The sequence below is a fragment of the Shewanella piezotolerans WP3 genome (assembly GCF_000014885.1).
Lineage (GTDB): Bacteria > Pseudomonadota > Gammaproteobacteria > Enterobacterales > Shewanellaceae > Shewanella > Shewanella piezotolerans.
In genome coordinates this window covers 2,510,515-2,568,185 of sequence record NC_011566.1, presented here as the reverse complement: position 1 = coordinate 2,568,185, position 57,671 = coordinate 2,510,515, and the positions used below count along the sequence as shown (strand labels likewise).

Genomic DNA, 57,671 nt, shown 5'->3' with positions numbered 1-57,671 from the left:
ATGATTATCATCTCGCACGACAGGCACTTCTTAAACACTGTCTGCACGCATATGGCGGATATTGATTACGGTGAACTGCGTGTTTACCCTGGCAACTACGAATACTTTCTTGAAGCAGCAGGGCTTATTCAAGAGCAACTTCTGGCAGGTAATGCCAAGAAAAGCGCTGAAATGGCTGAGCTTCAAGACTTCGTAAATCGCTTTGGTGCAAATGCTTCAAAAGCTAAGCAAGCAAGTTCACGCGCAAAGAAATTAGAAAAAATTTCCCTTGATGAAGTAAAATCTTCTAGCCGTATGACGCCATCTCTACGTTTTGATGAAAGCAAGAAAATGCACCGCCAAGCATTAGTAATCGAAGAGCTCGGTCATGGGTTTGACGGCGAAATGCTATTTAAAGGTGGTGAGCTGATCTTAGAAGCTGGTGCAAAGCTTGCGGTAATTGGCGAGAACGGTGTAGGTAAAACCACCCTGCTACGCTGCTTAGTCAATGAACTGGCGAACAAGCAAGGTGTGATAAAATGGTCTGAAAATGCAGCCATTGGTTATTGCCCACAAGACAGCAATAAAGATTTTGATAACGACTTGTCGTTATTTGATTGGATGTCGCAATGGCGTACTCCACGTCACAACGATTTAATGGTTCGCGGTATGTTAGGTCGCCTCTTATTCACAGAAGACGATGCTAACAAAAAAGCACGCAATTGCTCTGGTGGTGAGAAAAACCGCCTATTGTTTGGTAAGTTAATGATGATGGACATCAACGTGCTGGTTATGGATGAGCCAACCAACCACATGGATATGGAAGCAATTGAAGCGTTAAACAATGCGCTAAAATTGTTTGAAGGTACTTTGATATTTGTGAGCCACGACAGAGAGTTTGTTTCGTCTCTAGCAACTCACATCATTGATGTCAGGGATCAGAAGCTAATTAACTTCCACGGTACCTTTAATGAGTACATGGCTAGCCAAGCAGAATCCCTAGCAAATAAAGCTTAGCCATTAAACAGCTTTGTGCGGCGCTATAGCTAAGCCTAAAAGCCATTTGAACTTTCAAATGGCTTTTTTAATACTTATCGTCATTGCTGCTAACCAAAACAAACGATAATGCTAGCGGCAGTTTCTGGGATCTGCATATTGATAAGGCTAGCCATCACAAATAGCACTAAAATGGTAACGGCTAATGCAGCTAACGTTATCACGATATAACGCAGTAATGTTTTCACTCTTTATCCTTTAGTAAAGCTAAGCAACTGCTTGCGTATGCAAGGATCGAGTTTCTCTATGGCGTAGCGTAAAGTACCACGCTGCATGCTATTAATATTATTTTTAAGATAGCGAATAACATCCTCTTCATGCTCTACTGCTGCGACTTTAAGTAACCAACCGACACTCTTTTGAACAAAGGGATCTTCATCTTTAAGTAAGCGATCGCAGTTTTCAAATATAAGCAGCTTTGACAGCCTAAAAGTACTTTTACCTATCTTGCGCTTAATAAATTTAACCCACACCACATTAGATGCGCGGCGACACCAAGGGTTAGTCGACTTAGACCAACCTTGAGTCGATTCAATCAAATGCGGTCTAGAAAGCATATATTGATAGATGGTTTTGATACAAAGATCGTCAACATGAGACCAGTTAGATACATAATGCTCCAGCCAATACTCAAAACGCAATAACAGCTTTTCATCATAATGACGTTTAACAAACTTATTAATCAGTCCAAATGCGAGTAGCACCTCTTCGGTATACTTAGCATGCTCAAGGATGTGCTCTGTTAACGCTAAATACCCATTAGCCTCTAACTGAGTCTGCTCAGCTTGAAACTCTTGCACAAGCTGTTTAATCATTGGCGCTTTAACACCAATGAAATTCACTTCATGGCTGAAAAATCTCGCCATCGCAGTCACATTCTCGGCCGTGCTAACGGCCTTAAGCCGAGCCAGTAACTCTCTGTGATAAGCACGGTATTGATTACAGTTCGTCATGGGCATAGCACTCCTTGAGCTTAACGAGACATCAATATACTACTATCGAATCTAATAACAAAAAGCCCATCAAAAGATGGGCTCAATAGTAAACATTTTGACCGAGTAAACGATTGGCTTACATTTGATCCTTACGCGCTTTGTGAAGCTTTTTGTAACTTTCAATCAATCTTAAATGCGGTTCAATTCCTTCGAGCTTCATACTGGTTTCAGTCAATCCATAAAATTTAACATCGCCATTAACTGAACCGACAACGTTTTCCATCACCTCTTTACCAAACATTCGAGTAAAGTTGCTAAGGAAATCCTCTAGTTCTAACTCTTCGTCCATTGCAACTTCAAGCACTGCGCTCACGGCTTGATAGAATAAGCCTCGTTCAACCGTATTGTCGTTGTATTGCAAAAATTCAGCCACCAACTCCATAGCATCTTCAAGCTCACCCAGAGCTAAGTAGATAAGAATTTTAAGCTCAACAATCGTTAATTGGCCCCAAGGCGTATTTTCATCAAATACAATACCGATTAAAGTCGGTATATCAGTTTGATTGTCGAGTTGGCTCTCTTCAAGTCGTTCAACCAAATCAGCCAGTTCCGCATCACCTAATCGATGTAGATTGAGGATATCTTCACGGTAGTGCAATGATTTATTGGTGTTATCCCAAATAAGATCTTCAACTGGGTACACCTCTGAGTAATCAGGTACTAGGATACGACAAACTGACGCGCCGAGTTGATCGAACTCTGCAATGTAGGCCTCTTTACCAATTTCAGCCAAAATCCCAAACAGACTCTCTGTTTCCTCTTCGTTAGTGCCAGAGAAATCCCATTCACAAAAATCAAAGTCAGATTTACTGCTAAAGAAGCGCCATGAGATAACACCTGTAGAATCGATAAAGTGATCGACAAAGTTCTCTGGTTCTGTCACTGCCATGCTATCAAACGTCGGCTTTGGCACATCATTCAAGCCTTCAAAGCTTCGACCTTGGAGAAGTTCCGTTAGGCTTCGCTCAAGCGCAACTTCAAAACTCGGATGCGCTCCAAATGAGGCAAAGACGCCGCCAGTACGGGGATTCATTAAGGTCACGCACATCACTGGAAATTGGCCACCCAATGACGCATCTTTAACGACCACTGGGAATCCCTGTGCTTCAAGGCCTTGAATACCCGCTAATATACTTGGGTATTTTTCTAATACAGCCATAGGCACTTCTGGTAATACAATCTCTTGTTCGATGATTTGTCTTTTAACTGCACGTTCAAAAATCTCTGACAAGCACTGAACTTTAGCTTCAGCCAAGTTATTACCTGCGCTCATGCCGTTACTTAAGAAAAGATTTTCAATTAGATTAGATGGAATGTACACCGTCTCGCCATCCGAATGGCGAACATAAGGAATTGAACAGATCCCACGCTCAATCATCCCAGAGTTCGTATCAATCAGGTTTGAGCCCGCCAGCTCACCATCAGGATTATAAATCCCAAGACAGTGTTGATCCAAAATACCAGCGGGTAGTGAATCATCATCTTCTAGCTCAAACCATTTCTCATTGGGATAATGCACAAACTCGCTGTTGGCAACCTCTTCTCCAAAGAACTGATCGTTATAAAAGAAGTTACAGTTTAAACGTTCAATGAATTCACCAAGGGCCGAACATAATGCACTTTCTTTAGTTGCACCTTTACCATTGGTAAAACACATAGGCGATGCGGCGTCGCGAATATGTAAAGACCAAACGTTTGGAATAATGTTACGCCAAGAGGAGATCTCTATCTTCATTCCCAGATCAGCAAGCATGCCCGTCATGTTGCTAATGGTTTGTTCAAGTGGTAAATCTTTACCTAAGATATAGGTGCTAGCATCCGCATCCGCCTGCCCCATTAACATTGCGTTAGCGTCAGTGTCTAGGTTTTCTACTGTTTCAATTTTGAACTCTGGTTCAGTCTGAACGACTTTTTTCACAGTACAGCGGTCGATAGAACGTAATATACCGGTTTTATCTTTCTCAGATATATCATCTGGCAGTTCTACTTGGATTTGAAAGATCTGGTTGTAGCGATCTTCTGGATCGACAATATTGTTCTGAGACAGACGGATATTATCAGTTGGAATATCTCGTGCTTTACAGTACACCTTGACGAAATAAGCAGCGCATAGTGCTGAAGACGCTAAGAAGTAATCGAATGGACTAGGTGCAGAACCATCGCCTTTATAGCGAATAGGCTGATCGGCAGTGACGGTAAAATCATCGAACTTGGCTTCAAGTCTAAGATTATCGAGAAAGTTTACTTTGATTTCCATTAAATAATGTCCAGAGTCGTGCGCTGTAAATAGGCTAGCGTGTCTTAATATAGGGAATTATCGGTGTTTTTAAGGCAATAGTCTTGGGTTAATTAACTAAAAGCACCAATTAGATCACTATCAGATCCTCATAAGCTATAAATGAGTCATTTCCATACAGCTTCAACTGCTATGTTAACGACTAGACTAAAAGAACATCAGTCATACAAAAATAATAGCAATCGACCTCTAGCTTATGGGTTTAGCTACAGTCACCGCTTGTCTCCATTGTTGTAGTTCAAAAAAACAAACTACAGTAGCAACAAGCTGCTCTATATCATCAATCTTAGAGTTATCTAGCTGCTGCAAATATTCAGCAGCCTTCTCTGAGCTATCAAACTGCTCCAGCAAATTAGCCATATTGAGCCCAACAGTAACTAGCTTTTCATTAGCACGAAGTGCCAATATTCCTTTTGTCGTTTCAATATTACACAGTTGCTTTCTTTCTCGGCCGATATTGAATCCTTGCAGCTGACTTATCTGCAAGCGACGCTGCATCTGTACCACAAAGTATTTTGAGGGTTTTACAATTTTGTAGTGCACTGCTTTAACTGTATTCTTTTGAATAGACTTTATTGATAATCTCGCGATGTACTCCTGACTAGGTTCTGGGATCAACATAAAGCCTAACCACAACTGCAATGCAGTTATAAGATGTACTAAGGCATTATTAAAACTGGTGATAGGCTCAAAAACTGCCAAATTATTAAGTCCCAACGCGGACAGAAAAAAGACTGTACCAAACAGAACGATAGGAGTTTTGGAGCCAGCTCTGGTTAGTAGTAAACCACTGACAAACCCCGCACCGAATAGAACTAAAAATAGCCACTGCCATATAGGAATAGCTAAAAACAGACTATTAGCAAATAAAAAACCTAAGCTTGAACCGAGAATCGCGGCGATAAGGAAACTTTTAAGTTGTTTAGTGAAACCTATTTGAGTAGAGAAAATTGATATAAATATACAACCTAGCAACAAAGCTGCGGGCGCACTTTGGAACCCAGAAAAGTACCAATATAGTAACGAAAAAGAGATAACCCAAAATACCCGGGAAGATGCTACAGCAACTATTTGCCAGTTTGTTGGCGTTAAACTCCTAAGTCTACGATTACTCGTCTTTGGGATCTTTCTTGAAGAAATTAGCTGTTTATAAGCAACGCGATAATCCTTTATCAAGTGCTCAACTTTTTCATCCAGCAATAACTGGGACGTAGCCGATAATGGTACAGTATGAGCGGCGTCTGACAACTCTGTAGCTAACAACAATTTTGATAAGGCAAGTTCTAAACTATTAGCATGGAGCCCAATTTTCACTGACTCAATTGATGCAGGAACTAAAGTCTCCAACGCTTGTAAAATGTCTAATTGGTACCGGTTATCCTTGATTGAGTTCTTGGTTATTTGCGTCAATTTTTCTAACTGTGCATACAATTTATTGACTTCATAATTAGGTTTAGTTCCCAGAGTGGCAAAAAAGGAAAATAGGATCCCTAGACTGACTTCAGAGACTCGGTTTGCAATCGTCTGCAACATATCTTGCGAGTTACTGACTAACAAGAGACTATGGCGTCAATAGCTAGTTTTAAGCTTTTGGCGCTTCCCACAAAACACCATCTCTTAGCATCGAATTTAGGATCACAACCATCTTTCTTACGCATGCAATAATCGCGACTTTCTTAGGTTTTCCTGCGGCAACGAGTCGCTGATAAGTCTCTTTAAAAACGGGGTTGGATTGTATTGCTGACATCATTGCCATGTACAAAACGGTTCTAACTTGATGTCGCCCTCCCTGGATTTTTCTATGGCCTTTAAAGCGTCCACTTTCTTTATTCATCGGTGCTACACCAACCAACGAACTGGCTTCTTTGTTATTAATATAGCCAAGCTCTGGTAGGTTACTGATAATGGATGCTGCGGCAATTTTACCTATTCCTTTCATGCTTTGCAGGATAAGGTTTTTAGCTTGATAGTCAGCGTTCGATTCGATGAGTTTAACGATTTTATCTTCTATCTTCGTTATCTGATTTTTGAAGACCGTTAAGATTGGCTTGATCGTCATTGCAAGCTCTTGAGGGAGAATTTGAAGCCGATTCTTTTCCATCGTTTGCATGACCAAAAGCTGGCTCCGCCTTCCTACGAGATCGCTCATAGCCTGCATGACATCAGGCTTTAGCGTTGATAGCCTAGGTTTAATCGCTTCACTGTAATGAGCTATCAGCTGTGCGTCTAGCTTATCTGTTTTAGCGCGTTGGCCTATTGCTCCAGCAAAGCGTTTAATGTGAACCGGATTGGCTATCACGAAGGGTAAATTGGCGTTAGCACAAGCCATGATAAAGGGCATCTCAAGACGTCCTGTCGCTTCAATGACAATACGCTCAGGATGGTACTTTTTAATGAGGCGCACTGCTTCTTTAATCCCTTTTTCATCGTTAGAAACGGTGAAATAGATATCTAGTGGTCGAATATAAATGTCGAGTTGGTACTTACCAGTATCGACACCAACGTTAATGTTTTGATTAGTTTTTGATTTCATAATAAGCTAACTCTTGCTTGCAAATGCGGGTTCGAGACCCAGTAGACTATTCGAGTATTTTGCTTGGAGTCGTTTGTCGCGTTCTTTCTTGTTATCGGTCTCTCGATAGAGGATCCATCATTCAATCGAACTACGACAAATGAAAGCTTTAGTTGCAGCTAAAGCCTGGGTCTCACATTACCCGAAACTGGGAATTAAGTGTAATTAGGTGGGTTTATTATCCATACAAGCCATTTATGGCGATTAAGATGAATGTTGAACAAGTGACGTTAAAAATATATCGCTCATTATTTTTTCTTAATAATGAAGGTAAGATAAGTGCTGCTGTGATAAAAGCGATGCCAAAAGAAAATAACCACGGATCATTGATAAGATAGTTATATGCAATAATACCAAGTGGCACAGCGAGTAATGTGCCTTTTAAACGAGAAAGACCTCTATCTATCACACCGCCAAAACTGCCAACTAAAGTAATTAATAGCGCTGTTGTCGTTGCCCAAGAAGGGCTTTCTAAATCTAAATACATTGCCGTCAATGTACAGCCCGACAATGCCAAACCCATTCTAATGCCAGCCATGACTTCGGCATTAGTAAAATCTGGAATTAGCCAACGCCAACTTGAGATCTTACTTGGCGACAGTGCCATTATTCAATAACAACAGAAGCGGTAGAACCGGAAAACAGATGCAACTGCTGTACTCGTTGCTGATCATCAAATTCAATGGTTACAGGCACTCGTTGCGCTAATCGTATCCAAGGAAATGTTTGCTGTACATCTGGTAACTGTTGGCTCCCTTTGGTCTCATTGTTATTATTGATCCCGCGCGCAATACTGATCACTGTCCCGTTTAGAATAATGTCGTCTCGCCCCATCAAACGTATTCTGGCCTTTTGACCAGATCGCAACTCTCTTATGCGAGTTTCCTCAAAATATGCCTTAACTGTAAAACTATTGAGATCGATAAGTGCAAGCACCTGCTGCCCAGGTGTAACCACCTGACCCTGGGTAAAGTCTAGAGCTGATATGTAACCTGCATGCGGTGCATAAATCTTTGTACGCTTAATATTGAGCTGTGCTTGGGAAAGATCTGCTGTTAACACTTTTACCTCAGCTTGCTGCTCTTTTACCGAAGTATTTGCTTTTTCTCGTTCATCTTCTGATACCAGATTGCCTCTGATCCCCAATAGCCGCAGTTCTTCGTCTTGCAATAGCTTTAACTGATACTCCCCCTGCTCTAGCGCCGCCCTTGCTTTAGCCAATGCAATAACTTGATCATCTCCCTCTAGTTCAAACAGTAATTGATCTTTACTCACTCTCTCGTCAGTGCTCACGTGTATTTGCTTTACCTTACCGGCAATTTGACTTGCAATATGAGAAATATCAGCATGAACACGCGCGTCACGCGTCCAAGGTGAAACCATATAGAAAACCCATAGGTAATAACTAAACCCAATAGATGCTAATACCAGTATAATAGTCATCACTAAGGCTCTATCTATTTTCATATCGGCCATCTCAATAAAGCAACCCGACCAAAATGAACCAAGGTAATAGTTAAGATCCAAGTTGATACGGCAACATAGCCACTTAACTCAACTGGAATGGCAATAATATGGAAAAATTTGGACTTTCGAGCTGATAGCCAAAATACAGATCCCCAAAAGAACGTCACAAAAAATGGCGTAATATAAAGGCTACCAAACAACGAAGTTTCGAACATATAGATATTCCCTATCTGTTGTCCCAAAGAGCAATACTTGTAAAGTGTTATAATTTTCTAGTGATAACCCTAAGTATTTAAAATTGAATTACTGATTAAAGTTATAGACTTAAAGTAGTACTTTTGCCTATAAATTTGACGAATAACTAACAGAGGTGCAGTTTACCTCGTCACGTAAAATGTCATTCTACAAACGAACTGTGATAGATATTGTATTGGGGAGACAATAGATAAAATTTTGCGTTCAAAGGGACTAGAGCGCTACTGCATAATTATATTATAACTGCTGAACTGCTAAGGTCTTGAGTGCTTACTAAGGGATAGGCTAATCTAGCGTATTTAAGACTTATTTATGCTTCTCGCTCTACTCTGCACTCATATGAGCCCATCTCAAACTCTCGGCAGATCCACGGCCTATTTTCGTAAATAGAACACATCAAAGTTTCTCTATCGAGGGCGGCGCACCAACCATCATCTAAACGAAGCATTGTTTCAGCACCCCATTCATCGGTCGCTATATAGGTTTCTGGAACGCCAGTATCAGTGATTATCATCACTTCTAACCGACAACAGCATGCTTGGCAGTTAGAACAAGTGACTTCAGGTTCAGATACATTCTTAATGTTAATGGTCATGCGGATCACAATATTGAATAATCGTACATTTTACCTCAAATCTGTGCAATTAAACACGCAGTAATGGCAATAACCATCCACGAGATGGTTAAATGATACCGAAACAAAATCACAGTACTTTAAAGCTAAGGACTGTATTTTTTCATGTACGGTTTATTCAGTATGCTTCTAGCCAAGCCTTGACTGGCGACTATAACAGATAATATTTATAGATAGCTTTACAGCTCAAACAAAACGTCAGAACAGATAATGTACTTAACACCTTTAGTGATTGGTACCGAACTATGAATACAATGCGACGGGTGCATTAGGTGTGGAAAGCACAGCACACTACCAGCGGGGGTTATAATATCCACATTATTAATTTGATCATGCGCTTTTGCTGGTTTGGAAGCACCTTCAGCATTAACCAAGAAACGGGTCTCTGCGCCTTAAAATTCTTCACTCAATAGCATCAAGAATGTCATTTGACTAAAGCGCTCAGGATAAGCGTTAGCAATAAGTTCATTATCTATAATACGAATCCCTGGCCACGCACCATCTGATGCGGCTTAAAATAATCATCTTGTCCATATCGATAAAATCGAAAGCGGGCGTTTGTCCCTAACGCTTTACTACCGTTAAATAACCTTTGTCTGTCGCCCATTAAATGTGCAATACGTTGCCAGATTATTCCATCAGTCTGCTCATTTACAATCCATGTAAAGCTATCATTATGGCGTCCGCTTCTCGGTAACGAAACCGCTGTATCCGGCAAAAATTCAAGTTGTTCACTAATTTCGATAAGACTACTACACTCAGTTTTAGACAACACATTAAGCAATTGAAATGCGCCGGGCACCTCTTGCAGCTCCTTTACATCTACCTGCATTGAAGAATATTCAACACTCAAATTGGCAGGATTTTTATTAGTATTTTCCCATATTGGCAATGCAGCATGCTCAGCCCCCATCTCAAATACTGCAACATAGAAAGGATTTAGGTCTATTTTCTAGATTCATAACGTTTTTACTATATTTTTGATTTCGAACTGCAAATAGCAAGTATCTTCTATTTGCCATGAATTAATTTAGTAGCCGATATGCGCACATGCATGCGAACTTAGCGCTTATTTACTGAATACTCTTACCAGGGAAAACTGTCGGTGATCCGCAGGCCTCCATGAAAGCCAAATCCACTTTGTTTGGCACCAACCCACGAGCCAGCGCCTCCATTTGCTGTGCAATATCTGCTCCACCAAATACCAAAGCACTCAACCCGTATGGGCTATTGTTGGCTCGATCTATAGCTTCAGAAATATCATTAAAACGGCTTATCGCGACAACAGGGCAAAGGTTCCATCTTGTGCTAGTAACATATCAGTAGTGATATTAGTTACGACTGTTGGCTGAATAAAAGGCGGTTGATAATCAGCATGAACTAACAAGAATTTCGCTCCTTTTAGTTCAGCATCTTTAAGATGCGAAACAACTTTGCAGTGTTGTTTAGCATTAACCATTGGGACAATATTGACACCAAGTTTATCCCACGCCCCAAGCTGATATCGGCTAGCTAATGCCACTTCCTTTTGTTCAAACTCTTCAGCAATGCGTTGTTCGACGTAAATACGCTTGGTGGAGGTACACATCTGTCCGGCATTTTCAAACGAGCTTGCGACAGCAAATTGCACCGCTTTGTCAATATTAACACTAGCCATCACGATCATGGGATCGTTACCGCCTAGCTCCATGACTAACCTTTTAAGTGATGACGCGGCGCTCGCCATAATGTGTTTACCTGCTGCTAATGAACCAGTAAAGGCCACCATTTTGACATCACAGTTCACTAATGCTGTACCGGTATCACCACCATAGGCTATCTACAATAAACCATCAGGCAATACTTAATTTAGCGTTTTGACAAACAGATCTGCAACTAAAGGCGTCTCCTTCGAAGGTTTTAAAATAACGCTATTACTGGCCATTAGAGCTGGCAGTAGTAAGTTATTAGCCATGGCCAATGGGTCATTCCAAGGAGAGAGCTGTGATCGGCCAATCGCTGTCACTTATGAAATTACCAAGTTTGGCCGTACCGCTTTAGACATTTTGGAAAAGCTCAAGAGTTGGACTGAAGATAATCATTTTTAGTGTTGATGTCATACAACAAAAAACCGCACTGCCTTTGTTGGAAATGCGGTTTTGATGGAGGTTAGTTAGCAGAGAGTAAACACAAAGGTTTAAACACTCAACTTAGCAATCAAGTACGTCAGTTGGTACCCTCACCCAGCCTTCCATTAACACTCGCGCACTTCGGCTCATCACTGCTTTGTTTACTTTCCATTGGCCTGCGACTTGGCTAGCTTGCGCGCCCACTTTAAGCGTACCTGACGGATGACCAAACAGCACTGACTCACGTTCTACATTACCAGCGGCTTGGCTTACCAAGGTACCTGGTATCGCCGCCGCGGTGCCAATAGCCACAGCTGCGGTGCCCATCATTGCATGGTGTAGCTTCCCCATAGACAATGCGCGTACATTTAGGTCAATATCTTCCTTGTCTATCGCCTTACCGCTAGAAGATACGTAATCGATAGGCGCTGCCACGATAGCGATCTTTGGTGTGTGCTGGCGAGCCGCGGCTTCATCAATGTGCTTTATAAGACCCATTTGCACTGCACCATAAGCTCGGATAGTTTCAAACATGCTCAGGGCTGCCTGATCGCTATTTATCGCTTCTTGTAACTCTGCACCGCTATAACCTAAATCCCTTGCATTGATAAATATCGTTGGAATGCCTGCATTGATCATCGTCGCTTTCACACTGCCACTTGATACGATATCGGTTGGTAAAACCAAATCATCTACCAGATTACCGGTAGGGAACATAGCACCTTCACCATCGGCAGGATCCATAAACTCGACCTGTACTTCTGCCGCAGAAAAGGTCACTCCATCTAATTCAAAATCACCCGTTTCCTGCACTTCACCATTGGTCATAGGCACATGGGCGATAATGGTTTTACTGATATTTTTCTGCCAAATCCGCACAACAGCAATGCCATTATCTGGTACACGGCTCGGATCGACTAAGCCACTGCTAATCGCAAACGAGCCAACCGCAGCAGATAAATTGCCACAGTTACCACTCCAATCTACAAAAGGTTTATCAATGGCTACTTGGCCAAACAGATAATCAACATCGTGATCGGGCTCGTTACTCTTGTCCACAATGACCGTTTTACTGGTACTTGATGTCGCTCCCCCCATGCCATCAGTCTGTTTCTGGTAGGGATCTGGACTACCGATCACCCGCAGTAATAATGAATCCCTCACTTTACCAGCGATCTGCGCAGCAACAGGAAGATCAGTTAAGTTGAAAAATACGCCTTTACTCGTGCCACCGCGCATATAGGTTGCTGGCACTTTAATCTGAGGTGAATGTACTTTTTTAATTGTCATATTAGGTTACCGCTACAGTTCTTTATATATCCGAGAGTTAACTTTTATTGCTAAAGTAAACAACCGCGTAAATATCTGCATGTAAAGATCAGATAATTTGGTTTCTGTACTCTTAAAAACTAAAGTTAATCAGCATTGAGCTTCGATGCCAAAAAGCCACCGAAGCTATTAAAAATACAGCTACCTTCAACGATACGCTTTAACTTGCTGAAGACCCTATACTTTATGCGGCTGAAGACTCTAAAAAGTCTTGCGCGAAGCGCTGTAAAATCCCACCAGCTTCATAGATAGAGACCTCTTCGGCTGTATCTAATCGACACTTAACAGGGATCTCAACAATTTCACCGTTTTGACGAGTCATGATTACCGTTAATGCAGCTCCTGGTGTACGTTCGCCAATCACGTCATAGGTTTCAGTACCATCAATTTGGTAGCTATGGCGGTTCTCGCCATGAGTGAATTCAAGCGGTAGTACTCCCATCCCAACTAAGTTTGTTCGGTGGATACGCTCAAACCCTTCAGCAACGATAACTTCAACCCCAGCAAGGCGGACACCTTTAGCTGCCCAGTCTCGACTTGATCCTTGTCCATAGTCCGCTCCAGCGATAATGATCAATGGCTGCTTACGGTCCATATAAGTCTCGATCGCTTCCCACATACGTGATTCAACCCCTTCAGGTTCAATACGAGCATAAGAGCCCTGCTTGATTTCAACTTCGCCACCCTTCCCGATCTGGGTCACCATCTCGTTAAACAATTTTGGGTTAGCAAAGGTTGCACGCTGTGCTGTTAAATGATCACCGCGATGAGTAGCATAGGAGTTAAAATCAACTTCTGGCAGTCCCATCTTATCGAGATAAGCCCCAGCGGCACTATCTAGCATAATCGCATTAGAAGGCGATAAATGGTCAGTCGTAATGTTATCTCCCAATACTGCTAATGGGCGCATGCCTTTCATGGTTCTCTCACCTGCCAGTGCACCTTCCCAATAAGGAGGGCGGCGAATATAGGTGCTTTGTGGACGCCAATCATACTGAGGATCATTATCGGTGCCGTACTCAACTTTAATATCGAACATCGGCTCATAGACTTTTCGGAACTGCTCTGGCTTAACGCTTTTGGCAATTACCGCATCAATCTCTTCATCGGTCGGCCACAGATCTTTAAGCAAAATATCCTTGCCATCAGCATCAGTTCCCAGCACGTCTTTTTCGATATCAAAACGTATAGTGCCGGCAATGGCATAGGCAACCACAAGAGGTGGTGATGCTAAAAATGCTTGTTTAGCATAAGGGTGGATACGACCATCAAAGTTACGGTTGCCAGAAAGCACTGCCGTTGAATAAAGATCGCGTTCAATAACCTCTTTTTGAATAACAGGGTCGAGCGCGCCGCTCATGCCGTTACAGGTAGTACATGCAAAGCCAACAATTCCAAAACCAAGTGCTTCAAGTTCAGGTAATAAGTTGGCATCTTCAAGATATAACTGCACCGCTTTTGAGCCTGGAGCTAATGAGGTTTTCACCCAAGGTTTACGCGTTAAACCTTTAGCATTAGCATTACGAGCAAGTAAACCTGCAGCAATCACGTTGCGTGGATTAGAGGTATTGGTACAGCTGGTAATTGCCGCAATAATACACGCGCCGTCAGGCATCAACCCGTCTTCGTTTTCAACTACACCACTAATGCCTTTTTTAGCGAGATCACTGGTTGATACTCGGCGATGCGGATTTGACGGACCTGCGATATTACGGCCAACACTTGATAAGTCAAAACGCAGCACCCGTTCATATTCAACTTCGCTGAGCGTATCAGCCCAAAAACCCGCTTGTTTGGCATAGGTCTCGACTAACTTAACTTGCTTATCATCACGGCCTGTAAGTGTTAAATAATCTATGGTCTTATCATCGATGTAGAACATCGCTGCAGTTGCGCCAAATTCAGGCGTCATGTTAGAGATCGTTGCTCTATCGCCTAAAGTAAGATTGGCCGCGCCCTCACCGAAAAATTCTAGGTAAGTTGACACCACTTTCTCACTGCGCAAAAACTCAGTGATTGCCAAAACAATATCCGTTGCGGTAATACCCGCTTGGCGTTTACCCACCAGCTCAACACCAACAATATCAGGCAGACGCATATAAGATGGGCGACCAAGCATTACGCTTTCGGCTTCTAGACCGCCGACGCCAATAGCAATAACCCCTAATGCGTCAACATGAGGAGTGTGGCTATCAGTACCCACTAAAGTATCAGGGAAAGCGACACCGTCGCGGGCTTGGACAACGGGAGACATCTTCTCAAGGTTGATTTGGTGCATGATGCCGTTACCAGGCTGGATCACATCAATATTTTTGAACGCCGTTTTGGTCCAGTTGATAAAGTGAAACCTGTCATCATTACGTCTATCTTCAATGGCACGGTTTTTATCAAAAGCATCTTTCTCGAACCCCGCATGCTCTACCGCCAGTGAGTGATCAACAATAAGTTGTGTTGGCACTACGGGGTTAACTTTTGAAGGGTCGCCGCCTTTATCGGCTATGGCATCGCGCAGGCCCGCAAGATCCACCAAGGCTGTTTGGCCAAGAATATCGTGACAGACTACGCGCGCAGGATACCAAGGAAAATCCAAATCGCGTTTGCCTTCAATGATCTGCTTAAGGCTGTCGGTTAAGGTTTCTGGACTGCAGCGGCGAACTAAGTTCTCAGCATATACACGGGAGCAATACGGTAACTTTTTAAAGGCATTCGGACTGATGGCATTGACGGCCTCTTCAGTATCGAAAAAATCTAACTCGGTACCAATCAGGGGTTTACGGTAATTTGTGTTCATAGGGCGTTCCACATCAATGGTGATATTTAAGGCACTTTACTTTTAATTGAGATGAAAAATATAAACCTGAAAATATCTTTTATAATTATAATGATAAACTCAAAAGAGACAGTGGATGCTGTCTCTCTTACTGATCGCTATGACTATCTTTCACTGATAGGGGAAACCTTACGCGGCTCACTCCCAGTATAATCAGCACTTGGACGTATGATTCGGTTATTTGATCGTTGCTCCATCACATGGGCTGCCCACCCCGTTAAGCGCGAGCATACAAATATCGGCGTGAATAACTTAGTTGGGATCCCCATAAAATGGTAAGCCGATGCATGGAAGAAATCAGCGTTACAAAATAGTTTCTTGGTGTCCCACATGAACTCTTCACAAGCGACAGAGATATCATATAGCGATGTATCACCAAACTCGGCAGCGAGTTTTTCAGACCAAGCTTTAATAATCACATTACGTGGATCAGAGGTGCGGTAAATTGCATGGCCAAAGCCCATGATCTTCTCTTTACGCTCAAGCATACCGGCCATTTGCTCTTTAGCATCGCTGGGAGAGCTAAACTGCTGGATCATGTCCATTGCCGCTTCGTTTGCACCACCATGCAGTGGCCCACGCAGAGTGCCGATTGCACCAGTAATACAAGAATACATATCAGATAAAGTCGATGCACAAACGCGTGCAGTAAATGTCGATGCGTTAAACTCATGCTCAGCATAAAGAATCAAAGATACATCCATCACACGTCTATGTTGCTCAGAAGGCGCCTTACCATTCAATAAATGTAGGAAGTGACCGCCAATCGAATCTTCATTCGTCACACAATCAATCTCAACACCTTCATGGGAGAATTTGTACCAGTAACACATAATCGCCGGAAAAGCTGCCAGCAGTCGATTAGCAGCTTTGTTCTGCTCTGAAAAATCGACTTCAGGTTCTAGGTTACCGAGAAATGAACAGCCAGTGCGCATCACATCCATTGGATGTGCATCAGCAGGAATACGTTGCAATACTTCCTTTAATGCTTGAGGTAGATCACGCTGTGAAAACAGCTCAGTCTTATAATGATCAAGCTGAGTTTGATTAGGTAGCTCTCCGTTAAACAGTAAATATGCAACTTCTTCAAACGTTGCGTTGTCAGCAAGATCAGACACATCGTAGCCACAATAAGTCAAACCTGAACCTGATTTACCCACAGTACAAAGCGCAGTTTCACCAGCACTTTGACCACGAAGACCCGCACCACTCAATTTTTTATCAACCATGACTGTATTCCTTTTCAATTTATATTGCTGGTGGCTTAACTTTACGTACTAAGCCCCGCATTTTTATATTTTTGTGCTTAAGTCAGCTCCTCAATGCTGCGAGGTGTAATTGCTGACACAAGTTGTAAGGTTTGGCTGGCTAATGACAGCCACTTTTACTGACTAAATTTTCAAATAATTAGAGATTCTTACCTTCGGCGAACAAGCTATCTAGCTTTTGCTCATAATCGTGATAACCAAGGTAGTCGTAGAGATCCATGCGTGTTTGCATTGAATCAACTACCGCTTTTTGATCGCCATGCTCAAGAATCGAGCTATATACCATTTCTGCCGCTTTATTCATCGCTCTAAACGCACTCAATGGATAAAGCACCATTGAAGCCCCCCACTCACCAAGCTGTTCTTTATTCCACAGTTCGGTTTGACCAAACTCGGTAATATTGGCAAGAATAGGCACATCCAGTGCTTCACTAAATGCGCGATAATGCTCTTCGGTCTTTACCGCTTCAGCAAAAATACCGTCAGCGCCTGCTGCAACATAGGCTTTAGCACGTGCAATCGCGGCCTCTAGCCCTTCTTGTGCGAATGAATCAGTGCGCGCCATGATGAAAAAGTCTGCGTCTGTGCGAGCATCAACGGCCGCTTTAATACGATCAACCATCTCTTCAGTTGACACGATCTCTTTATTAGGTCGGTGGCCGCAGCGCTTCTGCGCAACTTGATCTTCCATGTGCACAGCGGCTGCACCCGCTTTTTCCATATCACGAATAGTTTTAGCAATATTAAATGCGCCGCCCCAACCCGTATCGATATCAACCATTAACGGTAAGTCACAAGCAGAAGTGATACGCTGCACATCAACAATTACGTCATTTAATGAGGTCATACCTAGATCAGGTAAACCATAAGAGGCATTAGCGACGCCGCCACCTGATAGGTATATAGCCTGATGACCAATCTTTTTTGCCATCATGGCTGAATAAGCGTTGATGGTACCGACTATTTGTAATGGACTATTGGCTGCTAAGGCCTCACGAAACTTCTTACCTGCGCTCATGTGGTGCTCCCTTTGTTATGGCTCAACTAACTTGTCATTATTCGATGCTGTAACAAGCTAGATTAAAGAAAAATAAATTAGTGATTTAACTGTCTATTGATTACAACTTTATGTTTCAAGATTAACTTCTACAAATTCAGCTTATTTTCGATACTCGATTTTGAGTACAAAATATGTCGGCGCATCAGCATCTCTGCAAGTTCTGCGTCGCGATTACAGATCGCTTGAACAATATGTTTATGCTCATCGAATGCCGTTGTTACCCGTGGGCCACTCATACCTAGTTGCACACGATACATACGTACTAGATGATAAATCCCATCGGTTAATATAGAGATAAGGTGTTTATTTTTACTGCCGAGGATGATGCGATAATGAAAATCGACATCGCCAGCTTCTTGGTAGTATGTTTTTCCAGACTGGACTTTGTCGAAATGGCTATTGAGTAGAGCCTGTAGATCGGCTATTTCACCGTCGGTCATATTCTGTGCAGCCAAGCGTGCAGCCATCCCCTCAAGCGACTCGCGAACTTGATAAAGTTCTATCAAGCCTTCGGGAGTTAAGGTAACAACTCTGGCACCAACATTCGCTTTTCGTTCGACCAAATGACTTGCTTCTAAACGGTTTATCGCTTCTCGAATAACTGCGCGGCTAACCGCATATTTTGTCGACAACTCAGTTTCACTAAGCTTAGAACCAGCAGCGATATCGCCTTCTACGATGTCTTTTCTTAGTTGGAAAAAAGTCTTATCTGCTGCTGTGACGGGCTGTTCAGTAAAAAAGGTCATATAAAAAGACTTGATAGTTTAAAACTAGATTGTCGACAATTTATCGCCATTATGTGACCAAGTCAACACTTTGAGGCAATATTGTCGACAAAAACCGAGTCAAGTAGGCACTACACTTTATTGTTTAAAAGAAGCGATTGGAGCGTTTAAATTTACAGGCTAGAAGAATAAAAAGAGGTGAGGAACTACCAATAAAATACAGAAACACTTTATCAAAAAACATTAAAAAACCATATATACAACGACTTAACACCTCACCACCTGCCAGTACACTTGGTGTCACTAGCATAAAAACATTTTACAACACAATAGAGTAAAGACAAAAAACCAACCACCCCAGCTAAGATTAAACGATTAATAGGATATCGTTCTAGCACAGATTAGTGTCGACAATATTGATAGTCACCTACTCTCACCGTAGCAATTCTTCCAATTTAAGCCAAACCCGTCCAATCATTGTTGGCTTGATAGTACAATCTAATATTGATCGGTTAGGAGAATAAGTGTGCTAGTCGACACTGAAGGTGACACCGCAGCAGCCTTGGTCACAACAGCAGCGTACATCCCCTGATACTTAGTCATCGTCACAGCAAAAGCAACATCAAGTTCAGCACTCATTAATCGCTCCTCAGCACTGTAAACTTCAGCGAGAGCATTTGCGCAGTAAGCTGCGTCATAGGGATAAATATGACTAAGCTCCCCACCTGCAAAAGTATGTTGGTATTCTCTCGACTCAGCGGCTAGCAGAGCGAGCTTAACTTTTGATAAGTGTACTTGAGCTGCACTGAGATTTTTCTGTGCCGTAAGTAGATCAACATTAAGGTTATCTGTAGAACTCGCTTGGGACAATGCCGGTGTATTATGACTTCTGCTGTTCGGTAAATTAGCATTCTGTTCTTCAGAACACCCTACCAAAATAGCGCCATATAAACAGCCAATAACAAGGTGTGTTATACCTGTCTTTTTCAATGTAGCCTCCCTCAAAATCCGTTTCAATTTGAGTATAAGTAGATGTCGAACTGATTGATTTGCGCTCAATATACGCCATTTTTTTAAAAGTCATACTCGTAACAATACTGGGAAAACCTGATAGTTCGTTAAAGTTTGATGACGCGCAAAACAGCATATACTCCGTCAATAAATAGCAACTGAATCCAACAATTAATACCGCTTACTCGGACTGGTAACATCATTCAGTATTAAACTTTATTCACTCCATAAACGCATCGTGATTTATCGGGAACTCCATGTTTGTTTAAACCGTAAAGCACTAAAAAAAACGAGAATCTCAACAGTTAACAAAACTCCTAATTCCAAAAAACTCGATCGTATTCGTTGTTTTATTATCGTCAGGTCCAAGATCGTCAGGCATAAAAAAAAGCCGCACATTGCTCTAGCAAAGTGCGGCTTCTTAATGACGATTACTTAATTATACTGACCGTACTCGATGAATAACCGTATACATTACCGGTGTAACAATGAGAGTCAGAATTGTCGCGAATGTTAATCCTGCCATCATCGCCACAGCCATCGCTTGGAAGAACCCATCAGTGATAAGTGGGATCATACCTAAAACTGTCGTTACCGCAGCCATACTTACTGGACGAACCCTTGAAACTGAAGCATCAATTACCGCGAGGTAATCTTCTTTCCCCTCATGGATCTGCAGCTTAATTTCCTCAACTAACACGATAGCATTTTTAATTAACATGCCAGTTAAGCTCATCGTGCCAAGCAGTGCTAAAAAGGTAAATGGCATATTCGCACCGTAGAGTCCAACAACCACACCGATGATCGCAAATGGTACAACAGTCCAAATAACCGCAGCATCTTTGAATGAGCTAAAGAGCAACACAGTAATAAGGATCATAACCAAATAACCACCACCCAATTTTTCACCGATCGCTACTAGTGCATCCATCGACGTCTCATGCTTACCACCCCAGTGCATGCTATAACCTTCAGGTAATTCAATCGCCTCTACTTCAGCTTTAAATGACTTTTGAACAGCTGCCGTGGTTAACGTCCCCATCTGGTCTTCATCAGCCATCGCCATCACGGTGCGCACTCTGTCACGACGCATAATGACTGGATCTTCAAACTCTATGTCAAAACGATGAACGACTTGAGATAGGCTCACGTATTTATTGAGCTGATTACTCCAGATCTGCAACTCCATAATGCCATTGATATCAGTACGCTCCACTTCCGGTGGACGTACAATAATTGGCATTAGATCTGAGCCATCACGGTATAAACCAACACTGCGACCTGAGAAGTTAGCCAGTAGCACGTTATCTATCTGCGCCTTACTGATCCCTAGCGTTCTCGCGGCTTCTACGTTAAATACAGGGCGGACAACTTTTGTTCGTTCACGCCAATCATCACGTACTGCAGTCGCACCTTCGCTTGCAGCCATTATCGCTTTCGCCTTGGCAGACAATTCTCTTAACACGTCAGGATCTGGACCTTGGAAACGAGCTTCTATACGACCATCAGGCGCTGGACCCATTTCGAAACGTTTGAAGTTATAGTTTGCCCCAGCAAAATTACTTTCAAGCATGCCACGCACATCACGCATGACATCAAGCAGGCTATCCATATCTTTAACAGTAACCATTAGGTTGCCGTAATTGTTGTACATCTTTTCAGGCTTATAAGCCAACATAAAGCGTACATGTCCTCCACCGACACTAGAAGCAACTTGAGTCACCTCTGGGTGACTCAATACCAGGTCTTCCATCGCTTTAATTTCTGACGCTGTCGCTCGGATATCTGTATTGTAGGGTAACCAGGTATCGACCATAAATTTAGGTAGATTCATCGGCGGGAAGAATTCATTCTTCAACATACCAAAGCCTTTTACAGAACCTAATAGCAAAATAACCAACAATAGCATGGTCTTCTTTCTATGACGTATGCACCCTTTTAAGAACTTTCTGTAAGAGGTAAACACAATACCTTTGTAAGGATCGACTTCATCACCGGCTTCTGCTGGCTTTTCATTTTTGAAAAACATTGCCGCAAGGAATGGCGTGGTTGTGATTGCAGTGATCCAACTTAACGTCAAAGAGATCAATACTACCCAGAACAGTGTACCAATCAATTCACCCGATATATCTTCTGATAAACCAATCGGTGCGAATGCTGTCACCGCAATAACTGTAGCACCGAGCAATGGCCACTTTGTTTGTTCAACAATATCAATCGCGGCGCGAAAACGGTTTTTGCCTCGCTGCATACCGACCAGAATACCTTCCACCACAACAATGGCGTTATCAACCAACATACCTAGCGCAATGATCAGTGCACCTAATGAGATCCGCTGTAAATTAATCCCCATTTGCTCCATGAAGATAAACGTACCAGTCACAGATAAGATCAGTACGATCCCAATGATAATGCCACTTTTCAAGCCCATCGTTAGTAGCAGTACACCAATAACAATCGCTACCGCTTCAACAAGGCTCCACACAAAACCATCGACGGCTTTTTCTACTTGTACAGGCTGGTTGTAGATGTTCTCCATCTCAATGCCGATCGGTTGCTTGTTAAGCATACTGTCGATATGTGCCTGAACACGGCTACCAACCTTAATTACGTTTTCGCCCGGCATAAATGACACACCAAACTCAAGTGCTGGAAGTCCGTTCATTGACATGAGCTTTGTCGGTACTTCGACATAGCCTTGACTGATCTCAGCGACATCCCCTAGTAATATCCTAGCCTCAGAGCCAACAGGGCTAATCACCAGATCTCTTAACTCACTGATGTCCTGAAACTCACCGGTAGGATAGAGTCTTACTGTGTCATTTTGAATTCTGATCCGGCCAGCATTTGATACTGAGTTTTGGCTCTGCAATAAAGCAGCAATATGATCTATCGGAATATTCAGTGCAGAGATTTTACTGTTTGAGATCTCAACAAAAACTTGCTGCTGCTGAACACCACCAATAACAACTTTACTGACTCCATCAAGCGTAACCACATCCCGTCGAAGTTGATCGGCGAACTGTTCCAGTTCAGCCATATCATAGCCTTTACCGGTGATCCCCCAAATCATGCCGTATACATCACCAAAGTCGTCATTGACTATTGGTTCTCCAGCCCCTGGCGGTAAGGTTTTTAGATCGCCTATTTTACGCCGAACCTCATCCCAGATCTGCGGTAGATGAAGACTGGTATATTCGGACTCCATCATTACATCAACTTGAGATAACCCAGCAGTGCTTACAGACTTAATCCACTTAACCGACGGAAGTTGCTGCAATGCATTTTCAATCAGCAGAGTAACTTCCTCTTCAACTTGCTCTGGAGAGGCGCCAGGATAACTAGTAACAATCAGTGCAGAGCGAGGAGTAAACTCAGGATCTTCTAACCTACCTAGGTCTTTAAACGCAAGAATCCCCCCAACAAGCAACACCATAATGATTAGCCAGCTAACCACGGAGTTACGCATCGAATAACCCGCGATACCACCACCAAGGCATTCCTTTTCTACATCCTCAGTTAAGCTTTGCTCTTTTGAAAAAGTAGTCATTAAATACCTCGCTCACGCTTAAGTTCTTTAACTTGCTGGTTTTCACTGATCAAGTAAGTACCCGCAGTAACCACTTTATCACCAGCCACTAAACCAGAATCAACAACAGCTCCTGTCGCTAAAAGACTCAATACATTAACTTCACGAAGATGAGTCTTATAGTTGCTATCAACCACCCAGACATATTTATTATCATCGCTAAGCTTCTTAGTTTCAGGGCTAAACAGAGCACTCATCGGAACAATAACCGCGCTATCTGTAGCCAATTTTTCGTCAGTAATCACGGTATTAACATTGGCACTCATACCTGGCAATGCACGCATATCAGCAGGAACCTCAACAGATAGCGTCACCCTAAAGCTCAGTGCTCCGAGTGTGGTTGATTTACGCATCTCCTTAAAAGTGGCAACGAGTGGTCTATCTGGGTAACTATCAAGAACAACTTGAGTTGTTATCGCTTTGAATTTTTCAGGGTCGAACTGTTTTAACAGCTGCTCGGGTAGGTCAAACTGAATATCACTTAAGCGATCGTTTTGAAACTCTACAATTGCTTGAGTTGCTGCGATATGGTCATGATTTTCACCGTATTTTTTAGCTACGATTCCATCATAAGGAGCATAGATTTTAGTATACTTTAGATTTTGACTTGCTCTATCGAGCCTTGCTTTTGCCATCAACATCTCTGCACGAGAGGTATCAAATTCAGCTTTAGTTGCTAAGCCTTTCGGTACAAGAGTTGAATTACGTTCATGCTGAGAGACAGACAGTTCATACTTTGCTTTGGCATTATCCAATAAAATATTGAAATCAGTTGGATCTAATTCTGCAATTAGGCTGCCTTTCTCAACGCGATCTCCCTCAATAACATAATGTTTAGTTATCTGGCCCGATACTCTAAACGCAAGGTCAGTACTCTCATTTGCAGTAACCTGAGCTGGAAAAGAGCGTTCAACATTCGCCGCTACACTCTCTACAATGGCCATTTTCACAGGTCGAACAGTTTCGTTAGTTTGTTGTTCTGTTTTAGGTTCAGCACAACCTATCAATGAAGAAGTAGCAAGTGCTATTGTTGTTAGTAACAGTCGATTAGTTATGGTTGTCATTAGTACTCCGCAAGCAAGAATCTCACAAGCTAAACACACCAAGATGTTCATCAGTGAGCCGTTCTAATAGATCCCCACCTATCACGACTAACCTAATTATTGTAAAAAACAAGATTAAACATCTGATTTTAAACAATAATAACCTTGAGGCATCCAACTCGCATTTAAATAATGGCGGAATATTAGCAATATAATTTGTATTAGGCCGCGCGCCACAACGCACTACATCAATAACAGGAGGTTTTACTAGTGATAGCAGCTAACTTGATTTTGTGCGGAACCACCGCGGTTCCATAACCTGTCTGAAGACAAAAACCGGAGTACTAAATATGCTGCACGTTATCAAAAGTTGCTATACGCGTTCAGCTGAAGATGCTTGTTTCAGAGGCTGTGTGCCAGTTCATTTCGAGGCGCATTGCAGTAGAAATGGTTATTCCCCTTTAAGTTAGTGCACCAACGAAGTGGTTTATTCGATGTAATTCTAATGAGCCACTGTCTGAGCAATGCGTTAAAACAGGTATTGATGAATTCATATCCCCCAGGATTAATGATCAATATAATGCAGGTCGCCAACATTGGGCTTGAATCGAGCCAAACTTAGCCTGTAAACCTTGATGGAGAACCGACTTCAAGCCAGAAACATACCATTTCAATCATCCCTTAGGCTGTCTATTTAGTGCTAGCTGATGACTCGTCAGAACTAGGTTAATTATCGAATCTACAAACCAAAAAAAGCAGCACTTAGTGCTGCTTTTTTATTTATGTTAAGTCTGTAGCTTAACGGGCATAAATGTTAAATCATTGACTTATCGCATCGTTAACTTGCCAATTGCCACCTAGCGCCTTGTGCAGTGCAATGGTCATATTCGCAGTTTGAAGTTTCGCGGCGACCACTCGGTCACGCATCATATTTTGTTGACGCTGTGCATCAAGAATAGACAAATAATCACTCAACCCTGCTTTGTAAAGTGACTGAGCTTTATTAACCGCATTGGTCGTTTCAGCCGAAGCTTCGCTCACCAAAGCTACATATTGCTGGCTCTGACCATATCCATGAAGTAACGTTTCTACCTCGCCAAATGCCGCAATGACTGAATGCTGGTAACTTAATACGCTAGCATCGAACCTAGCCTCTTGCATCTCAACAATGGCATCACCTCTGCCGCCATCAAACACATTCCAACTTACGCCCACACTCCCGAGCCATGACACAGAATCACTGTTAAATAGATCGTCAAAATCCTTAGCCAGTACACCTGGAGCTCCAGTTAAAAATACTTTTGGATACTGCGCTGCAATGGCCGCTGCACGCTCTTCATTTAACGCCGCCATCTCTCTCTCAGCAATTCGAATATCCGGACGACGTTCTAACAGATCTGCAGGCAAGCCAGTCGGGATTATGCCACTAAAGTTTGGTAGTGGTTCGTCTTGCTTAAACCGAGAGTGGCTCTGCTTTGGTGTTTCTCCCAGTAAAATAGCCAAGCGTTGCAAATGAACATTTTCAGCGATTTCTAGCTGCGGGATCACCGCTTTTGTCGCTGCCAGTGCAGCTTTAGCTCTAGATTCGTCAAGCTTTGAGCCATAACCGCTCTTTACCATTAACTTAACTAATTCTAAGGTTTTACTTTGGTCATCACTGGTTTTTAAGGCTATTTTTTTACGCTCTTGCGCCCCTCTCATCTGCAGGTAATTATGGATCACATCAGAAGTGATCAAGGTGGTTAAACCTTCACGCATAATCACCATCTGCTCCTTACGAATAGCAGCAGCACTGGCTTGTCGGTCAATTCGTCCAAACAGGTCGACTTCCCAGGCAATGGTCGCCCCAACAAAGAAAGCACTATTATTGTCCTCAACAAGACCCAATTCTTCTCCACTAACCGGATGTTTAGCAGTGATAGCACCACCAAGTAACGGGTCATTTTCACTTATCTGAAAATTACCGAAACCCGCGCCAATATTTACAGTTGGCACCTTAAACGACTCAATAGTACTTTGATATGACTGCGCCATGCGGATCCGTTGTGCCGCTATTTTCAAGGGAATGGCTTGATTCTGTGCATCTAAAACCAACTGATTAAGGGTTGGATCTTCAAAGCTCTTCCACCATGCATTATCTGTTTGCTCTGCATACTGCCCAGCTTGAGTTCCCTGAACGCCTTGGTAGAGGTATTCAGTTTCAAGTGTGCTTGTTGGCTGCGTATAATCGGGGCCAACAGCACAACCTGAAAGCATCATTGCTATTGCAAGCGGTGCGAGTTTTATAAGTTTCATATTATTTTTGCTCCACTGTCGCAGTCGTTAAGGCTATTTCGTTATTTTTATTGTCATCTGCTTTGCTTTCGTCTTCTAGATGCTCTGAGTTTCTATAAAACAGGCAATAGAAGGCTGGCATAATAAACAGTGATAGCAATGTTGCCGCGGCTAGCCCGCCAATGATGGTGGCAGCCATTTGATCAAATAGCCGGTCACTTATTAACGGGATCATTCCTAAAGCAGTAGTCAGTGCTCCCATTGATATCGCCATGGTTCGATTTAACGTGGCAGATTTAACTGCTTCTCTTAATGGGATCTTCTTAGCTCGCTCCAGTTCAATTTGATCCATGAGTACAATGCCATTTTTAATGATCATCCCTGATAAAGTCACCGCACCAATAAGCGCCATAAAACCAAATGGCTTATCAAGCAACAATAGCGTCCAGGTTGCACCAATAGCAGCCAGTGGCAGCGTAATTAAAATGATGATCGGTTGCTTAAAGCCATTAAACATTGCAACCATGATGACCACCATCATCAAAAGTGCTTTCGGCATTTGGCTTAACGTATCAGTAATCGCACGATTCTCATCGTAGTATTCACCGCCCCACTCAAAGCTATAACCAGCTGGTAGCTCTATAGCTTCAATCTGATCCTTGATTTGATTCCTCACTTCAGCGGGCGTCGCATCAAATACATCAGCTTGTGCAGTGATAGTTGGCACTCGATTGCGACGCCAGATCATGCTCTCTTCAGGTTTAAGCTCAAATTTATCAACCACTTGGCCTAACGGTACGCTATGAGTACCTAACAAAGACTTTACTGGCAGAGTATCTAAGTAACTTAAGTTGGCGTTTGCACTCCTAAAACTGATTGGGATCAGTTGATCGCCTTGGTTTAATGTCCCTAGCGTTACTCCTTCTGATGCTCGCTTTAATGCTAATGAAATATCAGTTCTGTTGATCCCAGCCCTGCGCGCTTGTTCTTGATTAATAACAGGTTCAATCACCTTGCTTTGTTGACGCCAATCATCTCTTACGGATTTTGTATTGGCGTTAGCTTGCATGATTGCTTGTGCTTGGTTCGATAAGTCATGCAAGACTGCAGGGTCTTTACCACTAAAACGCGCTTCAATGCTGAACTTATCCTTTGTCGCTAATTTAAGCGCTCTAAATCTAGGTTCAGAGTTAGTGAAGTTTTGCGCTAACCAACTCTCGCCGCGTTTTGTTAAAGGCTCTATCCCCTCAAAATCCTTAACATTTATGACAATCTGTCCGTAACTTGAGTCAAAAGGTTCAGGCTCAACAGTCACAGAAAACCTTGGTGCGCTCGCGCCTACATAGCTAGAAATGCTGCTTATCTCTGGTTGTTGCAATAACCAATCTTCAATTTTCTTCATATCAGATGATGTTTTAGCTATATCACCACCATTAGGTTGCCAATAATCTAAGAACACCATAGGCCTATCAGAGCTTGGAATAAAATTCACGGCAACATAAGGAACAGCCAGTGCTGTGACCAGTAATAGTGGTACGACTAATGAGATAGCCTTAACAGGATTCATCACAGTCCAAACAACTGCTTGTTGATAACGACTTACTTTTTCTTCCTGTTGGTCATTGTTTAGCTTTGGCTTAATCCATAGCCAGCATAAAAGTGGCGTGAGAGTGACCGCAACAATCCATGAAAACAGTAAAGATGCACAAATAATGAGGAACACAGAACTTGCAAATTCACCTGCATCGGTTTGTGAAAAAAGTACCGGGGTCGAGCCCATGATTGCAATAATGGTTGCAGCGAGTAGCGGCTTTGAGGTTTCTTTAACAGCATCGATAGCCGCTTTTGTGCGCTCTACACCTTTATTTAACTTAACAATAAACAGATCGGTAATAACAATCGCATTATCAACAAGCATACCCAATGCCAGTACAAACGTTCCTAGAGAAACACGCTGAAGATCAACACCTGCGAGGTACATGTAGATGAATGTCAATAAGATGGTAAACAGTAGACTGCCGCCGACGATTGTGGCACTTTTAAAGCCCATAAAAATCAGCAGAACTGCAAATACAATCGCCACACTTTCCAGTAAATTAGTCACGAAATCGGCAATCGACTTCTCAACTTCATCAGGCTGAAATGCAATGGTTCCGATCTCAATACCTACGGGTAACTCTTGTTGATACTCAGCAATAATTTGACTCATTGTATCGCCAAGATTGACCACATTGATGGCTTTGACTGGGCTTACTGCCAGGGTGACTGCTGTTTGTCCATTATAACGGCTTATGCTGGTTGCAGGGGTTTTGTAAGCCAAGCTTATATCGGCAATATCTCCAAGTCGAAGTAAGCCAGTACTATAGTGACCAATCCCGCCTTTAATCGTTAGATTTTTAATATCCTCAATCGATTTAAAATCACTACTCTGTTGAACTCTAATACGTTCGCCACTTGCTTCAAAACTACCACTGTCGTAAGTCAGGTTTTGGGTTGTTAGCTGATTAATAACTTGAGCCGAAGAGATCCCATATTGGGCTAAACGCTCTTCAGGTAGATCAACATAAATTGCTTGGGTTTGAACACCATGCAGCTCAATTTTCTTAATACCATCAACAGTTTTAAAACGGCGTTGCAGCTCCTTGGCATACTGACGTAGCGCTTCTGGTTCAGCGTTTTCACCATAAACACTGAAAAGCATGCCATAAACTTCAGAAAACTCATCTTGAACCACACTGATTTGCGCGGTTGCTGGCAATGTCAGCTTTACATCGCTCACTTTACGGCGCAATAGATCCCACTGCTGCGGTAACTCATCGGAATTAGTGGTTTCCTTTAGGTCAATGAATATCATTGAGCTGCCTGGGCGGGACAATGAGCGTAATTTCCACATCGCTCCCATCTCTTGTAATTTTGTCTCTACCTTATCAGTGACTTGCTCCTCTACCTCCTTTGCGGATGCACCAGGGTACAAGGTAACCACAACCGCACTTTTCACTGTAAATGAAGGATCTTCAAGCTTACCAAGCTCAAAATAGGAAATAATCCCGACGACCACACAAAGCACGCTAAAAAATATAACAAACAAACGTTGCCTAATTGCAAATTCTGCTAAATTCATAAAAGCCTCTAGTAACTCACGTTCTTCGCGATGGTATTTTTAACTATCTGTAAAGGCTTGAGGTAATGCACACCGGCAGTGACAATAGTGTCACCCGCTTGCAATGCACCGCTGATACACACTCTATTGCTATGAACAGACTCAACCTCAACCACACGTTCGGCAACCGCTTCGTTTTCTATGATATAAACGCTTTGAAGCTCACCCTCTCCTTTTATTGAAGCTAAAGGCACACAGAACGTATCAGCACTAGCATTAAATTTGACTGTGACGCTAACAGACTTACCAGGTAATGCACCTTGCTGATTTTTATCGAGCACAAATTGGGCTTCATAGGTTTGTTTTATTGGGTCTACAAGTGTGTTCATCTCAGTTAATTGAGCACTAATTGCTTGGCTATTGCCGTGCCAAGTAACACTTGCTAGTTGTGATGGGCTTAAACTAGCAATTAGGTTTTCCGGTACATCAATAACGGCTTTTAGCTCATTAGGTTGATGTAAAGAGAATAAACCAACGCCTGGTGATATTTGCTCAAATGTTTGTTGAGTTTGCAGGCCGATTACGCCACTAAAAGGCGCTTTAAGCTCAGTGTAATCAAGCGCGTTATTGGCCTTTTTCAGATTCTGAGTGACAACTTGAACCATGGCTAAACTACGTTGATACCCGCTCTGAGCTCTGTCTAGATTAACTTCCGAAATAGCATCATCTGCGATTGCTTGGGTTACCCTTTCAAGCTCAACTTTTGCCAGTTGATGCGCAGCATTCGCTTCTGCCAGTCTTGCTTCTAATTCCACTACGGTAACTTGGTAATCATGAGGGTCTAACCGAGCAATAACCTGCCCTTTATCGACTTTATCACCGGTTTTGACCAGGATGGCTTCTATAGTCCCTGGGACTTTAAAAGATAGGCTTGCTGTTTGCGTAGCCTCCAACACACCGGCGAACTGCTTTGAATTTTGCAGCTGCTGATCAGTTAATGTTATTACCTGTACAGGACGTTCAACTTTTAATGATTCAATTTTGGCTTGGCTAGATGCTTGACTACAACCAGAAAGGATGAAAATAGCTAACGGTGCGATGGCGAATTTAGTATTTAGTCGCTGTTTTGAATGTTTGCGGTTCATGATTCTCTCCCAATGGAACGATTGGGAGAGAGTGTATGTGTTTCACTTTACAAGATAATCCGCCTTTCACGCACTACACTGTCTCACAAAACATTACAAACCAGCTCTATTCGGGATTTCTTGTAATAAAAAGTCAATCAATAACCGAGTCGGTAAACTTATCCCCTTTCTATCGGGATAGATCAACCACACATCCTCTTTTTTAGATTCGTATTGCGGTAGGATCCTGACGATACGCTTGGCTTCAATAGCAGCTAAGGCAAACAATGGCGGCATAAAACCTATCCCTTGGCCACCTACAATCGCACGCCTGACAAATCCCATATGATTGCAGGTGAAACGGCTTTTAACGTGAACAGTTTCAGAAATTAGGTCCCATTTATCATCGATACTGCCGTCAGGCCAGCGATAACAAATTGCATCATGTTTAGACAGCTCAGCTAATGATTGCGGCTCGCCATGACTGGCCAAATATTCAGGGCTTGCATAGATCCCTCGCCCCAAACTGAGAATTCTTCGGGCAATAAAGCCAGAGTCCTGCACCTTACCGGCATAAATAACAAAGTCTAATGCAAGCGCATAAATATCTGTTTCGTAGTTATTAGTGATCCGCATATCCAGCTCTATATCTGGATAAAGTTGTTGAAACTTGGCGAGTGCTGGTTGCAGTGCCTCATCACTTTCCGGCAAAAAGCCCACTTTAACCTTACCAATAGGCTTTTCATCAATATCATGCAACTTATTTTTAGCTTGCTCAAACCCTTCAAGTACGGTGAGCAACTCATGATAATATGCTTCACCGTGCTGGGTTAAGCGCAGTTGTCTGGTAGTGCGGAAGAAAAGTTGAGCGTTTAGCGCTTTTTCTAGTTCGCCAATCCGCCGACTCACATTCGCTCGTGGCAGATCTAAGGCATTGGCTGCAGCAGTAAAACTACCAAGCTTCACCACGATGGTAAATAATTTGAGATCTTCTATCCGCATACATTCCCACCTATTTAAATATTTTTGCCTGCTAAGCCAAAGTTAACTTTGTTGTAGGCAACAAAAAAAGCTTAGTCGGTAAAGACTAAGCTTAAAAATACTGTAATGCTTTTTTTGTAGCGGTGGAAGTTTTCAAGTCAGCTATGTGCATTACTGCACAGTTAATTGAGTCTGATTCGAAACAGAAAAGAGTTACTATTCCTACTAAAACCTATAACTAAAGCCGTTTAAAATACCCAATTCATTGTGATACCAGCGATGGCAGCATCATTGTTATAACTACCAGATAGCGCCCCATAACCCAGTGCGTTATAGCGGATCTCCGGAGAACCAAGATCTAGATATTCAATGAAGAAATTCACAGAGAAATCGTCTGATGCCTGATAGGTGGCACCGGTGCCAATACGAATTATTTCATCTACAGGAAGGTCTGGATATTGATTGAATGCGTTAGCTGCGGTATCGCTTAACGGAGATGACTCGTAACCGACTCCAAACTCTAAACGCCATTGATTAGTCAGCTGATAGTGCATCCCTAAAGAAGCGCTGTAAGTATCATCCCAATTCCTATCAACATTAACTTGACGACCAGAATCATCTAAGATCAATACGCTTGACTGGTTTTTACTCCAATCCTGCCAATCTAAAGACCATAACAACGCAAACTTGTCAGTCAAACCGTGGTAACCACTTAATTTTACAATTGCGGGTGAAACCAGACCTAAACTAGCATCGTAAGTTTCGCCATTGCCGTTTCGGTCAAGTTTTACATCCCCCTCAAGGGTGTGATCCAGACCTGAGCGAACTGTTAGCCCCAACATATTGTCTGCATCGATGGTGTAATGTAGGCCTAAATTAACCCCAAACTCGACTGAACCCGCTTCATACTCAGCGCCAATATTTTGAGTAAACTGCTGAGTTTGCAAAAGTGACGCATACTCAGAAACCATGCCTATACCAACAGCCCATTGCTCATTAATTTTATAAGAAACTGATGCGTTTACCTGAACTGTCACGAGATCAATAGAGCTAATAAGACTTGCACCACGCCAATCATCACCATAATCAACAGATGCTCCACCTTGTGAAGCGAGTGCAAGACCAAATGCCCATTTGTCGCTTAATGGGTTAACCCAATACACAGATCCAAGTGGGGTAACACTACCAGCATTACCGCCGTCATTGTCACCACCAAAGCTACCGTAAGAACCGTTATCTTGATATTTGATATTGAGATCAAAAGCTTGAAGACTACCTGTTAAGGTCGATTTTTCAACGAGACTCATTGCTGCAGGATTTGAGAAAGCACTTTCAGCACCTTCTGAAATCGCTGCGCTACCTGCACCTGCAGTGCTAGCGTTTAAACTGCCTAACTCACCAAGAACGGTACCTGCTGCAAAACTTGGTGCTGATACTAATGCAATGGCCACTGCTAAAGGTTTAAGTAGAAATTTCATTAAATAATCTCATATGTTGTTATGTAATAATCACAACCAATTATCACGGTTAACGTTTTTAAAATGGACTCGGAAAATTCCTAGTTTTGCTGAATAGCTTGTAAAAGTTTGAACTAAGCAAAAGAAAACACCGCTTTCAAAGCGGCGTTTTTTATTAAAATAACGTTGATGATGCATGGGCTAACTATTTAGACAAAACCAAACGCAAGCCAATATCAGGCATGACAGCACTCTGACTGGCAGAGTCGCGTCTAAAATTTTCAGACTCTTGAGCATCGTAGGCAAAGCTGCCGCCCCTAACAGATTTATATGCGAGGTAATGTTCGGAATCCAACGCATTGACAGGGTTTATCTCGGGCCCATATAAGTAATACTCGGCATCATAAGCATCTTCAGTCATCTCACCAACATTGCCAGTCATATCATACAGCCCAAGTTCATTGGCCTGTTTTAACCCAACCTCATGGGCTCGGTTATTAGCGTTTTCAGAAAACCAGCCGACATCATCTATATTATTTGAGCCACTAAATAGATAGTGTTGGCTACGACTGCCTCCACGTGCGGCATACTCCCACTCCGCTTCTGTCGGCAATCTAAATTTAAGCCCAGTTTTAAGGTTAAGCTCTGAAATAAAATACTTAGCTTGTTGCCAGCTCAAATTGTTGACTGGGTAATTCGCCCCCTGAAAATAGGAGTTACTCGGTCCTAGCACAGATTCGAACACAGCTTGAGTGACTTCATATTTGCCGATATAAAAATCATCAACCGTTACGCTATGCTTTGGGTGTACACATTTACGCTCTACAGCGCAGCTTGCACCCATTTCAAATCGACCTCCCTCAACAAACACCATTTCGGAGAGGATCATATCTTTAAGCTCGCGATCAATATTTGCATTCACGGCGCAGCCTTGTATAAAAATAAGGGCAAGCAATAATATTCTGTGCATATCAATCTCACATAAAGGGTTAATAGAGCCAAAAATAAAAAGGCTCCGAACAGTGATTGACTGCTCGAAGCCCAGTTAATGAACGCAGTTAATCAATGACTACTGCTGCTGTGCTTCTAACTTTTTAAGCACTTTCTGTAATTTTAAGGTGTTGTAGTTAACGCCTGCGGCACTAAAGCCTGCACCTTGTTGCATCGGATAACCTTCTAGTGAACCTAGGAACTTACCGACTTCTTGAGACATAGGTACAAACAACCACATGTTGTCGATCATCCAGCGCACATACATACCAGATTCAGTTGCAGCAATTTCAAATGGATCTGCACGTAAGTTTGTTAGTGATGCCCATGCTGGTACATTACGAATAGCAGACTGCATGTTGCCGTCCATCATCGCAAATGTTGCTTTCCAGTCATTCCAACGAACAGCATTTAACTCACCATTAGCGCTAAAGTACATTTTGCTGGTACGTGGACCTTGCTCAACTTCACCTTTAAAGAAAGGCATAAAGTTACTACCATCTAAATGTACACGCCAGTCTTTACCGTTAAAGTTTTTACCTTCTTTAAGGTCTTCAACCAAAGTATCATCACCCGCTGCGGCTAACAGAGTTGGCATCCAATCTTCATGAGACATCATGGCGTTAATCTTTGTTCCAGGTTCAATCACACCAGGCCAACGAACTAGCTGCGGAACGCGCATGCCACCTTCGAAAGTCGTGCCCTTCTCACCATGGAATGGAGAAGTACCACCGTCAGGCCAAGTGAACTTTTCAGCACCATTATCTGTCGAGTAAACAACAATAGTATTGTCAGCAATTTTCAGCTCGTCCAACTTGTCCAACAACAGACCAACATGGTCATCATGTTCAATCATGCCGTCAGGGTAGATACCTACTCCGGTAATACCATCGTATTTTTCTTGCAAACGAGTATGGATGTGCATGCGTGATGCGTTAACCCAAGCAAAGAAAGGCTTATCAGCCTTAACCGCTTTTTCGATAAACTTAATCGATGCACCAACAAACTCTTCATCAGCAGTTTCCATACGCTTACGGGTCATGGGACCTGTGTCTTCGATACGGCCATCAGCATAAGAGTGGATGACGCCACGCGGCGCATACTTTTTCTTAAATTCAGGATCTTTCGGGTAATAGTAAGTCTCTGGTTCTTCTTCAGCATTTAAGTGGTACAAGTTACCGAAGAACTCATCAAAGCCATGCGCAGTAGGTAGATGCTTGTCTTGGTCGCCCAAATGGTTCTTACCAAACTGACCAGTGGTATAGCCCTTGTCTTTGAGTGCATCAGCAATCGTTGGTGCCCAATCAGGAATTCCATGTTCAGAACCTGGCATACCGATAGTTAAAAGACCGGTACGGAATGGGTGTTGGCCAGTAATAAACGAAGAACGGCCCGCGGTGCAGCTCTGTTGAGCGTAATGGTCAGTAAACAGCGCACCTTCATTAGCAATACGGTCAAGGTTTGGAGTTTGATAACCCATCATACCTTGGTTATATGCACTGATATTATAATAACCAATATCATCACCCCAAATTACCAACATATTTGGACGTTCTGGATCAGTAGCCGCCATTGCGGATGAAGCGGTAGCAATGAGCCCGACTCCCAATGCAATCTTAGATAGTACTTTTGACATTTTATTCCCCTCTATTAGATCTCTTTGTCACTGCTTGATTACATTATAGTAATGAAAAACAATGACACTCGAATCGATGGCGTAATTAAACGCCCTATTCACCTTAAAAAAAACTCGGGTATTTACTTGTTTGATGAATGGCAAGGGGGAATTTTCCTAAGATGCATAGTAAGAACAAGCACTGTTGCTCGGCAAATATACAAAATCTTATCGCTTAATGGTATTTTAAAAAACTAAGATAATTTCTCTCGTCCACTTGCACCTAGTAGTTTCACCAGTTTTATAGGTTTATCTTATGTTTTAGTGGCTTAATCAAAAGATAAGCGCTATTTATTAGATGTAGTAATATTCGACAAAGATGAATTACGAGGTCCCAATGCATGGACACAGAAAAAATTTCAAAAGCAGAACGATTTTTTGCTGACATATCAAATCGTCTTTTAGAAGAAGAGACCTCAAATATACCCGCAGTGATCTGTTCAGGGCTTAGCTCCTATATGCCGTTTGCTAAAGTACAACGCATGTCATTGGTGCGAATCACTAAAGACAATGTGCATGAGGGTGCCTACTCTGTGGCAGCTCCTGGATACACACCGACAAAAATGGTCGGCAAGGGATTCAAAAGCCCCTACCTGGATAGAATTTCCGCAGGTGAAGCGATTATTCATACCGGGCCTATTGAAGAGGTTTTTACACAAGAAGAAATTGAGCTAGTTGGTATGGCAGGGATCGTCGCTCATGTAGTTATCCCGATAAAGGTAAGAGATAGAATTTGGGGTGGGATAGCTTGCAGTCGTTACAAAGACCACAATGGTTGGAGCCCCGTTTTAATTGAGCGAATAAAAACCTTAGGCCAAGTGTTAGCGGCCTCCTATGAGCGTTACCATTTCTGGATGTCTTTGCAAAATCAAAATAAAGAGCTTGAGTCACTTTCACGTCATTTAATGGAAAATCAAGAAACAGAGCGGCGATTGCTTTCTCGGGAATTACACGATAATTTTTCTCAGCGACTCGCTCTATTGACGATAAAGGCAAATAACGTGTTTGGTATAGTACGTGAAAGCGTAAAGCCAGAAGCAAAAGATCTACACATTAATATCCAACAAATTGCGAAGGATATGCAGGCACTATCACGCTCACTACACCCTGCTATGTTAGAAGACCTTGGTCTGATTGCGGCTTTAAAATCCGAAGCGAGACGAATAACTGGGGTCAAGGCACTTGAACTGCATACGATGTTCGGTGAAATTCCCCCGCTTAAAAAGGAGCTTTCACTAAACCTTTACCGGATATTGCAGGAATCATTAAATAATGTCATTAAACATTCACAAGCCTCTGCCGTCTTCATTTCGATAGAGATAACAGACAATCGTTTAACGTTACAGATCCTCGATGACGGTATTGGTTGCAAAGATAATCTCGAAAAAAGCAAGGGCAGCATAGGCTTGGTAAGTATACGAGAAAGAGCACAGTTATTAGGTGGTGACGCAGAGTTTACCAGTCCAGAAGATGGCGGCTTTGAAGTTAGCATCACTATTCCAGCAATTAAGGAACACTATGAGTAGAATTATTATCGCAGACGACCATTTAATAGTTGCTCAAGGTATCGCGGGCCTTTTAAAAGCAGAACATCAAGTTCTTGCGATTGCAAAGGATGGCGAAGAGTTGGTCGAGCTAGTTAAACAACATGACCCTGAACTTGTTATAACCGATATCAGTATGCCAGGGATGACAGGTATAGCAGCTGTCGCTGCCCTTAAACGTATTAAGAAAGATCTACGCGTCATTTGTCTCACGATGCATGATGAGCAAGAATATGCTGAAGGTGCTATTGCCGCCGGCGCATTGGGTTACGTATTAAAACATGAAGCAACTGATGATCTTGTCGATGCTGTGAATAGCGTCTTAGCCGGCAAGCAATATTTATCCAAGTCAGTACAAGTAGAGGATAGCGCCCCGACTTTATCAGCTAGACAACTGAGCGTGCTGCGATTATTAGCTCAGGGAAAATCCGCAAAACAGGTTGCTGATGCGTTATTTATATCCCCGCGTACCGTTGAATTTCACAAATATTCAATAATGAAACTTATCGAAGCGAAAAGTAGTGCTGAACTTATTCAATATGCACTTTCTCGTGGTTTGGTATAAAAACGTATATAAGAAAAGTAAATATTCAAAAGGGAGAATATTATTAACGGCTTACAAAACTTAGTAGTTACTCAATGGCAGCCAAAAAGCCGCTTAATCGGTCTTTTACTAACAGGGCTATTGGCAACTCAGCCAGCAGTAGCTACTGAATTTGTTGGCTCTTTCGAATGTCAGCAATGCCACCAACAAGCATTTGAAGATTGGAGCGGTTCTGATCACGATATGGCAATGAAGCATGCGACAACATCATCGGTTGCTGCTGACTTTGATACAAACTTCGCTTATATGGGTAAGCAAAACCGTTTTTTTCAGAAAGGCGATGAATATTGGGTAAACATCGAAGATAGCAGCGGTCAGTTTAATGACTTTAAAATAAGCTACACCTTTGGTATCGACCCTTTACAGCAATATATGGTCGAATTCGAAGATGGGCGGGTGCAACTTATTCCGTTTGCTTGGGACAACCGTTCCAAAATAGAAGGTGGCCAAAAATGGTTCCACCTTTATCCGGATAACAGTGCTAAACATGATGATTTTTTCTGGCAAAATGTCGGTCAAAATTGGAACTTTATGTGCGCAGATTGCCATTCAACCAATGTCAAAAAGAACTATGATGTCGAAAATAATCGTTTTAATACTACGTTTTCAGAAATCAATGTAGGCTGTGAAGCCTGCCATGGAGCGGCTAGCAAGCACCTATCCTGGGCAGCTAATGAAGACCGTCGTAGTAATAAAGATGAGAAAAAAGGTTTCAGCAGAGACTTAACTAAGCCCGTCTCGCAATGGACTTGGCAATCCAATAACCAAGAAACCAGTAAAAACACCGATACTGCTACACCCATTAACAATGGGCACAGTAACCAACTGCAGACTTGCGCACAATGTCATAGCCGCCGTCTACAGATAAGCGATAGTAACCCGCTCGTAAATAGTGACTATGGCGATCGTTACCAGCTTAATCTTATCAGCCAACAGCACTATTATGATGACGGACAAGTCTACGATGAAGACTATGTTTATGGATCTTTTTTACAGTCAAAAATGCATCATAATGGCGTGGTTTGCAGCAATTGCCACAACCCCCATTCGACGAAATTAGTGTTACCTAATAACGCCCTTTGCAGCCAATGTCATAGTCCAGCAAAATTTGATAATAGTGAACATCATCATCACCAGACTAACAGCAGCGGTGCACAGTGTGTCAATTGTCATATGCCGCAAACAACCTATATGCAGATTGATAAAAGGCGTGATCATAGCTTTAGTATTCCCAATCCTGGCAACTCACAAAGAATAGGTACCCCTAACGCTTGTAACCAATGCCATCAAGATAAAGATACAGCTTGGGCTGTCGATAAAACCTCAACGTGGTATCCATCGTTAAACCAGTATGATGCAAAACATTTTAGCAGTGCGTTTGCTGGTGCTAGAGCCGGTCTTCCAGCAGCAGGCGATCAGCTATCTTACATCGCCCAAGATAGTAGCCAACCAACGGTTATACGTGCAGCTGCCATTGAGCGTTTACAACAGTATCCCGGCCGCAACGGCCTTGTGGCAGTCGCAAGAGCGACCCGTAACGATGAACCAATGCTAAGGTTTGCCACCATACAAGGCAGTGCGCCCTATCCCATTGCTGACAGGTGGCGAATGTTAGCCCCCTTATTAGACGATGATGTGCTCATGGTGCGCAGTCAAGCTGCTGGCGCATTAGCTGGCTTTTGGCCTGAATTGACACCAGAACAGCAACACCAGTTAAAACGGCCTTTAGCCGAATATGTAGAGATATTGAAATTTAACGGCGATCGCGGATTTGCGAGAACTAATCTTGCCCATCTTTATGCCAATCAGGGCTTAACAGATAAAGCGATTAAGGAGTATAAAGCGGCGATTGAGGTACAAGCCAACTACGCAGCCGCGTATATTAACTTGGCAGATTTGTATCGTACTCAGGGTAAAGATAATCTAGCAATGGAAATTCTAGAACGAGGTCTGTTAGCGCAACCTACGTCAGGCTCAATTCCGTTCAGTATGGCTCTGGCACTGCTACGAGCTAAACAAACCTCACAGGCGATTAATTACCTCAAAACAGCAACTGAGTTAGAGCCTGATAATGGCCGTTTCTGGTATGTATATGCAATAGCAATCACGCCAACATCGGTTTCAGAGGCTGGAGCTGCATTTGACAAAGCTTATCAAGTCAGTGGCAATCCACAATACCTTTATGCACTATGCGAGTTGATGCTCAGTAATAAAAGTCCACAAGCAAACCAGTGTTTACAAGAGTTATCAACCAGAGCGCCTGCAGAAGCGGTAAATCAACTCAAAACTCGCTTTAATTATACGAGTAATTAACCATAGCGTAATGAGGAAAACTGGAATATCTACGAGTATTTTGGTTCTCCTCTCTGCCCTACTATGAGCCCATTGAAATTGTGACTTTGGGTGAATTAAGTGAAATTACAAACCGCACTATTAGGCTTTCTAACTGTACCGTTTTTTAGCACTGCAGCTTTCGCAGAAGAAAAAGAAGTTCAGGACATGTCAGATCCACTTGCCGTGTACACGCAGGTTGGAGGCTCTTACGGTACAAATGGTATTAACTTTAAACTCGGTAAGACACTTGATACCGGCTCGGCAACGGATATGTCGATGGTTCTTTTTGAGTTAAAAAGCATGTTTGGCGAACACACTAAAGATGAAGGTTCGAGTGCAATGAACCCAGATATGGCTAATGATGGTATCTCTGAGCTACGCTTTAGAAAGTTCGATGTAGACATGACCAACGGCCGTGGGATCTCTATGGATGTTATCCATAACTTCGACACCAATTCAGGTACAGCGTCAATTGGCATGATCCAAGCCCTACCGAAAGTCGGGTTTTGGCAAGCATTCCCAATTATTGCAGCTGGTGTCCAATACAATGATGGTTCTATGACCTCTGCAGATGGCGACTCAACCGGCTTACATTCCGACTTTGCCTTTGCAAGTTTCACCTTGTACAACAAATTCCAACTAACCGATACAATCTGGGCTAACTATAACCCAGTGTATACTCAAGCTATTTTTGGCGACCAGCTATATACAGATAACCTACGCGGTAGCGATGGTCTAACCCATGAGTTTGTCTTGAGCTGGCAGATGACACCAAAGCAAAATTTTCGTCTTTGGTATAACACAAGTCAAAATAGCTTCAGTGACGGTGACTTCCGCTTAGAGTACAACCAACAGTTCTAATACCAAATAGAATTTAGCGATCCCTAAGCAACAAAGCCAGCAACAAGCTGGCTTTTTTATTGCTTGGCTATAGCTGGTAAAAACACTTGTTTTTGTCGCAGTGAGTCCCGATTCACAGGGGTAGTTTAGCTTTCGCTTTATAATTACCGATGTTAGATACCGATCGCCCTTAGCGTTCCAATGGAGTTAATAATGCAACCAATCAAAATCAATTTACATAATGGAAAAGCAAGCAAACGATTTCATGTGATGAGTAAGCCTATTGGCGCTGCATGTAACATCGACTGCACCTACTGCTACTACTTAAGTAAACAAGATCTTCTTGAATATAAGAAAGGTTGCAGCCCAGAGATGCCATTCGATCAGCTTGAATCTTACATCAAGCAATATATAGAACAGCAAAATACGCCTGAGATCATCTTTACTTGGCAAGGCGGTGAACCGACTATGCTCGGACTTGATTATTTCAAAGAGGTCGTCCGCTTACAGGCTAAATACGCTCCTAAAGGAGTTTTGATATCTAATGACCTGCAAACCAACGGGACCTTGCTAACTGATGCTTGGTGCTATTTTTTATCCAAGCACAATTTTTTAGTCGGTTTAAGCATTGATGGGCCAGAGATGTACCACAACGCTTATCGTAAAAACCGAGCGGGTCGTGGCACTTTCAAGCAAGTCATGGCCGGAATTACACTATTGCATAAACATAAAGTGAACTTTGCAACGCTGACTTGTATCAATAAGCTCACCAGCCAGAATCCGTTAGAGATCTACCGTTTCTTGCGAGATGAAGTGCGATCGCCGCAAATACAGTTTATTCCTATCGCAGAGCCAGAAACGTTTAGAGAAACGGCTCCGCATCATTGGCAAAAAGAACAACTCCCAATTCTTGGCAGTAAGCAAGCTCAACCTGGCGAGTTAGGCTCCGTCGTCACAAGTTGGTCGGTATCAAGTGAAGGCTGGGGAACTTTCTTGTGTACAGTCTTTGATGAGTGGGTAAAACAGGATTTAGGAAGAGTAAACGTACAGTATTTTGAAGCCTGCGTAGAAACTTGGATGGGGAGAACCAACCCCTTATGCACATTAGGCTCATTGTGTGGCAAAGGCTTAGCGATGGAGCCAAACGGTGACGTATTTGCCTGTGACCACTACGTTTATCCTGAATATAAAATTGGCAATATTCACGAAAAACCGCTTGACCAAATGGCGTTTTCTGCGAAGCAACAAGCTTTTGGATTTGCCAAAAGCCGCACCCTAACAAAGCAGTGCCAAAACTGTGACTACAAATTTGCCTGTTTCGGTGAATGTCCTAAGAATCGCTTTGTACGCTCCTACGACGGTGAAGTGGGTCATAATTATCTGTGCCAAGGCTGGCATATGTTTTTCAAGCATATCGACACTTATATGTGCCAAATAGTGAGTGCTATGGGCCATCAGGTAAGAAAAACAGTGTAACTTGCTCTATCGGTTTGGCATAAGCCTTGTGCGCTTATGCCGCTATTCTACGCTAATATTTCGAGCACACACGACCTGCATATTCGCCAACCATAGAGAGCGTTAATATCAAGCTCCCAGCGGGTAAAAATGTAACACCAATAAAGTGTAATGTATAACGAGCGTACTCAAACGCTTATCGGTCTGGTACACTCATTGAGACATTTTCAAACACCAGATCAGCTCCTATGCAACGTGCGCCCCTTCGCCAAGCCAAAACAATTGATAACGTTTACAACAGCGCCTATTGGCACTTAAGCCAACAAGATTTTACCATCAAAGAAATTCGCTCAAAGCTTGAACGTAAAACGGATAAGCAAGAGTGGATAGAGACGGTTCTGGCCAAACTTATAGAAAGCGGTTATCTGAAGAGCGATGTTAATTTTGCTGTGCGATATTGTGAAATGGCTTTCGGTAATGAAATTGGCTCAGGTGCCATTAAGCGAAAGTTACAGCTACGTGGTCTATCGGCAATTGATGTAGACACTGCGATAGAACAAGTTATTGAAGCCCGTCAAATCGATTCCTATGAGATGGCCACCAGCAGACTCCTTAACCGATTTGAACACTTTAACAATACCAACAAAGAAAAAGTTTACAGCCAAATGACAACAAAGGGCTTTAGCCGTGCAGAAATAGATTATGCTCTGGCACAGCACCCCCAACGTGAAACGTTACGCTGTAAGCTTGCCGTAAAAGCGGACAAAGTAAACCTGCACTCAGAAATACTAAAACTATTTAACAAGGGGAAGGGAGAAACTCTAATTTTGCAGGAGCTAAAACAGCGACTAATCGATGTCACAGAGTTTGAAGAAACCGTTTATCAATTGGCGCTTTCTGGAGATATCGACTTCTATGAAAGCTGCAAAATAGAGTTAGCTAAAAAACGCTATGATTTATCTGACTATAAGGATAAAACCAAAGCCTACGCTTATTTGTCTCGTAAGGGCTTTAGCAGAGATGAAATAAAAGAAGCCATGCAGATTGAAGCCAATTAGCAATAACCATTTTAAGCCACATTATACCAATTGCATTAAAAGTTTGACCATTCAGCGGGAATTCAAAACGCTGTAGGCAAGTAGTGGAATTTGAGCTAATAGTTATTCTCGGCTCTGGCATCCTGCTTCGCTCTACCTCCTAAATCCATTTAGTCGTATATCCAAATCCCATGGCGAAGCAAACAGCGTTTTGCCAATTTGTTTAACCTCAGCCGCACTACGTGAGCCTCTCAGTCTTTCCACTTCTGCTTTGCATTGGCTTAAAAGGGAATAACCATTTCTTTACCAATGCGTTTTGAATTGAAAAGACTGAGGGGCTCTGAACTGCTCAAATACTTAATGCAATTGGTATTAGTTCATCAAAGATAAGCTTCAACCAATACTAACCTAGCATTGACTAAAGCCATTCAAAGTGCCCCTTATACTACTGAGTATACAACGCCGATGTTGTATCACTTGATCAATTCAACACAAAATATTTGTAAAGTCATAATAACGGCTATATCTATCAAAAATAGCCAGTTGCCATTTGTGAGGCAGTGACGTATTTTACGGCTAATATTTACCGCTCGTTGCAAAAAGTGACGGTTGGCAACACGTAATGGAAAGTAAAAGATATGGAAAATCCTAAAACTAGCGCAGGCTTCACTCTTATTGAATTAGTCGTGGTCATAATCATACTGGGTATTTTAGCCGTGATTGCCGCCCCTAAGTTCATCAACCTCTCTACAGATGCGCGTATAAGCACATTAAAATCGATTCAGGGAAGCATGCATAGTATCGCTTCTCTAGTGCATGTGAAAGGTGTGATTGATAACACTCCTGATACCGGTCCAGATGCAGAACGTGCGATTCAAACAAACCTCGGCCCTGTTGATTCTTGGTACAAGTACCCAGAAACATTAGGCGAGCAAGGCGTCGGTTATGGCATAGCAGAGTTAATATCTTTAGACGCTAAAGATATTCAAGTCTTTGCTGAAGACAGAGCTGATCCTAACTGCTGGTCAATCAAAGTTGGTTACGAAGAATCAAGCTGTTACGTACAATATAAAGAAGCCTGTAGCAGCGAAGTTCCACCAGAAATACTATTAGTGTCTACAGCTTGTTGATCTGTATTGCACCAGTATTGTTTTGCGCTCAAGCCTACAGTTTCACTTTCCTGGCCCCTTCCAATGCTAAACAGAAGATTTGAAGAGGGCCAGAGATCATATCAATGTCTAAGCTCCCCTTGCTAGCGCTGCAATTTAATGCCAGTGCATAACCGTGTAGGTAATCGACCAACAGGTCGAGTGCATATTTTGTACTGTTATCGTCTAATCCTATAGGTGCTATGATCCGATTAAATCTCTCTATAAAGATCTCAGCGGGGTTATTTGATTCCATATTTAATAGCGTTTCTAATAACCCGGGGTGATCATTAAGTAAGTTTAAATAGCTGCTACACAGCTTGTGAAGCGCTAACTTCCAGTTCTCGTCAAGCTTAGGCTGGTAAACCTCATCTATCAGTGATGTAGTAATAGCCTCCAATAGCGCATTTTTGTTACTGAAATAGTAGTAAATAGCCATTCCATCGACATTTAGCGCGTTCGCCAAACTACGAATGCTGGGGATTTTCCCCTTCTGTTGCATCATTAGCTTAGCGCTATCGATAATAATCTTTGCATCTAACTGATTGTCCGAACCTTTAGGCCGTCCGCGTTTTTTCTCTATTATCGACATCGATCCCTCACTTGACCGCCATTATTTCTACAGTGTAGAATATTATAATTGAAGCCCGACTAAATGCCAAGCAATGGGCTAGAGTTACAGTAAAAACTTATATGAGAGACTAAAATATGAAATGTTCTGTTTATATCGCAACCAGTACTGACGGCTATATAGCAAGAAAGGATGGCAGTGTTGATTGGCTGCATAGCGCAGGCAATTCACAAGCAGATATGGGAAGCCACGCCGATATGGGTTTTGCTGAATACATATCTTCAGTTGATTGCCTAATCATGGGGCGTAAGTGTATGGAAATGATTGCCAGCATGGATCTGTCTCCAGAGCAATGGCCCTATGGAGATACACGCGTCATTGTGCTCAGCAATACTCTTAAGCAAGCCCCTACCAACTTACAAGATAAAGTTGAGATGTACTCAGGGGAGCTGACGGCGTTAATTGCTAAGCTTGAAAGTGAGGGGCATCAGCATGCCTACATCGATGGCGGCGCCACGATACAATCATTTCTGAACCTCAAGTTAATTAATGAAATAATCATAACTCGGGCACCCGTTATCTTGGGTGAAGGAATTGCGCTATTTGGCAAGACCGCTACGGATATAAAGCTAGCTCAAGCCAGCGCAATTGCGTTTGCCAATGATTTTGTGCAAGTGAATTATCAGGTTAGCTATTAATTTTTAGTTATTAGGGGCTGTTGATCTTTCACGGTTGTTTTTGCCGCAGTTTATTGGCTATTTTGACAAGGCGGAGGCTATGCCGTGTAGTTATTCTCCACAAATAGTCTACAACACAGTAAAAATAGCCAAGAAACGCGGCCTTTTGGGGTCGATTCAATGCTTCTATTACGGTGTTATGAGCTTTTCACTTAGCCGGCTAAGCTTTATCGCTCAAGCCTTGTACTAGAAGCATTATTCCTTACGGTAAAGAACCGAACAAAAACCAAGCTCGAAAGATCAACAGCCCTTAGTTCCGTTTAACATTCGGACTAGCTCTAGCTAGAAGGAACTGGCTAGCAGGTTTTTACTCATGGAGCTTATCTAACGGCTGTATGATAGAGAGCCCACAAATGAAGCTTTATCAGAGTTACTTGGCATTTTTATTTGAAATAAACCGCCAAAACATAATGTAAAACCTACGAGTTTGCACTGACCGTCCGGACTCTGTATTTGGTTTGCTAAAACCCAGCTGCCAACGATTCAGCAAGTTTTCTTTAGTCTGTCGTTGATGACTTTTAAGCAATTTATTCTCTTTTAACTCAGGGGGTAAATCACCGAATGAATCATCTAATAACCTCAAACTAGGCTTATATGTCATGCGCTTATTCTTGTCACTATTGCGCCAATATAGATATTGCTCTGCAGCTGCGTATTGTTTGTTAATAAGAGTATGAGCGAATAGAATAGCTACGGGAAACCGCTGTTTGTTAATACGTTCTCCGGTAAAAACCGCTAATTTCACCAGTAAAATGAGTAATACTATCAGCAGTAAACCGTATAGCCAGTAAGCTTTCACAAAGCTCAATGGTGTGTGAGTTACTTGCCATGCTAGCGCCTTAGCAGTAAGTGTTGTTAACTCTTTATCTTTGGTATTCCACCAGTAAAAAGACAGTTCAGGTAGAGTCACTTCGCCACTTTGCTGCACGATATAAGTTTGCTGATAAACTTTACTCGCGCTGAAATCCCCACGATTTTGGCGATCTTCACTCTCTACAGGGCCTCGATATCCATATAAGATTTTTGACTTTGAAAGCGGGAAGTCTGGAAACAACATAGCGCTACTATCGGTCGCATTGATGGTTAACGTACGAGTGATTGCATCACCTATATGTAATTCACTAGCATTTTCAGGCGTTATTTTTTGTCTGAATGTCACTTTCGGTGCCGCAATATAGTGATTTGTGTTAGCTAACCTTTCATCAGGAAGTATTACAGTAAAGTGTTGAGGTTGGGTGTATAACGTACCTTTAATGCTAGACCCTGGTTTATCAGCAACATTCACGGTGACCGCTATTCTAGGAACAGTGATAGCCCCTACTGCTTGAGGATAGAGCGTCAATTGCCACTCCTGCACTGACCATGTTTTACCATCAATTCGATCTGTATAGTTATTCGCTAATTTTTTACGTCGAAGTACTATCGTATCATCAACATCAAAAGCACTTATGTGGCTACCGCCTGCAAACCATGTATCGGTCGAGATCTGTATATAAAGATCAACTTGTTGCAGTGGAACAACTTCGTTAACTGGCGCTAGCCGAGTGGTAATTTTTAACTTTCCCGCCTGTTGCAATTCATTAATGGTGCTGGGAGTGGTTGTCGATACAGCCCCATCATTTGCGAATGCAAAATTAGAAAAGCTGCTTATTACAAGCAGGCTTCCTAGAAGGAACAGCCATACAAAAGTAATGACAACGACTTTTAATAACGTATTAAGTGATGCCAGAATAGGAAATAGTCTTTCCAAACTTTCATCGTCTATTTGAGCCCGTTTATTGGCTAACATAAGTGGTTCTCATCATTAGTTTGATGTCGATTGTTGACGTTGATTAAGCTGCGTTCTGAATTTTGTTGCCATAAACCTACTTGGCGAACCTTCTACCCGCTTCATCCATGCCTGAGTTAGGGCATCATCTGCAAGTAATTGCTCAGCGGTATAGGTTTGTTTAATTAACATTTGCGCGGAGATTTTCTCATCCGCCCCCTCTCCTGTCTGAGGTTCATCACCTAACTCTGTAGATGTTTCATCTTCAGTATTGGCTTGGCTTTCACTTTGACGGTTTATATCATCAATGATCTTTTGGATTTTGCTCAAATTGGTTTGTGCAGGCTTAAAGGCGGGATACTTCTCTACGACTTGCTGGTATACCTGTCTAGCGGCAATGTACTCTCGTTGTTGGGCCAAAGCGTTAGCTGCACCAAACAAAGCCTCAGCACTGTCGACTCGTATAAAATAGATATAAGCTGACTTGAAATCCTCTGCCATATAAAAAGCGCTGGCTTTGCTATACGGTTGAGTGAACTTTTGTGCTGCTTGACTGTATGCCCCCTTTTTTAAATACCGTTGTCCTTGCTGATCTGGCGTTAACCAAGCATCAAACCAAAACTGGCTAACCGCTAACTTTATTTGCTGCAGTTTTTGCTGTCCTACCATTGGCGTGCCCATTTCAGCAGTTTCAACGGTATAAACAGCGTCACTAGCGGCTACATTCTGCACAGGCGCGGTAAGTATTAACATGCCAACAAAACACCATTGAACGGTCCAGCCCTTACGAAACCACAGAAGAAAGACAGCTACCAAGATAAACACCAGTGGGTAGCTCATTTCTTGCCAAGGCTCAGCACTATCGCTATTGATAATAACATTGCGTTCAATCAACCTATTGATTGTTTCAACATCGCTATTATCGACAGATATTTGTTGATAGCTGCCACCTAAGTGATTAGCCAACGAATTTAATTCGTCACCCTGGAACTTTATATCGGCATGGCGCTTATTATTACCACTACCTAATACTATTAGCTGTAAGGGTTGCTCATTCGCATAGTTCCCTTCTCGTTGTGAACCCAACTCTGATCGCTCTTTCGGCCTATTAAAATAATCAATAAAAGCTTTCTCGCTATCATTACCGATACCATCGGTTATCCATAGCACGGTAGCTGATTGATCTGCAATATGACCCTGAACGAATAGCTTGTCTATCTCAGCTAATCCGTACTCGGCAAACTTGCCTTTTCGGGGCATGATTTTTGGTGTAATAGCCTCTAGCAACGGTAGGAATACGGCGTTGTCTTTGGTCAAAGGCATGGCTATATGCGCACTACCTGAATAGACAATAAGTGCAGTGTTTCCGCCATCTCTAATAGCAAGCAGATCGGAGATTTTTTGCTTAGCACGACCGAGCCGAGAAGGCTGAACATCAGTTTGTAACATCGACTCTGAGACATCCAATAGGATGACCAAAGGCGCGTTATCCTCTCCAAAAGGAGAAGCTTGTCGCTGCCACGTAGGGCCAGCAGCTATTATTATCGCGATACAAAATCCAAATCCCCAAAATAGGAGCGGTAGCCGTTTTCGCCAGCTCGCATCACCAATTCTAAGCGCTTTTTCTAGATGTTTAGGAAGCACCAATTTTCGATGCTTAACGGCCACTCTATTGCCTAAGTGCGCCACTAGTTGCCAAGCAAAAGGTATGATCAGCAGTAACCAGTAAGGCCTTATAAAATGAAACTGTGTTAACACTGTGTCAATATCCATCACGCCTTCCCCTCGATTTCTGAGTCGCTCTCACTGGGTTTGTTAACGTTGAACCGACGTAAAACAAATACCATAATGTAAGTAACCAGATAGATGACGAGTGCGGCCGCTATGGGCAAGTAATGGACACTTTTTTTCGGCTGATAAGTAAAGCTCGCAAACTTTGCAGGCTCCAGTTTACTTATTGTTTGATAGACCTTATTGAGCTCTTGTGTCGATATAGCTTTAAATGCTTTCCCTCCTGTGAGCGCAGCAACACCTTCAATCACTTCCATATCCATTGCTTGTTCACCAACGGTTTGTGGATCGCCAATGGCTATAACATGTACTCTTATGCCTTTTTTGGCCGCTATTTTAGCCGCCTCAAGTGGCGGTACGGAACTGTCGGTGTCATTACCATCCGTTAGCAATAACACCACTTTATTTTTTTGTGATGATTTAATTTCATCGCTTGACATCACTTTAATCGCTAAACCTAATGCATCACCGACATGAGTACTTTGCCCCGCCATAGCCACGCGGCTTTCATCAAGCAACCTTAACCAAGAAGCCAGATCTGCTGTAAAAGGAGCCTGTAGGTAAGCCGCGTCACCAAATAAAATAAGTCCGAGCCTGTCACCCTGTCGCTGCTCAGCGAATTCATGTAGTACGCGCTTAACTGCATCAAGTCGTGAAATATATTCATCTGAAATTTCAGTCCCCGAGGAGTTTGCGATACCGTCAGCTGTTTGTTGTTTAACATGCAAGGTGAAATCTTTGGTATCCATCGAGCCAGAGAGATCGACCACGACCATTAGATCGCGGCCTATTTGCAGCCGTGTTTGTGGTTCACCAAGGATCACTGGTTGGGTCATGGCTGTAACTAGCAGCAACCATACAATAAATAGCGCACATTGTTGCCAACGCGACGGTTTTAGGTATTGCAGTGCTGAGTTAGGTGCTGACCTCAATAGAGCCACGATAGTATTAAAAAACGGAACCCTAATTGCGGCCTGTTTGACTTTAAAAGCGGGCAAAAAATAGTTTATTAACCAAGGTAAGGGTAGCACCAACGCCCAAAGAGGATAGTTAAATTCAAGCATCTGCACTCGCCTTTTCGACAATCAAACTACTCGGCAATTTTGGCGTATGATACATTAACCAAACACAACACTGCTGTGCCAGGTTGTTCTGAACCGCAATAGCATCTTTAGCTTCAATTTTGGATAGTAAACTAAGCTGCCACGCATCACCTAATGGAGTATTAAAGCTAGTGTTGTGTTCAGCCGTTATATCTAACAACAGCAGTAATGCATGCCCGTCAATTGCAGCTAAACTAATGCGATTAGGGGAAGCTGTTGCTTGAGTCGCTGCAGTGCTTTTGAGACTGCTCGACAGGCTTATGTTTGACGGAACCACCAACGTTGAAGCTCCGTAGGCAATAGAAATGGCCTGCTTTATCTCTTTAAGCACTATGACTGAAAACTCTGCTAACGGTTTACCTTTTGCTGCCATTACTTTTTTGACAGCTTGCTTACGGTAGCGATTTTGTCGCCAATGTCTCACCCGTCTGTAAGAATATACTGCAAGGAGCGCAATCACAGTGGATAACAACAGCCACCAGCCCCAAGTTTGCGGTACAAATGCAACAGCTTTAGGCATTTCAATACCCACAAACTCATTCAGTTGCAGCATCGGATTACCAAAGCTAAACTCGCTTTGTTCTGATGCCCTTTGAATATGATGTATGCTCAGCATCAATTAGTCCCCCTACCTAATGCAGAGCAAAATTGATTTAACTCACTGCCATCAGTATCAATTTCTATCACAGGTAAAATTTGTGTCCGGCTAGCACAATTAAGCACGTGGAGTTTCTGCTTAAATTGATCGCTATAGTGTTTATAAAAATTCGGGGATTGGTGATTTATCTGTTTAGGGATCATCGATAACTGATCACTACCGTCAGTAGCGACTAGATCACTTATATGGTGAAGTTCTCGTTCAAACTGATCATGGACATAAACTAAAACAACGTCATTTTTGCGTTGTAACTGTTTTAGCAAACTGAGCGACTCATCATTGAATCCCTGCCAGTCACTGACGATGATGATTGTTGAATTTCCACTGCTGATTTTGTCGAGCTGTAATAGGGTTTTATTTAAAGAAAAGTGGCTTTCTTTTGCATAACTTTCGGCATTAAGGTTATGATTTGCTTTTATAATTGATTGGAATAAAGACAGTACATTGCCACTACTACGACGTGGTTTGGTATAGTGACTTTTATGGTCATTGAACACCAAACCGCCAACTCTGTCACCACTTCGCAATATGGTCCAAGCAGACAGCGCCGATAATTGAGCAGCAACAACGGATTTCATCGCATGCTGCGATCCAAAAAACATCGAAGCGCGTTGATCGACAACGATCAATGCTTGGCGCTCTTTTTCTTCGCTGTAAGCACGAACATGAGGTTTACCCGTACGCATTGTCGTGCGCCAGTCCATATTCTTTACGTCATCACCGTCTTGGTAATGCCTAAGCTCTTCAAAGTTAAGCCCGCGACCACGAACTTTAGAGTTGTGGCGACCTGCTTGGGCACTGGTTCTAAATTGCCCTTGCTGAAAAGACAACTTTACGGCTGCAGGCTTTAACGCTACCAGCGTTTGTAATTCACAATAGATACGAGGATCTAACGATTGCAAATCTAAATCACTGTTCGTAATAGTTTTATGTAGCCGCTTTGATTGAAAATCCACTTAATTACTGTCCATACGGAACGTATTTGACTAGATCATCGACAACCTGCTCAGGTTTTATCCCCGATGCAGCGGCGTCGTAGCTGAGCATAAGACGGTGTCCCAGCACACTGTGTAGTACAGCTCGCACATCATCAGGGCAAACAAAATCTCGTCCATCAAGCCAAGCGTGTGCCCTCGCGCAACGATCTAGCGCTATACTAGCCCTTGGACTCGCACCGACTTCAATCCATTCTGGGAATTGAGCGTTATCATATTCATCAACATCGCGAGTCGCCATAATAAGATCAACGATGTAGTTTTCCATGACTGGCGAGACATAAATATCAGCAAGTTCTTGCTGTCCGGTAATGATATCAGTTGGCGAAACAACCAATGCACAGTCAGTTTGGTTTACGTTCACAGGGCCGTTTTCTTCCTGCCTAACTAATTTAATAATTGCCAGTTCAGCTGCCTTATCTGGATAAGCCACATTAACCTTTAACGTAAAGCGATCCATTTGTGCTTCAGGTAACGGGTAAGTCCCCTCTTGATCAACAGGGTTCTGTGTTGCTAAAACCATAAATAGATCAGGTAACTTTCGAGTGTGACCAGCAGCTGTTACCGTTCCTTCAGCCATCGCTTCAAGGAGTGCAGCTTGTACCTTGGCTGGCGCCCTATTTATCTCATCGGCTAGCACTAAGTTGTTAAAAATCGGGCCTGGTTGAAAATCTAGTTGCGGTTTACCGGCCACCTCTCGATAGACTTCAGAGCCTGTGACATCAGACGGTAAAAGATCTGGGGTAAACTGTATTCGACCGAAATTAGCTTGCATTGATTCAGCAAGCGATTTTATGGAACGCGTTTTTGCAGTTCCAGGTAATCCTTCTAACAACACATGACCTCGAGTCAACAGAGCTATTATTAAAGACTTAACGACATGATCTTGACCCACAACACTTTTACACACTGCTGTATATAAAGCGCTTAACGCTTTTTGAGATGAATTCACCCGGATTTCCATAACAAACAAGGACTATAGCGTGATTTTAAAGGGTTACATGACCCCTCAATACTGGGAAAAATACTTGAAACTTGTGTTTTAAGTGCTTTGCCTTCATTTCAAATAATCGCGAGAATCATTACAACTGACCAGGGAAATGGTTAAAAATTATCAAACAATCCCCTTATGAATTGATCGAACACATATTAGCCGCGATTGGCTTGATACAAGACTAAACTCTTATGGAAAAATCCAATTGCTCATGTACACTCATAACATACTGACTTAGTGGATAAGTTCATGAGCCAACGTACTCTCCATACACTTTTCAAGCCTAGATCCGTTGCGATAATAGGTGCGTCTAACCAACCTAAACGTGCGGGCAATGTACTGATAAAAAACCTGTTATCAGGTGGTTTTTCTGGACCTATTATGCCGGTAACCCCTAAGTATGAGGCCGTTATGGGAGTACTGGCCTATCCCAATATTGAAGCATTGCCACTTAAGCCTGATCTTGCCATTATCTGCACTGCAGCCAGCAAGGTACCCGCCATTATCGAAACGCTCGCACAGTTTGGCTGCAAAGTCGCAATTGTCATGGCGTCGGGAATGGCCGATGAATTCAATAAAGATGGGATCAGTCTGCTGCACCAAATGGAGCAATATGCGGATCGTTATGGCATGCGGATCTTGGGACCTAATAGTCTTGGTATGATATTGCCGAACATTGGCTTGAATGCCAGTTTAGCCCACACCAGCGCTCTTCCTGGAAAGATCGCGTTTGTATCACAATCAGCAGCAATCTGTACCACTGTTCTCGATTGGGCTAACAATAAGGGGATCGGTTTTTCCTCTTTTATATCACTCGGTGATGCTAACGATATCGATTTTGATGAACTATTGGATTATTTGGGGCGAGATTCAAAAACCGATGCAATTATGCTCTATATCGATTCGGTAAATGAAAAACGTTTGTTTCTATCTGCAGCACGAGCAGCATCTAGAAATAAACCTATTTTAGTTATTAAGTCTGGTCGCAGCACTGAAGGCACAAGTGCAGCCAAACTCCATACCGGCGGTGTTGCCGGTAATGATGCCGTTTATGAAGCCGCTTTTAGGCGTGCGGGCATGTTACGAGTTAATGACTTAATTGAACTATTTGCGGCAGTAGAAACCTTAGCTCACTCAACACCTTTGCAAGGTGAACGCCTAGGGATAATCAGTAATGGTGGAGGCCCTGCAGTTTTGGCTCTGGATGAGCTTATCCTTAGCGGTGGCAAACTACCTCCCCTCGCTGCAGACATCTACCAAAAGCTCAATACTATTTTGCCAAAAAGCTGGTCAGGACAAAACCCTGTCGATATTGGTGGCGATTCCGATGCAAGCCGCTATGCGAAATCTCTTGAGATAATGATGGATAGCGATAATTTAGATGCCATCTTAATATTGCATTCTCCATCGGCATTAGGGGAAAGCGTACAAGTCGCCCAAGCGATTGCGGATACCATCGCCAAACATCCCAATAAGAACAGAGTCAATATATTAACCAATTGGAGCGGTGAAGATTCAGCTTACGAAGCCCGTAGACATTTTTCTAAATCAGGCATCCCTACCTACCGCACACCAGAAGGTGCAGTAGGTGCATTTATGCACATGGTTGAATACCGTCGTAATCAAAAGTTACTGCAAGAGGTGCCGCTTTCGATCCCAGATAATATTCCAGCCAACACGGCCGTAGCACGAGAAAAATTACAAATGGCGTTAAGCCAAGGCAAGACCATATTAGAAACACACGAATCTAGCAGTATATTAGGTGCCTATGGCCTTAATACTATCGAAACCTGGTTTGCCAATACTGCCGAGGAAGCGGTTAACTTAGCTAGAAAAGCAGGTTATCCCATTGCACTAAAAGTACAGTCGCCAGATATACACCACAAATCAGATGTACATGGTGTCATGCTCAACCTCACCTCAGATAATGAAGTTGAACATGCAGCCAAAGCCATAATAGACCGCGTAATATCCCTAGACCCTGATGCTAAAATTGAAGGGTTGATCGTACAAAAAATGGCGCTAACAGCTGGTGCTCAAGAGATAAGAGTCGCAGTAGCCAACGATCCGGTTTTCGGCCCAGCGATACTCCTTGGAGAAGGAGGATCTGAATGGGATCCTACTCAAGATGCATCAGTAGCCCTACCGCCACTAAACATGACGTTAGCTCGTTATATGGTGATCCAGGCACTAAAAACTAAAAAGTTAAAAGATCGTCACCTTCCACTTGGTCTTAATATGAATGCACTGTGTGTTTTACTGACACAAATATCGCATTTAATTATCGACTGTCCTGAAATAGCATCGCTCGATCTCAACCCAGTTCTATGTGCCGGAGAGTCAATCACCTTGCTTGACGTCAATATTCAATTACATAAAGAACCCGTTGATAACGCCGCCAGGCTTGCTATATCCCCTTACCCTAAAGAGCTTGAACAATTAGCAATGCTGAAAAACGGTAATGAAGTGATGCTTAGGCCCATTCTCCCTGAGGATGAGCCAAAACATTTGGCATTTGATAACTCTCTCTCTGATGAGGATAGGTACAAGCGCTACTTTGGCGTTCGCTCAAAAATGACCCACGAAGAGATGGCGGTTCTGACGCAGATAGATTACGCCAGAGAGATGGCCTTTATTGCAACGGCAAAAGGAGATGATGGCGATGATATAACGCTCGGCGCAATCAGAGCTTCAATTGACCCAGATAATACAGAAGCGGAATTTGCCATGGCCGTACGCAGCAATTTCCAAGGGCAAGGCTTGGGCAAGTTGCTGCTTGAAAAACTCATAAACTATTATAAAGCTAATGACACACTCGTTCTCACAGGGTTTACCATGTTTGAAAATCGCAATATGGCGAGTTTAGCTAAACACTTAGGTTTCACAGTAACCTTTGATATGGAAGAACGCCTAATTAAAATGCATATGGATCTTAAGGCATAATTTTGGCTTAGGGTTTAGTTCATATTTTAGTTTAAACGCATTAAAGTGGGCACATTAGCGCCCACCTTTTCAATATGTACTGGTTAAATCCAGCTTAATTCGATTCCGATTCGACCATCACACAATTACGCCCGGCCGATTTAGCACGATACAGCGCCTCATCAGCACGAATAAAGTAGCTATCTTTGCTATCTTCATTTTTCAATGATGCACAGCCAACTGAAACCGTAATATTGCCCAAAGGAAGTTTCTTCTCTTTGCCTATGGTCAGGTTCCGTTTTGCTATTTTTTGTCGCAAATTATTAGCAACAATTTTAGCTTCATCGATTCCCGTATTAGGCAACAGAATGACAAACTCCTCACCGCCGTACCGAGCAACAAAATCATCGCCTTTAACACTCTGTTTCAGTGCCTGAGCTACGTATGTTAGTACCTTGTCACCGATTAAATGTCCATGTACATCGTTGAACTTTTTGAAATGATCAATATCAACCACCAGTAAACTACTTTCAAACTCTTTCTGGTTGAAGGTGTCAATATGACTTATCACTTCTTCGTCAAAAGCACGGCGATTATTAAGTGAAGTTAGCTGATCGGTCATGACAACAGAGCGAAGTTCAGACATCTCAGATTTAAGTGCAGAAACCTCTTGATTAATGGTATTAAGGCTTTGATCCATGGCAATATTAGCATCAATAATACCATCTAATTCGGTGGTAATATCATCGACAAGTTGCTGTAAGACTTCAGAGCTTGGGTTAGTTTTAAGTGCTTTATCGAACGCCTTTAACGACGATGAAAACTTTACATTTCCGTGGCTCATTCCAGCAATTTTAGCAAGCAACTGATTAATTAATAATTGCGTTTCTATCTGCACATTCTCCACGACTTCGGGTGAATGTTGCTGTATATACGTGGTAAACAAACCTTCACATACCGTCGCCGTAAAACTGACTTCGTTTGCTAGTAATCCGTCAATCGCCCGTTTTAAATCTAAATTAATGCCTAAGTAATACTCATACCAAACGGAATAGTTATTCGGTGTAACAGGAATGTTCAGTTCTGACATCTTGGGAACTGCATGCCTTAAAATTCGCGCTGACAACTCGGTCTCAGACAAATGTTGAGCCATATCCATAAATTATCTTCCCCAGGACTAAATATCATACTTATCAATACAATAAACAAAAAAGAGGATGTTGCCATCCTCTTTTTCAATTTATTTACTACTTTCGACTGATTACTACTGTCTGCAGTTTGAAAAAATGTCCTTATCTTGCTGATAAACCTCTGTTCTGACATTCATTAAGCCTAATAAACTATCAAATAGG

Annotated in this window: 44 protein-coding genes and 2 pseudogenes (2 of these 46 only partly in view); 12 read left to right on the top strand and 34 right to left on the bottom strand. The window is 42.6% G+C overall.

Translation table 11 applies throughout. The annotated features are described in order from the left end of the window. A protein-coding gene (locus tag SWP_RS10985; RefSeq protein WP_020912550.1) for an ABC-F family ATPase crosses the window boundary here: on the top strand, positions 1 to 996 show its 3' portion. The gene continues 612 nt to the left of window position 1, outside the view; 996 of the gene's 1,608 nt are visible here — the last part of the coding sequence; the start codon falls outside the window, past its left edge; the stop codon is at positions 994 to 996. An 89-nt stretch (positions 997 to 1,085) separates the two neighbouring features. Here the strand turns inward: SWP_RS10985 and SWP_RS24175 are convergent, their stop codons facing one another. The 10 genes and pseudogenes from SWP_RS24175 to SWP_RS10935 all read right to left on the bottom strand — a co-directional run. Continuing rightward, the gene (locus tag SWP_RS24175; RefSeq protein WP_020912548.1) at positions 1,086 to 1,223 is read right to left on the bottom strand and encodes a hypothetical protein; all 138 of its coding nucleotides are present in this window, start codon (positions 1,221 to 1,223) and stop codon (positions 1,086 to 1,088) included. Between the two features lie 3 nt (positions 1,224 to 1,226). After that, positions 1,227 to 1,988, bottom strand: coding sequence for a DNA alkylation repair protein (locus SWP_RS10980; protein ID WP_020912547.1), 762 nt, complete (start codon positions 1,986 to 1,988; stop codon positions 1,227 to 1,229). Between the two features lie 118 nt (positions 1,989 to 2,106). Beyond that, a complete protein-coding gene (locus tag SWP_RS10975) occupies positions 2,107 to 4,287 on the bottom strand; it encodes an OsmC domain/YcaO domain-containing protein (protein WP_020912546.1) in 2,181 nt (726 codons plus the stop codon). A gap of 228 nt (positions 4,288 to 4,515) precedes the next feature. Then, on the bottom strand, positions 4,516 to 5,859 hold the full coding sequence (locus tag SWP_RS10970; protein ID WP_143711190.1) for an FUSC family protein: 1,344 nt from the start codon (positions 5,857 to 5,859) through the stop codon (positions 4,516 to 4,518). A gap of 49 nt (positions 5,860 to 5,908) precedes the next feature. Next, complete coding sequence (locus SWP_RS10965; RefSeq protein ID WP_020911050.1) at positions 5,909 to 6,859, bottom strand: IS110-like element ISSpi5 family transposase; 951 nt, start codon at positions 6,857 to 6,859, stop codon at positions 5,909 to 5,911. A 217-nt stretch (positions 6,860 to 7,076) separates the two neighbouring features. Then, entirely contained in the window at positions 7,077 to 7,505 is a 429-nt protein-coding gene (locus SWP_RS10960) for an FUSC family protein (RefSeq protein ID WP_020912544.1), read from the bottom strand. Next, positions 7,505 to 8,365, bottom strand: a complete 861-nt coding sequence (locus SWP_RS10955; protein WP_044555855.1) for an efflux RND transporter periplasmic adaptor subunit — start codon at positions 8,363 to 8,365, stop codon at positions 7,505 to 7,507. Before SWP_RS10955 ends, SWP_RS10960 begins: the two co-directional genes overlap by 1 nt. A gap of 565 nt (positions 8,366 to 8,930) precedes the next feature. Continuing rightward, a complete protein-coding gene (locus SWP_RS10945; protein WP_044555853.1) occupies positions 8,931 to 9,215 on the bottom strand; it encodes a YkgJ family cysteine cluster protein in 285 nt (94 codons plus the stop codon). Between the two features lie 511 nt (positions 9,216 to 9,726). Then, the gene (locus SWP_RS24755) at positions 9,727 to 10,167 is read right to left on the bottom strand and encodes a 2OG-Fe(II) oxygenase family protein (protein WP_020912539.1); all 441 of its coding nucleotides are present in this window, start codon (positions 10,165 to 10,167) and stop codon (positions 9,727 to 9,729) included. A gap of 156 nt (positions 10,168 to 10,323) precedes the next feature. Beyond that, a pseudogene (locus SWP_RS10935) lies at positions 10,324 to 11,235 on the bottom strand (aldehyde dehydrogenase family protein); the annotation flags it as partial. A 4-nt stretch (positions 11,236 to 11,239) separates the two neighbouring features. Between SWP_RS10935 and SWP_RS24445 the strand changes: the two are divergent. Further along, positions 11,240 to 11,341 (top strand): annotated as a pseudogene (locus SWP_RS24445) (winged helix-turn-helix transcriptional regulator); the annotation flags it as partial. 102 nt (positions 11,342 to 11,443) lie between these two features. On the opposite strand, the gene prpF reads toward SWP_RS24445, so the two are convergent. From prpF to SWP_RS10860, 15 genes are all read right to left on the bottom strand, one after another. Next, a complete protein-coding gene (gene prpF / locus SWP_RS10930) occupies positions 11,444 to 12,652 on the bottom strand; it encodes a 2-methylaconitate cis-trans isomerase PrpF (protein ID WP_020912534.1) in 1,209 nt (402 codons plus the stop codon). Between the two features lie 223 nt (positions 12,653 to 12,875). After that, positions 12,876 to 15,482 carry a Fe/S-dependent 2-methylisocitrate dehydratase AcnD gene (acnD, locus tag SWP_RS10925; RefSeq protein WP_020912533.1) on the bottom strand — a complete coding sequence of 869 codons (2,607 nt, stop codon included), beginning with the start codon at positions 15,480 to 15,482 and terminating at the stop codon, positions 12,876 to 12,878. Between the two features lie 143 nt (positions 15,483 to 15,625). Continuing rightward, the gene (gene prpC, locus SWP_RS10920) at positions 15,626 to 16,750 is read right to left on the bottom strand and encodes a bifunctional 2-methylcitrate synthase/citrate synthase (protein ID WP_020912532.1); all 1,125 of its coding nucleotides are present in this window, start codon (positions 16,748 to 16,750) and stop codon (positions 15,626 to 15,628) included. Positions 16,751 to 16,928: 178 nt separating this feature from the next. After that, a complete protein-coding gene (prpB, locus tag SWP_RS10915; RefSeq protein ID WP_020912531.1) occupies positions 16,929 to 17,807 on the bottom strand; it encodes a methylisocitrate lyase in 879 nt (292 codons plus the stop codon). A 128-nt stretch (positions 17,808 to 17,935) separates the two neighbouring features. Beyond that, positions 17,936 to 18,595 carry a GntR family transcriptional regulator gene (locus SWP_RS10910; protein ID WP_020912530.1) on the bottom strand — a complete coding sequence of 220 codons (660 nt, stop codon included), beginning with the start codon at positions 18,593 to 18,595 and terminating at the stop codon, positions 17,936 to 17,938. Between the two features lie 477 nt (positions 18,596 to 19,072). Continuing rightward, positions 19,073 to 19,564, bottom strand: a complete 492-nt coding sequence (locus SWP_RS10905; protein WP_020912529.1) for a hypothetical protein — start codon at positions 19,562 to 19,564, stop codon at positions 19,073 to 19,075. A gap of 460 nt (positions 19,565 to 20,024) precedes the next feature. After that, positions 20,025 to 23,135, bottom strand: coding sequence for an efflux RND transporter permease subunit (locus SWP_RS10900; RefSeq protein WP_020912528.1), 3,111 nt, complete (start codon positions 23,133 to 23,135; stop codon positions 20,025 to 20,027). Then, positions 23,135 to 24,238, bottom strand: a complete 1,104-nt coding sequence (locus SWP_RS10895) for an efflux RND transporter periplasmic adaptor subunit (RefSeq protein WP_020912527.1) — start codon at positions 24,236 to 24,238, stop codon at positions 23,135 to 23,137. Before SWP_RS10895 ends, SWP_RS10900 begins: the two co-directional genes overlap by 1 nt. A gap of 798 nt (positions 24,239 to 25,036) precedes the next feature. Then, entirely contained in the window at positions 25,037 to 26,512 is a 1,476-nt protein-coding gene (locus SWP_RS10890) for an efflux transporter outer membrane subunit (RefSeq protein ID WP_020912526.1), read from the bottom strand. A gap of 1 nt (position 26,513) precedes the next feature. Continuing rightward, positions 26,514 to 29,612, bottom strand: a complete 3,099-nt coding sequence (locus SWP_RS10885; RefSeq protein ID WP_020912525.1) for an efflux RND transporter permease subunit — start codon at positions 29,610 to 29,612, stop codon at positions 26,514 to 26,516. Positions 29,613 to 29,620: 8 nt separating this feature from the next. Next, complete coding sequence (locus tag SWP_RS10880; protein WP_020912524.1) at positions 29,621 to 30,736, bottom strand: efflux RND transporter periplasmic adaptor subunit; 1,116 nt, start codon at positions 30,734 to 30,736, stop codon at positions 29,621 to 29,623. A 93-nt stretch (positions 30,737 to 30,829) separates the two neighbouring features. Next, a complete protein-coding gene (locus tag SWP_RS10875; RefSeq protein WP_020912523.1) occupies positions 30,830 to 31,717 on the bottom strand; it encodes a LysR family transcriptional regulator in 888 nt (295 codons plus the stop codon). A 227-nt stretch (positions 31,718 to 31,944) separates the two neighbouring features. Continuing rightward, positions 31,945 to 33,174, bottom strand: coding sequence for an OmpP1/FadL family transporter (locus SWP_RS10870; RefSeq protein WP_020912522.1), 1,230 nt, complete (start codon positions 33,172 to 33,174; stop codon positions 31,945 to 31,947). 184 nt (positions 33,175 to 33,358) lie between these two features. Continuing rightward, on the bottom strand, positions 33,359 to 34,123 hold the full coding sequence (locus SWP_RS10865; protein WP_052634172.1) for a formylglycine-generating enzyme family protein: 765 nt from the start codon (positions 34,121 to 34,123) through the stop codon (positions 33,359 to 33,361). A gap of 99 nt (positions 34,124 to 34,222) precedes the next feature. Continuing rightward, positions 34,223 to 35,779: an arylsulfatase gene (locus SWP_RS10860; RefSeq protein ID WP_020912520.1), complete on the bottom strand. Its 1,557-nt coding sequence runs from the start codon at positions 35,777 to 35,779 to the stop codon at positions 34,223 to 34,225. A 380-nt stretch (positions 35,780 to 36,159) separates the two neighbouring features. Here SWP_RS10860 and SWP_RS10855 point away from each other — a divergent pair, with 380 nt between their 5' ends. The 7 genes from SWP_RS10855 to SWP_RS24720 all read left to right on the top strand — a co-directional run bounded on the left by SWP_RS10855 (position 36,160) and on the right by SWP_RS24720 (position 44,762). Then, entirely contained in the window at positions 36,160 to 37,344 is a 1,185-nt protein-coding gene (locus tag SWP_RS10855) for a GAF domain-containing sensor histidine kinase (RefSeq protein WP_020912519.1), read from the top strand. Beyond that, the gene (locus SWP_RS10850; protein ID WP_020912518.1) at positions 37,337 to 37,927 is read left to right on the top strand and encodes a response regulator; all 591 of its coding nucleotides are present in this window, start codon (positions 37,337 to 37,339) and stop codon (positions 37,925 to 37,927) included. The genes SWP_RS10855 and SWP_RS10850 overlap by 8 nt, the downstream gene beginning before the upstream one ends. Before the next feature lie 120 nt (positions 37,928 to 38,047). Beyond that, the gene (locus tag SWP_RS10845; RefSeq protein WP_020912517.1) at positions 38,048 to 40,279 is read left to right on the top strand and encodes a tetratricopeptide repeat protein; all 2,232 of its coding nucleotides are present in this window, start codon (positions 38,048 to 38,050) and stop codon (positions 40,277 to 40,279) included. A 99-nt stretch (positions 40,280 to 40,378) separates the two neighbouring features. Continuing rightward, entirely contained in the window at positions 40,379 to 41,161 is a 783-nt protein-coding gene (locus tag SWP_RS10840) for a hypothetical protein (protein ID WP_044555850.1), read from the top strand. 192 nt (positions 41,162 to 41,353) lie between these two features. Next, positions 41,354 to 42,616, top strand: a complete 1,263-nt coding sequence (locus SWP_RS10835) for an anaerobic sulfatase maturase (RefSeq protein WP_020912515.1) — start codon at positions 41,354 to 41,356, stop codon at positions 42,614 to 42,616. A 227-nt stretch (positions 42,617 to 42,843) separates the two neighbouring features. Continuing rightward, positions 42,844 to 43,653 (top strand): regulatory protein RecX, encoded by an 810-nt coding sequence (locus SWP_RS10830; protein ID WP_020912514.1) that lies wholly within the window; start codon positions 42,844 to 42,846, stop codon positions 43,651 to 43,653. 617 nt (positions 43,654 to 44,270) lie between these two features. Next, positions 44,271 to 44,762 carry a type II secretion system protein gene (locus SWP_RS24720; RefSeq protein ID WP_020912513.1) on the top strand — a complete coding sequence of 164 codons (492 nt, stop codon included), beginning with the start codon at positions 44,271 to 44,273 and terminating at the stop codon, positions 44,760 to 44,762. A gap of 34 nt (positions 44,763 to 44,796) precedes the next feature. On the opposite strand, the gene SWP_RS10820 is transcribed toward SWP_RS24720, so the two are convergent. Beyond that, positions 44,797 to 45,372 (bottom strand): TetR/AcrR family transcriptional regulator, encoded by a 576-nt coding sequence (locus SWP_RS10820; RefSeq protein WP_020912512.1) that lies wholly within the window; start codon positions 45,370 to 45,372, stop codon positions 44,797 to 44,799. Positions 45,373 to 45,488: 116 nt separating this feature from the next. Here SWP_RS10820 and SWP_RS10815 point away from each other — a divergent pair, with 116 nt between their 5' ends. Then, on the top strand, positions 45,489 to 46,049 hold the full coding sequence (locus SWP_RS10815; RefSeq protein ID WP_020912511.1) for a dihydrofolate reductase family protein: 561 nt from the start codon (positions 45,489 to 45,491) through the stop codon (positions 46,047 to 46,049). A gap of 79 nt (positions 46,050 to 46,128) precedes the next feature. After that, positions 46,129 to 46,278, top strand: coding sequence for a hypothetical protein (locus SWP_RS23885; RefSeq protein WP_187148573.1), 150 nt, complete (start codon positions 46,129 to 46,131; stop codon positions 46,276 to 46,278). Positions 46,279 to 46,458: 180 nt separating this feature from the next. On the opposite strand, the gene SWP_RS23045 is transcribed toward SWP_RS23885, so the two are convergent. Genes SWP_RS23045 through SWP_RS10785 form a run of 6 tightly spaced genes read right to left on the bottom strand, consistent with a single transcriptional unit; the run spans position 46,459 to position 53,367 of the window. Beyond that, positions 46,459 to 47,877 carry a BatD family protein gene (locus tag SWP_RS23045; RefSeq protein WP_020912509.1) on the bottom strand — a complete coding sequence of 473 codons (1,419 nt, stop codon included), beginning with the start codon at positions 47,875 to 47,877 and terminating at the stop codon, positions 46,459 to 46,461. A gap of 15 nt (positions 47,878 to 47,892) precedes the next feature. Continuing rightward, the gene (locus SWP_RS10805) at positions 47,893 to 49,629 is read right to left on the bottom strand and encodes a vWA domain-containing protein (RefSeq protein ID WP_020912508.1); all 1,737 of its coding nucleotides are present in this window, start codon (positions 49,627 to 49,629) and stop codon (positions 47,893 to 47,895) included. After that, a complete protein-coding gene (locus tag SWP_RS10800) occupies positions 49,629 to 50,711 on the bottom strand; it encodes a VWA domain-containing protein (protein ID WP_020912507.1) in 1,083 nt (360 codons plus the stop codon). Before SWP_RS10800 ends, SWP_RS10805 begins: the two co-directional genes overlap by 1 nt. Continuing rightward, entirely contained in the window at positions 50,704 to 51,366 is a 663-nt protein-coding gene (locus SWP_RS10795) for a DUF4381 domain-containing protein (protein ID WP_020912506.1), read from the bottom strand. The genes SWP_RS10800 and SWP_RS10795 overlap by 8 nt, the downstream gene beginning before the upstream one ends. Continuing rightward, the gene (locus SWP_RS10790) at positions 51,366 to 52,364 is read right to left on the bottom strand and encodes a DUF58 domain-containing protein (RefSeq protein ID WP_020912505.1); all 999 of its coding nucleotides are present in this window, start codon (positions 52,362 to 52,364) and stop codon (positions 51,366 to 51,368) included. Before SWP_RS10790 ends, SWP_RS10795 begins: the two co-directional genes overlap by 1 nt. Positions 52,365 to 52,368: 4 nt before the next feature. Beyond that, the gene (locus tag SWP_RS10785) at positions 52,369 to 53,367 is read right to left on the bottom strand and encodes an AAA family ATPase (protein ID WP_020912504.1); all 999 of its coding nucleotides are present in this window, start codon (positions 53,365 to 53,367) and stop codon (positions 52,369 to 52,371) included. A gap of 279 nt (positions 53,368 to 53,646) precedes the next feature. On the opposite strand from SWP_RS10785, the gene SWP_RS10780 reads away from it, so the two are divergent. Beyond that, on the top strand, positions 53,647 to 56,340 hold the full coding sequence (locus tag SWP_RS10780; RefSeq protein WP_020912503.1) for a bifunctional acetate--CoA ligase family protein/GNAT family N-acetyltransferase: 2,694 nt from the start codon (positions 53,647 to 53,649) through the stop codon (positions 56,338 to 56,340). A gap of 94 nt (positions 56,341 to 56,434) precedes the next feature. Here the strand turns inward: SWP_RS10780 and SWP_RS10775 are convergent, their stop codons facing one another. Both SWP_RS10775 and SWP_RS10770 read right to left on the bottom strand, forming a co-directional pair. After that, entirely contained in the window at positions 56,435 to 57,478 is a 1,044-nt protein-coding gene (locus SWP_RS10775) for a GGDEF domain-containing protein (protein WP_020912502.1), read from the bottom strand. A 105-nt stretch (positions 57,479 to 57,583) separates the two neighbouring features. Beyond that, positions 57,584 to 57,671 carry the 3' end of a phosphoethanolamine transferase gene (locus tag SWP_RS10770; RefSeq protein ID WP_020912501.1) on the bottom strand. 1,538 nt of this gene lie beyond the right edge of the window, so only the last 88 of its 1,626 coding nucleotides appear in the window; its start codon lies off the right edge, out of view; it ends in the stop codon at positions 57,584 to 57,586.

Excerpts from the sequence above, each read along its gene's own strand:
- SWP_RS10980 (WP_020912547.1), bottom strand. The coding sequence starts at position 1,988 with ATGACGAACTGTAATCAATACCGTGCTTATCACAGAGAGTTACTGGCT.
- SWP_RS10975 (WP_020912546.1), bottom strand. The coding sequence starts at position 4,287 with ATGGAAATCAAAGTAAACTTTCTCGATAATCTTAGACTTGAAGCCAAG.
- SWP_RS10970 (WP_143711190.1), bottom strand. The coding sequence starts at position 5,859 with ATGTTGCAGACGATTGCAAACCGAGTCTCTGAAGTCAGTCTAGGGATC.
- SWP_RS10965 (WP_020911050.1), bottom strand. The coding sequence starts at position 6,859 with ATGAAATCAAAAACTAATCAAAACATTAACGTTGGTGTCGATACTGGT.
- SWP_RS10960 (WP_020912544.1), bottom strand. The coding sequence starts at position 7,505 with ATGGCACTGTCGCCAAGTAAGATCTCAAGTTGGCGTTGGCTAATTCCA.
- SWP_RS10955 (WP_044555855.1), bottom strand. The coding sequence starts at position 8,365 with ATGAAAATAGATAGAGCCTTAGTGATGACTATTATACTGGTATTAGCA.
- SWP_RS10945 (WP_044555853.1), bottom strand. The coding sequence starts at position 9,215 with ATGACCATTAACATTAAGAATGTATCTGAACCTGAAGTCACTTGTTCT.
- SWP_RS24755 (WP_020912539.1), bottom strand. The coding sequence starts at position 10,167 with ATGGGGGCTGAGCATGCTGCATTGCCAATATGGGAAAATACTAATAAA.
- prpF (WP_020912534.1), bottom strand. The coding sequence starts at position 12,652 with ATGACAATTAAAAAAGTACATTCACCTCAGATTAAAGTGCCAGCAACC.
- acnD (WP_020912533.1), bottom strand. The coding sequence starts at position 15,482 with ATGAACACAAATTACCGTAAACCCCTGATTGGTACCGAGTTAGATTTT.
- prpC (WP_020912532.1), bottom strand. The coding sequence starts at position 16,750 with ATGGTTGATAAAAAATTGAGTGGTGCGGGTCTTCGTGGTCAAAGTGCT.
- prpB (WP_020912531.1), bottom strand. The coding sequence starts at position 17,807 with ATGAGCGCAGGTAAGAAGTTTCGTGAGGCCTTAGCAGCCAATAGTCCA.
- SWP_RS10910 (WP_020912530.1), bottom strand. The coding sequence starts at position 18,595 with ATGACCTTTTTTACTGAACAGCCCGTCACAGCAGCAGATAAGACTTTT.
- SWP_RS10900 (WP_020912528.1), bottom strand. The coding sequence starts at position 23,135 with ATGACTACTTTTTCAAAAGAGCAAAGCTTAACTGAGGATGTAGAAAAG.
- SWP_RS10895 (WP_020912527.1), bottom strand. The coding sequence starts at position 24,238 with ATGACAACCATAACTAATCGACTGTTACTAACAACAATAGCACTTGCT.
- SWP_RS10890 (WP_020912526.1), bottom strand. The coding sequence starts at position 26,512 with ATGAAACTTATAAAACTCGCACCGCTTGCAATAGCAATGATGCTTTCA.
- SWP_RS10885 (WP_020912525.1), bottom strand. The coding sequence starts at position 29,612 with ATGAATTTAGCAGAATTTGCAATTAGGCAACGTTTGTTTGTTATATTT.
- SWP_RS10880 (WP_020912524.1), bottom strand. The coding sequence starts at position 30,736 with ATGAACCGCAAACATTCAAAACAGCGACTAAATACTAAATTCGCCATC.
- SWP_RS10875 (WP_020912523.1), bottom strand. The coding sequence starts at position 31,717 with ATGCGGATAGAAGATCTCAAATTATTTACCATCGTGGTGAAGCTTGGT.
- SWP_RS10870 (WP_020912522.1), bottom strand. The coding sequence starts at position 33,174 with ATGAAATTTCTACTTAAACCTTTAGCAGTGGCCATTGCATTAGTATCA.
- SWP_RS10865 (WP_052634172.1), bottom strand. The coding sequence starts at position 34,123 with ATGCACAGAATATTATTGCTTGCCCTTATTTTTATACAAGGCTGCGCC.
- SWP_RS10860 (WP_020912520.1), bottom strand. The coding sequence starts at position 35,779 with ATGTCAAAAGTACTATCTAAGATTGCATTGGGAGTCGGGCTCATTGCT.
- SWP_RS10855 (WP_020912519.1), top strand. The coding sequence starts at position 36,160 with ATGGACACAGAAAAAATTTCAAAAGCAGAACGATTTTTTGCTGACATA.
- SWP_RS10850 (WP_020912518.1), top strand. The coding sequence starts at position 37,337 with ATGAGTAGAATTATTATCGCAGACGACCATTTAATAGTTGCTCAAGGT.
- SWP_RS10835 (WP_020912515.1), top strand. The coding sequence starts at position 41,354 with ATGCAACCAATCAAAATCAATTTACATAATGGAAAAGCAAGCAAACGA.
- SWP_RS10830 (WP_020912514.1), top strand. The coding sequence starts at position 42,844 with ATGCAACGTGCGCCCCTTCGCCAAGCCAAAACAATTGATAACGTTTAC.
- SWP_RS24720 (WP_020912513.1), top strand. The coding sequence starts at position 44,271 with ATGGAAAATCCTAAAACTAGCGCAGGCTTCACTCTTATTGAATTAGTC.
- SWP_RS10820 (WP_020912512.1), bottom strand. The coding sequence starts at position 45,372 with ATGTCGATAATAGAGAAAAAACGCGGACGGCCTAAAGGTTCGGACAAT.
- SWP_RS10815 (WP_020912511.1), top strand. The coding sequence starts at position 45,489 with ATGAAATGTTCTGTTTATATCGCAACCAGTACTGACGGCTATATAGCA.
- SWP_RS23885 (WP_187148573.1), top strand. The coding sequence starts at position 46,129 with ATGCCGTGTAGTTATTCTCCACAAATAGTCTACAACACAGTAAAAATA.
- SWP_RS23045 (WP_020912509.1), bottom strand. The coding sequence starts at position 47,877 with ATGTTAGCCAATAAACGGGCTCAAATAGACGATGAAAGTTTGGAAAGA.
- SWP_RS10805 (WP_020912508.1), bottom strand. The coding sequence starts at position 49,629 with ATGGATATTGACACAGTGTTAACACAGTTTCATTTTATAAGGCCTTAC.
- SWP_RS10800 (WP_020912507.1), bottom strand. The coding sequence starts at position 50,711 with ATGCTTGAATTTAACTATCCTCTTTGGGCGTTGGTGCTACCCTTACCT.
- SWP_RS10795 (WP_020912506.1), bottom strand. The coding sequence starts at position 51,366 with ATGCTGAGCATACATCATATTCAAAGGGCATCAGAACAAAGCGAGTTT.
- SWP_RS10785 (WP_020912504.1), bottom strand. The coding sequence starts at position 53,367 with ATGGAAATCCGGGTGAATTCATCTCAAAAAGCGTTAAGCGCTTTATAT.
- SWP_RS10780 (WP_020912503.1), top strand. The coding sequence starts at position 53,647 with ATGAGCCAACGTACTCTCCATACACTTTTCAAGCCTAGATCCGTTGCG.
- SWP_RS10775 (WP_020912502.1), bottom strand. The coding sequence starts at position 57,478 with ATGGATATGGCTCAACATTTGTCTGAGACCGAGTTGTCAGCGCGAATT.